A 50079-nucleotide genomic window follows, 5' to 3' on the forward strand; every position below is an offset into this window, starting at 1 on the left:
CTTAACTGATCGGCATTAGGTCTTTCGACCGGCTCTCTTTCCCTCAATATTCTGCGTTGAATTCGCTGTTAAACCAGTTTGGTTTCAACGGCTTCGTTCACTCGGGTAATGCGGCTGACAATATAGTTCAGCAGCACACCGTACATAGGAACGAACAAGCCAAGGCTGATCACCAGTTTGAATGCATAATCGACCAGCGCGATTTCTACCCAGTTCTCCGCCATAAAGGCATCCGGACTGTTATAGAAAGCAATCGCAAAGAACGCCAAGGTATCAATCGCATTACCAAACAGCGTTGAACAGCTTGGTGCCACCCACCATTGCTTGGTTTGGCGCAGACGGTTGAAAACATGGATATCGAGGATTTGTCCCAGCAGGTAAGCCATAAAGCTTGCTGCAGCGATACGCGCAACGAACAGATTAAACTCAGTCAGATGACCCAGTCCCTGATATTCGCCTTGGTAGAAAAGGACCGACAGCACATAGGAGATCAATAACGACGGTACCATGACCGCGAAAATGATCCGGCGCGCAAGGCCCGCACCAAAGATGCGAACGGTTAGATCGGTTGCCAAAAAAATGAACGGGAAAGTAAACGCACCCCAAGTGGTGTGAAACCCGAAAACGGTAAATGGCAGCTGAACCAGATAGTTACTGGATGCAATGATAACCAGGTGGAAAACCACCAGGAAAGAGAGGGCTTTGCGCTGTTGCGCGGGCGTAAAAGTGCTCATTGTGAACCTTTTTGTCATTGGGGGTGAGGGAACCCAAATTACCAACTCACCAGATTCTGTGATCTGGCTCCTAAGAAGGTGGCGAATTATACATCAATTCCGGCGAATGCCAACTGCTGCAAATTAGTCGGTTTCTAATGCAGCTTAGCCAAGCTGTGTCGACAGCCAGCTGTTCAGAAACGCAAGCTCTTCATCACCTTCTGCGCCTAGCCTTTCCAGCCAAACACTGGCGCTGTAATGCTCGGCACGCAGCATAAATGGCACGCCTTCAAAGTCGATAAGCCAGCTTAATAAGTCCGCGTCGGTTTGTTTTTCCGTGACCTTAGCGTCAATCAGTTGGCAAAACGCCATCAAATGTTGCTCGGCGTTATCAAAATCCAGCGCATCTGCAGCCAGCACCAACCGACCTGCTTCGCTGTCATGGTGGGAAAGACGGAAAGTAGGGTTATCCATAACTCGGCTCATCGTCATTAAGGGTGATATGGTCTTCAATCACATCGAGGAATACGTTGCCGTATTTTTCAAGCTTGCGCTGACCGACACCATTCACCGCCAGCAACTCACCTTGTGAAGTCGGGATCATCTCCGCCATCTCAATCAAGGTGGCATCGTTGAAGACCACGTATGGTGGAATGTCTTCTTCATCCGCAATCGCTTTACGGAGCTTGCGAAGTTTGGCGAACAGTTTCTTGTCGTAGTTGCGCTTACCAAGTTTGTCAGCTTTGCTGCGTGGCGACAGTCCCAATCGCGGCACCGCAAGTTCTAGCGCAATTTCCCCGCGAAGCACCGGACGCGCCTCTTCGGTCAATTGCAGCACAGAGCTTCGGGCGATGTTCTGCACCAGATAACCACGGTGGATAAGCTGACGGAAAATGCTGACCCAGTATTCATGGCTGAACGCTTTCCCCAGACCATAGGTGCTGAGCTTTTCGTGTCCGTGTTCCTTAATACGCTGGTTCTGCATCCCACGCAGCACTTCGACTGTGTAGCCCACACCGAAATTCTGGTTCACGCGGTACACGCAGGACAAGGCTTTTTGCGCTTGCTCAGTACCATCAAACAGCGTTGGTGGGTCAAGGCAGATATCGCAGTTGCCGCAAGGCTTCTCGCGATACTCTCCAAAGTAATTCAGCAATACGAGACGGCGGCATGTCAGCGCTTCGGCAAACGCGCCCATGGCATTGAGCTTGTGGCTTTCCACCAGCTTTTGCGGACCATCCGGTTTTTCTTCCAAGCAGCGGTGCAGCCAGCCAATGTCTGAGGGGTCATAAAACATCACTGCTTCTGCTGGCAGACCATCGCGCCCGGCGCGGCCGGTTTCCTGATAGTAGGATTCGATATTGCGCGGGATGTCGTAGTGCACCACAAAACGCACATTGGGTTTGTTGATGCCCATGCCAAAAGCCACTGTCGCGACGACTATCTGCACATCATCTCGCTGAAACGCTTCCTGAACCCAGGCCCGCTGTTCGTTCGTCATGCCTGCATGATAAGCCGCAGCGCGGATATTACTGCCAATCAGCTTTTCCGCCACCTGCTCGACCCGCTTGCGGCTGTTGCAGTAAACGATGCCGCTCTGGCCGGACTGGGTTGCCAGAAACTGGGTCAATTGCGCCAGAGGCTTGTGCTTTTCCACCAAGGTGTAGCGGATATTCGGACGGTCAAAACTGCCAAGATAAATATGCGGATCATTGAGGGCCAGACGCTGGCAGATATCCTGACGCGTAGTGTCATCAGCCGTTGCAGTCAGCGCCATCACAGGCACATCAAGAAAATGCTGCTTCAGGCTGCCAAGCTGGGCGTACTCAGGGCGAAAGTCATGTCCCCACTGACTAATACAGTGCGCTTCATCGACCGCAATCAGGCCAAGGTTGACCGACTGTAGGCGCTCGATGAAATCACGCATCAGAATACGCTCTGGCGATACATACAACAGCTTGAGCGAGCCATTGCGCAGCGATTGCCACGTGGCCGATTGCTCATCTGGATTCATCGAAGAGTTAAGACATGCTGCCTGCACACCATTCGCCAGCAATTGGTCGACCTGATCTTTCATCAAGGAGATCAGCGGCGAGATCACTATGGTGAGGCCATCGCGCACCAAGGCAGGAATTTGATAACAGAGGCTCTTGCCACCGCCTGTTGGCATGATCACCAATGAATCACGCCCGCCAACTGCGGCATCGATGATTTCTTTCTGACCGTCGCGGTAACTGTGATAGCCGAACACTTCCTGCAGAACAGTTTCGTCGTGCGCCAGTGGCGGTGTCATTTCGGCCGAATCGGTAACGGTCATAGAGCCTCTCATCATTGAATAGCCGCTCATTCTAAACGCAGCGGAGCATGGATAAAAGGTCAACGACGACGAACTGTCAGTTCAATTTTTCTCAACAGAAAAGGTGTGCTTCAAAAAGGGAAGTCCATATACTGGCCAAAGCAGCAAAAACTTTTATATATAATGTGGATGCTGGGCACTCTCCAGAAAAATCCGCATCAAACCTTTATTTTTCGCTGCATGCACCGCCATCAGGCGGTTTTTGCTCTTTAGCGTTTTTAGATGTAGAGATTTCGCAGTGAATGATGCGCAACAAACCCGCCGCGGCGTGATGCTGGCGCTGGGCGCTTACACCATGTGGGGCGTTGCTCCGCTTTACTTTAAGGCTCTAACCGATGTACCACCGATGGAAGTGTTGGTGCACCGCGTGATTTGGTCTTTCTTCTTCCTTGCCCTCATTCTTCATACGAGCGGTGGTCTTGCGCGCGTCAAATTGTTACTGAAAGACAAAAAACGTCTTGGCCTTCTGACCATCACTGCCGTGGTGATTGCGGCTAACTGGCTGATTTTTATTTGGGCGGTGAAAAATGACCTGATGCTCGATGCCAGTCTCGGCTATTACATCAACCCACTGATCAATGTGGTTCTTGGTATGGTCTTCCTTGGTGAGCGCTTCAGAAAGCTACAATGGGTTGCCGTAACCTTGGCATTTCTCGGTGTGGCCATTCAGGTCATCACCTTTGGGTCACTGCCTTGGGTCGCACTGGTACTGGCATGTAGTTTCGGCTGCTACGGCCTGCTGCGTAAGAAGATAAACGTCGATGCCGCAACCGGGCTTTTCATCGAAACTCTGGTGCTGATGCCTGTGTCGCTGATTTACCTTTTGTTTATCGCCAGCAGCACCACCTCTGACATGATGCAAAACAGCTGGGGATTGAACCTCCTTCTGATCGCTGCCGGTGTAGTGACGACACTGCCACTGCTTTGCTTTAACGGCGCGGCGACGAAACTGCGTCTCTCGACGTTGGGTTTTTTCCAGTACATCGGCCCAACCATCATGTTCATGTTGGCCGTTGGCCTCTACAACGAGCCGTTCACGACAGATAAAGCGACCACTTTTGCCTTTATCTGGACGGCGCTGGCGATCTTTACTTTCGATGCAGTGAGGCAGCGAAATAAACAGCGAGCGAATCGCTAAGCATTTAAAACGGCGCCTCTAGGTGCCGTTTTTATTTCCTCTTTCCTTTCCCGCTATCTCTCTGCCGTAACGGGAAAAATTCATCTTCATGCCTCGATAATCCGACACTCTTCTCTTCCTTTTGCGGACTATACTCAAAGTCCAACTCTTGGGCGTTAAAAGGAATTACAATGAAAAAACACCCTACCCCTTTTCTTTCCGCACTGGCACTCAGCCTTGCACTTGCTTTTCCTGCTGCCGCCACCACCCAGGGTGAAGCTGCTGACGCCGTTGCGCCGGAGCTCGCGACCGGTAGCGTGATGCGAAAAGCAGTGAAAGGTAAAGAGTGGATGGTGGCCTCTGCCAACCCCCATGCCACCCGAGCAGGTGAAGCCATGCTGCGTGCTGGCGGGAATGCGATTGATGCCATGGTGGCGGTACAAACTGTCCTCGGCTTGGTTGAACCACAAAGCTCAGGTATCGGTGGCGGTGCATTGCTGGTGTATTGGGACAGTGATGCGCAGGCTCTCACCACGTTTGACGGACGCGAAACCGCGCCCAAAGATGCCACGCCTACACTATTCCAGAACGAAAATGGCGAACCGCTGAAATTCTACGATGCCGTGGTCGGTGGACGCTCTGTCGGCACACCTGGCACATTACGCCTGATGCACGATACCCACGCCAAATTCGGAAACCTTTCATGGCGCGCAGTGCTGACGCCGGCCATTGAACTGGCAGAGAACGGCTTTGAAGTCTCACCCCGTCTGGCAGGCCTGATTGAAGGGGATGCCGACAGACTGCGCCGCTACCCGTCAACCTATCAGTATTTTTTTGACGACAATGGTAATCCGCTCACTGTCGGTCACCGTCTGGTGAATCAGGAGTATGCAGATACCTTAAAGCTGGTCGCTCAGGACATTGATAACTTCTACGAAGGCGAGATTGCCGCCGACATCGTGGCGACAGTGCAACACGCCGCGGGCAACCCGGGCATTCTGAGCAAAGAAGATCTGGCTGATTACCGCATTGTGGAGCGCCAGCCTGTTTGTGCGCCTTACCACCAGTACCGTATTTGTGGCATGGGACCACCAACATCCGGCGGTATTACAGTGGGGCAAATTCTGGGGGTACTCAGTCACTTCCCGATGAAGTCACTGGGTAAAGACAACCCTGAAAGCTGGCGCTTGATTGGGGATGCCTCACGGATGGCGTTTGCAGATCGCGGCCGCTACATCGCCGACAGCGATTTTGTGCCAGTGCCAACAGAAGGCCTGCTGGCTCCGGAATACCTCAAAGCCCGTGCCGAGCTGATCCCAGCCGAAGGTGCCATGAAAGAGGTTAGCCCGGGTGAGCCCAAGTTCAGTCACGCTAGCGTTGCGCCAAAACTTGCCGATGACGAGTCTATTGAATTGCCTTCCACCAGCCATTTCTCGATTGTGGATAAAGACGGCAACATCGTTTCTATCACCACTACCATCGAGAACGGCTTTGGCTCACGCCTGATGACACGAGGTTTCTTGCTCAACAACGAGCTCACAGACTTCTCGTTCAAAACCCACGCTAACGGGTATCCGATTGCCAACCACGTTGAGCCGGGCAAACGCCCCCGCTCATCCATGTCGCCAACCATCGTGATGCGTGATGGCAAGCCATACATGGCCGTTGGCTCACCGGGCGGCAGCCGCATCATCGGCTACGTGGCGAAAACCTTGGTCGCGCACCTTGATTGGGGACTCGACATCCAATCTGCTATCGACCTGCCTCACCTTGTAAACCGTTTTGGCACCTACGATCTTGAAGCCGGGACGGATGCAGAAAGTTTCAAGCCAGCGCTTGAAGCAATGGGATATGAAGTCAATATTCGTGACTTAACCTCGGGTATCCACGGTATTGTTATCGATAGCGGCACCTTGGTAGGCGGAGCTGACCCAAGGCGCGAAGGTTTAGTTGTGGCGGATTAACGCCAGGAGCAAAAGAATGTTGCGTAAAGTGAATATGATTGCGCTGTGTACCCTTCTGGGCGCAGCGAGTATCCCAGCGCAGGCGACCGACTTGGGTAGCCTGCTGGGCAGTGCCGAGAAAGAAGCGTCAAACCTGTTGGAAGGCGTGAGCAGCGAAACAGCCAGCAACCCGCTGACCTCTCTGCTTTCTACCGACCTCGGTGTTGACGACAAGCAAGCGGCAGGCGGTGCCGGTGCATTGCTGGCAATGGCTTACCAGACATTGGGCGAAGGCCAGAGCAGCGAACTTCTGAAAATGGTACCGGGTATGGATTCACTGACCAGCATGATCCCGGGTGATTTGGGCAGCAACTTGTCGAACATGGAGTCAGTAGACAAAGTGTTTAACATGTTGGGAATGGACTCAGGTATGGTGCAGAAATTCGCACCTGTGATTTTGAAGCACCTGACAGGTGCTGGCGCGAGTGAATCGCTCATCAGCGATCTGGCAAGTGCCTGGGGCACGCCCGCTTAATCCGACATATCGACACGCCAAAAATAAAAGGGTGGCTCAATGCCACCCTTTCTTTTTCTTCCGACCCCGAATCACATCGCCTCAAGCTTGGCGTATTGGGTTACTAGCCACTTGATGCCTTCCCCGTTAAAGGCCACCTGCACGCGACTTTGCTGGCCGCTGCCTTCAAAGTTGATGATGGTGCCTTCACCGAATTTCGGATGCAGCACGCGCTGGCCTAGCGAGAATCCGGTTTGGTTGAAGTTCTCTTGAGTCTGGGTTTGCGAGAAACGCCCGGATGCTGCGGCAGGACGCGACACTTTCGCGCGCATTCGCACTTCTTCGAGGCAATCTTCAGGCAATTCACGGATAAATCGCGACGCTTTGTGGAACATGTCTTTGCCATAAACTCGGCGCATTTCCGCGTGAGTGATGTAGAGCTTTTTCATCGCACGGGTCATGCCGACATAGCAGAGGCGACGCTCTTCTTCCAAACGTCCGGCTTCTTCCGCCGACATCTGGCTTGGGAACATGCCTTCTTCCACACCCACCATGAACACCATGGGGAACTCAAGGCCTTTGGCACTGTGCAGTGTCATTAGCTGCGCCGCATCGTCAAACTCATCCGCCTGACCTTCACCGGCTTCAAGCGCGGCATGAGAGAGGAACGCCGACAGTGGTGACATTTCTTCCTGCACCTCTTCCGGCACTTCAAACTGACGGGTTGCGGTGACCAGTTCTTCAAGGTTATCAATGCGCGCCTGCGCTTTTTCACCTTTCTCCGCTTCGTACATAGCGCGAAGGCCGGAGTGCTGAATCACGTAGTCCGTTTGCTGGAATAGCGCCATTTCACGGGTGTCGTCTTCCAGTGCATTCACCAGCTCGACAAAACGGCGCAGTGAGTTTGCAGCGCGGCCTGCCAGCACCTGTTCTTCAAGCAGCTGATTACTCGCTTCCCACATGGTTGCACCGCGGTCGCGCGCAGCAAGACGGATGGTTTCGAGGGTGCGATCACCAAGGCCACGCGCTGGCGTATTCACTACGCGCTCAAAAGCGGCATCATCAAAACGGTTACCAATCATGCGAAGGTACGCCAGCGCATCTTTGATTTCCTGACGTTCGAAGAATCGCATGCCACCGTAAATGCGGTACGGCAGACCCGCCTGGATCAGGGCCTCTTCAAGCACGCGGGATTGGGCGTTGTTTCGGTATAAAATCGCGGTGTCATTCAGCGCGCCGCCTTCGTCCTGCCAGGCTTTGATTTTACCCACCACGAAACGGGCTTCATCCAACTCGTTAAACGCACTGTATACAGAAATTAATTCACCTTCCTGACCTTCCGTCCACAGGCTCTTGCCCATGCGCTCGGCGTTGTTTTCAATCAGGTGGTTAGACGCCTTCAGGATGTTGCCGGTCGAGCGGTAATTCTGCTCAAGACGGATGGTTTCAGCGCCAGGGAAGTCCTGCAGGAAGCGGGAGATGTTCTCGATTTTCGCGCCGCGCCAGCCGTAGATGGACTGATCATCATCACCCACGATCATCACTTTGGCACTGTTGCCCGCCATCATACGAAGCCAGGCATATTGGATGTTGTTGGTGTCCTGGAACTCGTCCACCAGAATGTGCTGGAAACGCGCTTGATAGTGCTCACGGATATGCTCTTTATCACGCAGCAGCTCGTGGCAACGCAGCAGCAATTCGGCAAAATCCACCAGACCTGCACGGTCACACGCTTCCTGATAGGCAGCGTAAACACGCAGCCAGGTTTTCTCTACCGGATCAAACTGGGCATCGATGTGATGCGGACGCAGGCCTTCGTCTTTCTTGGCGTTGATATACCAAGACGCCTGACGCGCAGGCCAATGTTTTTCATCAAGATTCTGCGCTTTGATCAGGCGGCGAAGCAAACGCTGTTGATCGTCTGAGTCAAGGATCTGAAAGTCCTGCGGCAGGTTGGCATCCAGATGGTGGGCGCGGAGAATACGGTGACACAAACCGTGGAAAGTGCCACACCAAAGACCGGAGGCCGTCCCCTGCATTAACTGCTCAATACGCCCACGCATTTCTGCGGCGGCTTTATTGGTAAAGGTTACCGCCATCACCGAAAACGGCGAGGCATATTCAACCTGCATTAACCAGGCAATACGATGAACCAGCACACGTGTTTTACCACTGCCTGCGCCCGCCAGAACCAGATAGTTGCCAAGCTGAGCAGCCACTGCCTCGCGTTGTTTGTCATTCAGACCGTCAATCAGGTGGGATACGTCCATCGTTCATTCACTGGTTATTTATACACTGGTTGAGGATTATACCCATAAACCGTCGTGAGTTGCAGGTCTCCTTATCGCACTGCGCTTGTTTTTGAATCTGTAACGGCTTCTGCCTCTTTCTGACTTCATGAATCGCTTTAACGTCTACCGTTTCAAGACAAAAAAACACCTGAAAATTAAAAATAATAAAATCATATATATAGCGGTAATTTTGTTTATTTAAAGAAAAATAAGCTTAAAAAATAACCGTAATGACGAAAGTTTTTATGCTAGAGACCTATCCTTTTGGAAGAGCACTGAATAACCAACAGTGCCATCAGGGACTCCCTGAATAACCTATTGATTATCTTGATGACAAAAGTCTGTAAAGAGAGGAACCATCATGAAAAAGACCAATTTTGCTGTCGCTGCTGCTGTTACCAGTCTTCTTGCTGTAGGTGCTACTACCCTGACAGCTGCTCCCGCTCAAGCAGCAGAGAAAGAAAAATGCTACGGCGTGGTTAAAGCCGGTAAAAACGACTGTGCAACGAACAACAGCTCTTGTGCCGGCACCTCAACCAAAGATGCACAAACCGACGCATTCGTCGTTGTACCAAAAGGTCTGTGTGAGCGTCTGGTTGGCGGTTCAACCACTTCGTCTTAATTGGCATTAAGGGTCCCGGTATGGAAAAGGTATCTCCTTGGGTGGGTGTTGGACTGAGACAACCACACCACGATCACTTTCTTAATCATTCCCCGGATATCGGATGGTTAGAAGTACACAGTGAGAACTTTTTCCTGCCGCACTCAAAAGCCTTTGAGGCGCTGCACACGCTGCGGCGCCACTATGACATCAGTTGCCACGGTGTGGGTTTGTCACTGGGGTCTGTCGATCCGGTGAATAAACACCACCTTGGCAAACTGAAACATCTGGTCGACACCATCGACCCCCTCTTTGTTTCCGACCATTTAAGCTGGAGCTCAGTCGACGGTGAATACTTCAATGACCTGCTGCCTCTGCCTTATACAGAAGAAGCGCTGGAGGTGTTTTGCCGCAATGTCGACGCGACGCAAGATTACCTGAGCCGCCAGATGCTGGTCGAAAACCCTTCGAGCTATTTGAGCTTCAGCCACTCCACCATTCCTGAATGGGAGTTTCTTGCCGAAGTGGCGAGGCGCACTGGCTGTGGTTTATTGCTCGATCTGAATAACATTCATGTCAGCGCCTTCAATCATGGCTTTGATACTGACACTTACCTCGCGGCAATTAATCCAGAGTGGGTGCAGGAAATTCATCTGGCCGGCTTTACCGTGAAGCAGTTGGACGAAGGGGAAATCTGGATTGATACCCACAGCCAACCCGTGTCTGAGCCTGTGTGGTCGCTTTATGAAAAGTGGATTGCCGAGCATGGCGCGCGCCATACCCTGATTGAATGGGATCGCGATATCCCCACGCCGGACGTTTTACTCGGTGAAGCGACAAAAGCCGATCGTATCGTCAAAGCCCTCACGCCATCCGTGAAGGAGGCATCATGAGCGCCCCCAGCCTTGCCTCGCTGCAGCATCAATTTCGCGATGCCCTGCATTATGAGTCACACGATTTACCTGTTGCGAAAGGCGTGACGGAGCCTGAGGCGCTGATACAGGTTTACCGCAACAACTTTGTGATGACCCTGACTGAATGCCTCGAGAACATTTACCCCGTAGCTAACGCTCTAGTGGGTGAAGAGTGCTTTCAGGCCATTGCCCGCCACCATGTACTCGGCACCACCATGGATAACGCCTGCGCCGATCGCTATGGCGCCGGGTTTGCTGACACTATTCGCGCGTTGCCCAACATCATCGAGGCTGTGCCGTATCTGGCAGATATCGCTGAGATTGAATGGCATATCCAATGCGTAAACAGAGCGCCATTGCCTGAGGCATTTCCGGTCGAGGCCTTGTCAGAAGTAACACCGGAAGACTTTCCGCGTATTCAGCTGACGGTTTCTCCCGCATCCGCCGTGATGAAAAGTGACTTTGCTGTCGCCACACTCTGGCAAGCGGTCAGCAATCAGGATGAGGAAGCATTGAACCAGCTGGATTTGATGAGTCCTGAAGCCCTGCTGGTGCAGAAAGATGACGAAGGGATCAGTGTCACCACTATGAGCGATGAAGAAGCCTCGCTGATCCTCGCTTGTAAAGATTTCGCGTTTGGGGAGATTGACCCCGAGCTTTTGCCACACATTTCCGGCGCCATGCTACGCGGTGTTTTCAGCAGCTTTGCACTGGCCAGTGATTAACAAGAAAAAGGAAATCGCACATGTTCGCTGTGATCAATAAAATCGACGACTTGATGGAATCTGCGCTGAAGCCTTTGGTTCCGGTTCTTCTGCTGGTTAGCCGCCTCTGGGTAGCCTGGGTGTTTTTCAAATCCGGCCAGACTAAAATCGCCAGCTGGGACAGCACTCTGTTCCTGTTCGAATACGAATATCAGGTACCGTTTCTTCCTTGGGAAATGGCGGCCTACCTCGGCACAGCGGCGGAGCTCATTTTGCCCGTGTTCCTGGCACTCGGCTTTTTAACACGCCCAGCCGCTTTTGCCCTGTTTGCCTTTAACATTGTTGCCGTGGTCTCTTATCCGGCGCTATGGCCAAAAGGCTTTTTCGACCACCAAATGTGGGGCGTGATGCTGCTCGTCACCATGATTTGGGGACCTGGTATGGCAGCAGTCGATAACTGGTTGAAGAACCGTAACTAGCCCAGCAAGAGCAACTCGGAGAGGTTGGAAACTTCCACGTCCGGCAGTAACGAAGCGCGCCGCTGCAATGTCAGCGGCGTTTTTGTGTCGTTAAACCAACACGCTTTGAAGCCCGACAGTTTCGCCCCTCGCACATCGGCTTTGAGGTGATCGCCAACATGGAGAATGGTGTCTACGGGAATATTCAGGATGGATTGCGCCTTGGTAAACAGTGCGCCGTCAGGTTTCGCGGCACCGTCCGGCCCTGCCTGAAGCACCTGCTTGAATAGCGGCGTCAGGCCCAGCTTGTCGCAGTCAACATTCCCGTTGGTGATCGCCACCAGCGGATAGCGGGCAGCCAATTCACCCATGATCTGCATCGCGTCTTCCGGCACGGTAAAATTACTGCGCTCATGAAGGAAAAATGCCACGCCATCATCGGCGAGAGATTTGGCATCAGCTTCACTCAGGCCGCAACGTAAAGCTGCCAAGGTGAGTTGGGCTCGACGGATTTCGGTGACAAAACCCACCAGCGAGGCATCCGCTGCAATCACTTCTGCGCGCATCACCTGCCACTGCGGCCAGTCAAAATTAGTCATCACCGGACAGCGCGCCTCCAGCCAGTCCAGCAACATTTGCTCTGCACGGATAATCACCACCCGGTTGTCATACAGGGTGTCATCCAAATCAAAGGTCATGGCAGAGATAGGTTGCCAGCGGCGATAGAACTTCATGCGCGCTCCTTGCAGTGAGTAGTGCGGTTAGTCGTCGTTTTTACGCTTACGCGCCCTGGGGTGCGCAGCGTCGTACACTTTAGCCAGGTGCTGGAAATCGAGGTGGGTATAAACCTGAGTGGTGGAGAGATCTGCATGACCCAGAAGCTCCTGCACCGCCCTCAAGTCACCGGAAGATTCCAGCATGTGGGTAGCAAAACTATGACGCAATTTGTGGGGGTTGATATGGCTGCTAACCGCCTGTTTCTGTCCCCATTCCGCCATACGTTTTTGTACGCTGCGCGGAGAGATACGGTTTCCCAGCTTCGACAGGAAAAGAGCATCTTCCGGCCCTTTGAGCAGTTGGTTACGTACTTTCAGCCAGTTGAATAGCCACTCTTTCGCCATACCGGTAAAAGGCACTACACGCTCTTTGTCGCCTTTGCCGATCACACGTAAGTCGCCCTTTCGCATCGCCACATCACGAACGTTAAGGCCAATAAGCTCAGACAGACGAAGTCCTGCGCCGTACATCAGCTCCATCATGGCGCGATCGCGCACAGCCAAAGGATCGTCTGCATCCACCGACAGCAACTGATTCACTTCATCGACATCAAGGTTCTTTGGCAGCGTGCGACCCTGTTTGGGCGCTGCGACACCTTTCGCAGGATTCGCCGCCAGTGCGCCGTCTGACACCATAAAATCAAAGAAGCTTCGAAGGGCTGACAGGCGAAGCGCAATGCTGCCCGCTTTCAGACGTTCGCGCTTAGCTTGGGCGGCAATTTGACGTACCCATGCGGCATCGACATCCTGCCATTTGGTCACGCCTGCCCCCACCAGAAACTCAGCACTGGCGGTCAGTTGTTGGCGGTAATTGTTTTCAGTGTGGCGGCTTAAGCCCCGCTCGCGGATCATGTAATCAAAGAATCGCGCCAGCGGTTTTTCGATGCTGGCAGGCAAACTCATTCGTTCGCCTGCCACTTGGTGAGGAGGATGGCGATGTGCTCGGCAATCTGCTCGACAAACAGGGTATCCATGCTTGGCTGGAAGTGACCGCCATCTTGGCTGGCAAAAGTCAGAAAGCCCAGTTCTTTGCCTTTAAACACAGGAACCAGCGCATAAGAGCCAAGCTCAGGTGCTTGAGTGACAAACTGGTCGCCATCCACTTTGCGCAATCTGCCCAGATAGATTCGCTGGCCGCAGAAATGCGCCGCTTTCACCGCATCCACACTCTTGCGGTTTAACTGGTGGTGTCCACCGTCATAGAGACGAAGGCTCACAACCAGATGCAGTGAGTTGGCAAGTTCCAGCAAGGCTTTATGAATATCATCTTCACTTTCTGCCGCAAACAACGCCTTATGCGCGTGGGAGAAAGCACGAAACAGGTTTTCATTGCCTGCCGCGATACTCATCAGTTGGGTAATATCTTCTTCAAGCTCGGCCACACGCTCACGCAAGCGACCAAGTTGGATTTCGACCAGAGATACCGCACCACGCTCAGCATGAGGCACTCTCAATTGCGCCGCCAGTTGAGGTTGGCGGTGGAAGAAGTCTGGATTGTCTTTCAGAAAAGCGGCCACGGCTTCTTCGGTCAATGCCTCAGCCAGTGGCCCTTCGAGCTTGGAAAGCTCCGTCATACTGTTATCTGTCCATCGTATACGTGTGAAGCCGGACCCGTCATGTAAAGCGGATGCCCTACGCCTTTCCAGCGGATTTTCAGATCGCCGCCCGGCAAGTGCACTTTCACCGACTCATCAAGCAAACCCTGCAAAATGCCTACAGCCACAGCCGCACAAGCACCGCTGCCACACGCCTGGGTTTCTCCCGCGCCGCGCTCGTAAACGCGAAGACGGATTTCATTACGCGACACCACCTGCATAAAGCCAGCGTTAACACGCTCAGGGAAACGCTCGTGGGATTCCACCAGCGGACCCAAGCCTTCCACGTCAAAGGTATCGACGTCATCGACCACAGTGACGCAATGCGGGTTGCCCATACTGACTGCGCCCACAAACAGGGTTTTATCTTCTACACGTAAAATATAGGTTTTTTCTTCAGCATTTGCGCGGAACGGAATTTTAGACGGCGCCCAGATAGGCTCACCCATGTTGGCAGTGACCAGTTCGTCACTGTCCATCTTGAGTATCATCTTGCCGCCTTTAGTGCTGACCTGAATTTGGTTTTTGTTGGTCAGTCCTTTCATCCGCACAAAACGGGCAAAGCAGCGCGCACCATTGCCGCACTGCTCCACTTCGCTGCTGTCAGCATTAAATATCCGGTAATGGAAATCACTTTCCGGATCATACGGTGGCTCAACCACCAACAGCTGATCAAACCCCACGCCGGTATTTCTGTCCGCCAGACGGCGGATCATATCCGGAGAGAAGTATGCATTTTGCGTCACGCAATCAACGACCATAAAGTCGTTGCCGAGACCATGCATTTTGGAAAATTGTATCTGCATCCGGATCCTTTTACTCAGGCAGTACCTGTTCTAACTCCCACAGTGATGCCAGTGGCTCACGCTGACGCACCAGGTGGGATTGGCCGCCATCTACCATCACTTCTGCTGCACGGCAGCGGGTGTTGTAGTTAGACGACATCACAAAGCCATAAGCACCTGATGAACGCACCGCCAGCAGGTCGCCCGCTTCAAGCACCAGCGCGCGGTCTTTACCAAGGTAATCGCCGGTTTCGCACACAGGCCCAACCAAATCATAAGTTTTGGCTTCACCCTGACGTGGCTGTACAGGAACAATATCCTGCCAAGCTTGGTAAAGCGCTGGACGCAGTAAGTCGTTCATCGCCGCATCAATGATGGCGAAATTCTTTTCTTCGTTGTGCTTGAGGAACTCAACCTTGGTCAGCAAGACACCGGCATTGGCGGCGATAGCACGGCCCGGCTCAAACACCAGCTCGATATCCTGATGATTCGATAAACGGTCAAGCAAGGCTTTCGCATAGTCAGATGGCTCTGGCGGCTTCTCATCGCTGTAAGTCACGCCCAAACCACCGCCCACATCAAGGTGGTCGATAGAAATGCCATCCTGACCCAGCGCATCAATCAGCGCCAGCAGGCGATCGGTCGACTCGATAAACGGAGCCAGCTCTGTCAGCTGTGAACCAATGTGACAGTCAATACCATGCACAGAAAGGTGTGACAGGCTGTTCGCGTATTGGTAAACCTCACGGGCTCTATCAAACGCGATGCCGAATTTGTTTTCTTTCAGACCGGTAGAAATATACGGGTGGGTTTTGGCATCCACGTCCGGGTTGATACGCAGGCTGATTGGCGCCACTTTACCCAGCTCGCCCGCCACTTTGTTCAGGCGATCCAGCTCGGCTTCTGATTCGACGTTGAAGCATTTAATACCGAGCTCCAGCGCACGCGCCATTTCCGGTTCGGTTTTACCTACGCCAGAGAACACCACTTTTTTCGGATCGCCGCCAGCCGCTAATACGCGCTCCAGCTCACCCTGTGAAACGATGTCAAAACCTGAGCCCAGACGCGCCAATACATTCAGTACGCCAAGGTTGCTGTTTGCCTTCACGGCATAACAAATCAGGTGCGGATGGTCACCCACGGCTTTATCAAACGCATGCCAGTGACGCTCCAGCGTCGCACGCGAGTAAACGTAAAGCGGTGTGCCGTATTGCTCTGCAAGCTGTGCCAGTGGCAGATCTTCTGCCCACAGTTGCCCGTCATCCTGATAATTGAAGTAGTCCAACGTTGTCCTTCCCTGTCCAAAGTTTTATGGCTGAGTGGATTCCTGAGTATCCTGCGGCGTTTCCGGATTTACCTGCTCATTTTGCGCCGGTGCATCTTCTGGAAAGTAGAGAGGTCCTTGCTGACCGCATGCCGAAATCAGGGCTACTGTTGCCAGTGCGGCAAGTTTCAGGGTTAATCGCATCATTTCTGCCAGTGATCTAAAAGTTAATGCCCTCTATAATCGCATCAACGCACTGAAAAGCAATAGGACGACTGAGAATGAACACAAGCCAATACCATGAACTGGTTGACGAGCAATGGATGGCGATTGAAGACGGCATCGACGAGAGTGGCGCGGATATCGATTACGAAACGAATGGTAATGTTCTGACACTGGATTTTGAAGACCGCAGCCAGATCATCATCAACCGTCAGGAACCGATGAAAGAGATCTGGTTGGCATCGCGCTCAGGCGGTTTCCATTTCAGCTACCAGGACGGCCAATGGCTGTGCAGCAAGAGTGGCATGGAATTTATGGATATGGTGAAGCAAGAATGCGCCAAACACGCTGGCGAGAGTGTGGACTGGTAACAAGCTGCTTGATTTAAAGTGTATTAATAAAGGCTGACAGCATGTGTTGTCAGCCTTTTTTCTGAAATCGGGATTGATCAGCGGGACGCGTATTGGGCGGCGTCAGTATTCGCATCAGCACGTTGCCACTGACGCTCACTCTTGTAGGGGATGACCTGTGCACGACCATCGGCTTGATGGATGATGTCGTAGAACTGTGGCAGGTTGAAATTCACACCTTTACCGGCAAAGTTGGCGGTTTCCTGTGAGGAGGTATAAAAGCGGTTTACGCCCTGTACCATCTCTTCTTTGTCACCGCTGCACTGGCGGTAAACTTCCACGCGATTGTTTTCATCCAGTACATAGATGTGGAACCCATCATCGCAGTCTTCAAAGAAAAACTGGATAAGGCCTTCACTGGCGTAAGCATCGACTACTTCAGGCGGATGGATATCAGCGTCTTTGTCCAATACCACAACTGGTGAGCCGTGAACCTTATTGGTCGAAATCGAACGGTAGAACTCGACGGAGTTTTCCAGCTTCTGCACTGACACACCGCGTCGCTCGAAGAACAAACCAAAGGTTTGATCAGCCACACGAATCGCTTTAAAGCGGCGGCGTTTTTCCTGATCGACCGGCTTCAGGCGCATGTCGATGCACTCTGCCACCAGTTGATAAACCAGGTTACGAATCAAACCACGCATCTTGCCTGCATAACAGAAAACATCCACCGACTCTGGCGGAATGGCATCCTGATGCATTTTACCCAGCAAAGTTTTCAACACGTCGAGAATGGCGTTTTCACCCTTGAAGTTCAGGGTACGCACTTCGTTCCAGCTGTTGCGGTAAACCAAATCGACACTGCCAACCAAACACTGCTGGTCAGCACCATAGCTGAAAATATCCGTGTTTTTGAAATCGAAACGTACCGCAGGCTGTTTAAGCTCTGTAGTCGGGTCGTTTTCAAGGTTGATAAACAACGCCAGCTTACGCACTTCACAAGGACTCGACAGCGCCTGCAGAGAAGGCTGCGGACGACGCACCGAGAAGGTGTTACGAAGGTCACTGACCAATTGGTAAAGCTTGTCGATGTCGACATTGCTGTTACGTGCCACGGAATGCAGGCGGCTGGATTCGGTCAACAGACCATTGAAATACGCCCACGCCACCAGCTTTGACAGGTAACGGTTATGTTCGAGCGGCGAGCGGCCGATGATTTCGACAGGCTTCAATGATTGCTTGTACAGATACCAACCCGGCGGGTTACTGCGCCCTTCCGGCACCTGAATAAAGCTCAGGTCCGCTTCGTGCAAATCCGGAGACAGTTGCGGGTTAAGCAGGGTCACTTTGCCCGGCAATACCTCAAACGCAGCATAAAGCTTACGTGCCAGAATACTGATGTCTTCAGGGCTAATTGCAGAAGTGATGTCATTGCGGCGCGCGAAACGGATAAGGTTTCGGTAGCTCAACATCAAAGCTTCAAGCAGCTCGTTGTGCGCTTCTTTAACCTCTTCCACTTTCCAGTTACGGCGATTGTCCAGACGCGCGATGTCTTCCTGCGTCCAGCCCCATTCACGGGTCAGGATACACAGCACTTCACGGCGCCATGGCACAGAACCAGGACCTGGCTCGCGGGTCAGTTTCTCGTGGGTTTTGAGGTAGAAACAACGGCGCACAAGATCAAGACGACGGTGGTCATCGATGCGCTCTAGATAGCGGGTGACTTTCTCCAGCATTAGGTAATAAGCGTCAGACTGGTAAACGTCCAACATGCCAGAGAAGAAACGGCGTTTGCCGTCAACGCTCAAAAGCTGGGTACCTGGGTATTCCCAAGAGTACGCCTCAAGCAAAATCGCTTTCAGTACCGACTTATAAGGTGAATCGATACTTTTATACAGTTGCCAGAGACTGGAGCCGAAGTACTCTTCCGCCGGGATCGATGGCAAACCGCCAAAGTCCACCCAGTCTTCGCGTTTTATCGCGCCACTGGCAATCATCTCTCCGACGTAATCTTCGTAGCAACCTTCCATCTCCGGTGGCACCAAATACCAAAGCAGATGTTGGCCGGCGAGATGCACGGCGGAGCGGTAGAATTCATCGAGCAGCAGGTAGTGCTGGGTAGAGCCACAGTTTTCCGTGGTCATCGCCTGCGCCATGTTCTGGCGGAAGCGCTGCTCGCAAATCACAAAGAAGTTCACTTCCACACCCTGAGACATTGCCCAGTCGGAAATAAGTGAACATTTGGCGTCCAACATGTCACGTTCGTCGTGCGCCACCCAATCCTGCACACACACCCAAATATCCAGGTCACTGGTGAGGCTTTGACCCATTGATGCAGTACTGCCCATCGAGAACAAACCTTTAATAGGGTGCTCTTGGGAAAATGGCTTAACTGGTGATGGGGTATTCAGTGCGAGGGCGCAATCGTTGACGAAGTCTTGCTGAACGTCTGAAAGGGAGAAATTGCAGATACCATGGACGACGCTACGTTCTAAGTAACCAGGGACAGCAGGATGATTAAAGTGCAGCAAGGCAGGCAATACGTTAAAGACATTAACGGCCTGAGAGTGCATAGCGCTTCGTGCGCGCTCCAACCTAACGTGGTTGAAGGCATTAAGACGCTCTAATTGCTGATCAACATAGTTTTGCAAGATAAACATCCAAAGTTGCCGACATCCTAGTCAACGTAACGGGAGCTGAATCTAAAAGACTTCGGCGCCCATGGATAAAAACGTGATCAATCTAACAGTTTTTCTTTGGAGCGTAAAGCGAGCAATGACTCATCATTTCTGCTTCACTTTGCTCACTATATGACCAAAACTGTGAGAGAGACAACGCTTTATCTCAAATTTGATTCGAAATAAGGTGAACCACGTTGGGTTTTACCCCTGTGAATCGCCCCAAAAACATGATCCATATCACATCATCATAGCCGAAGCCGCGTGGATTCGCACCTTTTTATCGCCACTATCACCTTAAGTTCTCAAGGAATAACAAGGGGTGGTACGATTAGCGTAAGCAAATCAAATGGACGCAACTATGACTTCAACACCCATCCGCATCGCCACCCGCCAGAGCCCACTTGCCCTATGGCAGGCTGAATTTGTTAAAGCCGCTCTGGAAGAAACCCATCCGGGTTTGGTTGTGGAGCTGGTTCCTATGGTGACCAAAGGCGACATCATTCTCGACACTCCACTGGCCAAAGTTGGCGGTAAAGGACTGTTCGTGAAAGAGCTGGAGCAGGCAATGCTGGATGGTCGTGCAGATATCGCAGTCCATTCCATGAAAGACGTGCCGGTAGAGTTCCCTGAAGGGCTGGGGCTGGTGACAATCTGTGAGCGTGAAGATCCACGTGACGCCTTTGTTTCCAACAATTATGTAAGTATCGATTCACTGCCAGAAGGTGCAGTTGTCGGTACATCAAGCCTTCGCCGCCAGTGTCAGGTTCGTGCCATGCGCCCTGATTTGGTGGTGAAAGATCTGCGCGGCAACGTCGGCACCCGCTTGGGCAAACTGGATAATGGTGAATACGACGCCATCATTCTTGCATCGGCAGGTCTGAAACGTCTGAATCTTCATGACCGTATCCGCAATGAAATCGAACCGGAAGAAATTCTGCCAGCGGTTGGCCAAGGCGCTGTCGGCATTGAGTGCCGTCTGGATGATGAACGCGTCCGTGCGCTGCTGGAACCATTGGCCGATGCCAACACCACTTACCGCGTACTGTGTGAGCGTGCGATGAACAACCGTCTGATGGGCGGGTGTCAGGTGCCGATTGGCAGCTACGCAGAAATCCACGGCGACCAAATTCACCTGCGCGCATTGGTAGGCGAGCCAGACGGCAGCAAGATCGTCAGCGGTGAAGTGACGGGCCCGCTTGAAAAAGCGCAAGAGCTGGGTACTGGCCTCGCTGAACAGCTGCTTGAAGATGGTGCGCGCGTAATTCTGGAAAAACTGTATCAGGACGAAGTATGACAGTACTGGTGGTGCGCCCCGCACCTGCCTGCTATGAACTTGCCGAAACCCTGAATCAATCAGGAATAAAGGCGCTTCCCGCGCCTTTATTGTCTTTTTCCGCCGGAAACGATCTTCCCTCTCTGACTCACTCCCTTAATACACTCCCCCCGCACAGCGTTGTCGTGGCGGTGAGTCCCCGTGCAATTGAATACGCCCATCAACAACTTCAGGACGAAAACGCCAGCTGGCGTGACGATCTGCATTATGTCGCAGTCGGAGAAAAAACAGCGCAAGTCTGGAAAGCCAAAAGCGGTGTAGATGCGATTCAGCCGCCGACAGAAGACAGCGAAGGCATGGTGTCCTTATCAGTTTTCGAGAAGCCGGAAAGTCTTCAGGTCGTGATCTTGCGTGGCAACGGCGGACGGGCACTTTTGGGCGATACCCTGACAAATCACGGCGCCAAGGTTCGCTATTTTGAAGCCTATCAACGACATTGGACCAGTGAATCCTTATCATCACTGGCTATGCAATGGCGGGCGGAAAATGTCGACACCTTGGTCATCACCAGTGGCGAACAACTTTCGCTTTTGTGTCAGACAATCTCAGAGTGTGACCAGCAATGGTTACGAGAATGCCATATACTGGTGCCTAGCAAACGGATTTACAATCAAGCAATTGGCCTTGGTTTTAATGCAATCAGCTGCGTAAACAGCGCCTCCAATCACGCCCTGTTTCACGCGTTAAACGAGATGATTAACTCGGGACATTCGGATGACAGACAACAATAAGACTTCAGGCACGGATAAAGACACGTCGGCGCCAGCATCCCCTACCGGCAAGGAAACGCCATCGTCTTCCAAGCAAAGCGGTAAGCCTTCTGCGACCGACAAATCCGCTGCCAAGTCTACGCCTGCTGATACGCCGGCCAGTGACAAAAACGCTGCAACGCCGCCCCCAGCCAACCAAGAGAAAAAAGGGGGTAACAAACTTTCTGTGGTTGCCATTGTGTTGGTGATTGCCCTCGGCGGTGGCCTTTACTACCACGGCCACCAGCAAAGCCAACAGCTCACAGCCAACATCTCTGCATTAACGGATGAAATTAGCTCACTGAAATCGGCGCTGGCTGACAGCGAAAAGCAAAGCCAGGAAGCGGTGAAAAAAGCCGTGCAGGATACTCAAGTGCTGATTGAACAGCAGGACACCACCATTCAGAGCCTACAATCAGCGCTGGCTGATGTGAAAGGCCGTCGTCCCAATGACTGGCTGTTAGCGGAAGCGGATTACCTAGTGAATCAGGCCGCACGTAAGCTTTGGCTGGAACACGATGTACTGACAGCCACCACACTGATGCAAAATGCCGATCAACGCATTGCTGAGCTTAATGACCCGTCGCTGACTCCAATCCGTCAGGCAATGGCAAAAGACATCCAGCAATTGAAAGCAGTGAAGCGCATAGACCGCGACGGTATCGTGCTTCGCCTGAACTCGCTTCAACAGGAAGTCGACAAACTGCCGCTGGCCAATGCCATCATGCCAGAAGCGGAAGAAGTCGCACCGCAGCAGGTCTCTGGCAATGTCGACGACTGGCAGCAAAACCTGAAAGCCTCTTTAAGTGATTTCGTCGGTCAGTTCATCACCTACCGCAAACGTGAAGGCGACGTGGTACCGCTGCTCACCCCGGCGCAAACTTTCTATCTGCAGGAAAACCTCAAGGCGAAGCTGGATCAGGCCGTGACCTCGGTATACCGCGAGAATGGCCGCTTGTATGCCGAGTCACTGAAAACCGCGAAAGACTGGGCAGAGCGTTTCTACAATCAGGATGCTGATATCACCAAGAGCTTCATTGCGACCCTGACCAACCTCAGCCAGCAGACTATTGAAGTCAGCTACCCTGAGGCACTGGAGAGCCAAGCGCTGATTAGTGACATGCTGGCTGACCGTCTTCGCCGCGATTTAGCGCCGCTGCAAACCGGGGAGAATAACCAATGATTAAAATTCTCCTGCTGGTTATCGCGCTGATTGCAGGCCTGATTGTCGGGCCGGATTTGGCGGGTAATCAAGGTTACGTGCTGATTTCCGCAGCTAACCAAACCATCGAGATGAGTGTATCCACGCTCATCATTCTGGTGGTATTCGCTTTTGCTGCACTGTTCATCCTTGAATGGCTCATTCGCAAAATCTTCTCGCTTTCAAGTTCAACCCGCGGCTGGTTTTCCGGCCGTAAGAGTAAGAAAGCACGCGCGCTGACCAACGATGGCTTGCTGAAACTGCTGGAAGGTGACTGGAAACAGTCCGAGAAACTGGTGATGAAAGGGGCTGCCCACAGCGATGCCCCTTTATTGAACTACCTGGCAGCAGCAGAAGCAGCGCAAGGCCGTGGCGACGTGGACAGCCGTGACCGTTACCTGCAGCAGGCGGCGGATTTTGGGACTGATCGTCTGGCAACCTCACTGACCCGCGCCAAGCTGCAGTTCCGTCAAGGCCAATATGAAGAAGCGCTCGCGAGCCTTCAAGGGCTGGTCGATGCCAATCCGCGTAACCCGATTCTGCTGAACTTACTGAAAGACACCTACCTGCAGCTTCAGGACTGGCAGGCGCTGCTGCGTTTGATGCCATCGCTGAAACGTGTGAAAGCCGTGACAGACAGCGAAGCTGAAAAGCTGGAGCTGAAAGCTGAGTGTGGCCTGATGGCGCATATCGCAACCCAGAAAGGCAGCGACGGCCTTCTGGCGCACTGGAACAGCCTAAGCCGCGCAGCACGCCAACAACCTAAGCTTATCGCTTGCTTGGTCAAACAACTGATTTCACGTCATGCCGATTCAGAGGCTTACATCATTCTGCGTGAAAACCTGAAAAAGCATCCGGATGAAAACCTGATCTCTCTGGTGCCTGAACTGAAACTGCCTGATTACCATCCGGCTATTCTCAAACTTCAGGATCTGCTGCGCTACAACGAGAATAACCCGGTGACACACAGCGCATTGGGTCAGCTCTACTTCCGTGAAGGGAAATGGACAGAGGCTCGCACGCACTTTGAAAAAGCGTTAGAAATTCGCCCTGATGTGACCGATTATGCTTGGCTGGTGGATACGTTAGAGAAACTTAACGAATCCGGCGCCGCCAACAGCCTTTCCCGCGAAGCCCTCAAGCTTGCGCTACCTCACAAAGAGTGAAACATTTCGCGCACAAAAAACGCCCAAAAGGGCGTTTTTTTATTCACGATTTTCGTACTCAGACTCAAAAACAACCCAAGTTGTTTCAAGCTGTTAATAATGATTAACTGCTATTTACCAGCCATTGTTAAGACAAAGTAGCTGTTATCAAATAGGGGCGTAACAAATTATATTTTGCCGGTTTCAGTTGTTAATCAATTCGTAGGCTTTCATCAGCCAGAGTGATCAACAAATGGCATCGGCTTTGCCAATCCCTTTTGAAAGTGAGCCCGCCCATCATGGATATGTTACCTTGGATCCTGGTGTCAGGCCTGTTGGTTTCAGTTGTTACTGGTCTGCTGACAGTTCTGCTTGTTAAAGGTATGGAGTAATCCGACCCTTTGCACCCCACGCCTCCGCTTCGGAGGCGTTTTGGTTTCTGGCGGAGAGGAATCTGGGCCTGTTGACCTTTGGTGATAGGGACTATCGCATCGCTGCTTTCACATAGACGTCAAATCGGTTCTTCTTGGTTTCAATTTGAGTAGACGGCGTTTTGCCAGCCAGAAACTCGGCATAATCCGGACGCTTAACCACCACACGCTTGGTCGCCAGTGTATAAGCCGGCTCATACAGACCATCTGCGTCGTCATCTGCGCCTACCAGCGACTGGAAAACACGCATCTCTTTTTTCACCAATGCTGACTTTTTCTTATGCGGGTACATAGGATCGAGATACACCACATCCGGGCGTTCCAGATGTTCGTCATCAACAAGCTTCACCAGCGCATCATGACTTGATGCATGCAGAAGCGACATGCGTTCACTCACCCAACCGCCGATTTCCGGATCCACTTTGGCACGGGCAAGGCCATCATCCAGCAATGCCGCAACCACAGGATGACGTTCAACCATCTGTACCTTACAACCAAGAGAAGCCAGCACAAAAGCATCGCGCCCTAATCCTGCAGTCGCATCCAACACCGTTGGCGTCGCGCCTTTGTTGAGTCCGACTGCTTTGGCAATCGACTGCCCTTTACCGCCCCCGAATTTACGGCGATGACCAACAGCACCGCCGACCAAATCGACGAAAACCGCACCGAGCTTTGGCTCGTCCAGCTTTCTAAGCTCCAATTGATTTTCGGTCAGTACCAACGCAAACAGGGCGTTCTCATCGTGGGTCAGTCCCCAACGGTTGGCAATCTCATTAAGGATGTCAGCGCGTTCTGGCGCTTCACAGGTTAAAGCTATCTGCACCTGGGTTCTCCGGCGTAATATTCGCCGTGAGTATATAACGAAAGGATGAGGTTTGAGGAGAAATAGAAGGCTGGGCGCGGCACCTTGCTAGAGCGCCGCTTCTTTTTCATCGGCCGCTGCTTCGAGGATAAGCTGCTCCATCGGCTTCGGCACACTGAAATAATAACCTTGGGCATAATCCACACCGAGGGAACGTAGACGCATCAGAATGGCGTCGTTTTCCACAAACTCTGCCACGGTTTTCTTGCCCATCTGGGTCGCCAATTGGTGAATCGCCCGCACCATCACATAGTCAGTTTCATCCTCGGCGATATCCCGCACGAACTGGCCATCAATCTTGATGATATCGACAGGTAGGCGCTTGAGATAACCAAATGATGAAAGCCCAGAGCCAAAATCATCCAATGCAATGGTGCAGCCCAGCTGTTTAAGCTTTTTGAACAACTCAATCGCATCACTGAGGTTACCGATAGCCGCCGTTTCGGTGATTTCCAGACTGATTGATGTACTTGGAATGGTGCTGGTTTTGAGCGCTTCAATCAGGAACTGGATAAAACCTTCATCACTCATGGAGCGGCCGGAAAGGTTAATCGATACCATACCCACAGAATCGACATATTCAGGGTAACGCTCAAACCACCCCAAGGTTTTCTCAATCACCCGCTTATCAATCAAATGCGCCATGTTGTAGCGCTCAGCAGCAGGAATGAATTGCCCCGGCGCCACGTTCTCCCCTTTGGTGTCGCGCATCCGCACCAAGACTTCGAAATAGAGTTTTTCTTTCAGGCGGGACGTCACGCTGACAATCGGCTGGGCGTAAACTTCAAATCGGTCTTCCGCCAGTGCCGCATGAATTTTGCTGACAAAGGACATTTCCCGCTCATGACGGCGCAGCTCCTGATCATCTGGACGGTAGAGGTGAACCCGGCTGCGGCCATCATGCTTGGCGGCATAACAGGCTGTATCAGCCTGAGCATGCACCTGCTGAGGTGTGCCAGCGGTTTTATCCAGCATACGGATGCCAACAGAACATCCCAGCGCAAGACGAGTATTCTTCCAATAGAAATCAAGCTCACTCAGCGTATCGAGAATTTTCCTGCCCTGATCCAAAGCATCCTGCTCATTGCAGTCATAACAAATCACCGCAAACTCATCACCACCAAGACGTGCCAACGTCGCACCAATAGGCAGCAACTCACGCAGAACCTGCGCCGTTTGTTTGAGCGCTTCATCACCCGCTTCATGACCCACGGTGTCGTTAATCACGCGGAACTGGTCCAGGTCAATGTAGAACATGGCGTGCGTGGCACCGTTTTCAGTCAAAGTGCCCAGTACATCAACCAATCTGGCTTCAAAATAGTTACGGTTCAGCAAACCGGTCAGGAAATCATGTTGCGCCTGATAACGAAGCTGTTGCTCCATTCGGCGGTTTTCCGTGATGTCCTCTCCTACTAATAAAAGTTGGGATTGCACCTGAGTCGAGCGGATGCTTTCACGAATCCAACGCTCTTTGCCATCACTGGTGCGGTAGCGGATCTCACGGCGACGGATCCCGAACCGCTCCCGATCTTTCCCGTTTAAAAGGCTTCTCGGCGGTAGGCTGCCGTCGGCATAAAAGTCTGTCACTTTATGTCCGAGCATATGGCGTTTAGAAAAGCCCAGCCACTCAGTGGTGCACTGGTTCACGGATTGAATACGCGATTGCTGATCAATGGTCAGCAGCATTACAGGCTGCTGTTCATAGAGCATGCGGTATTCCACCTCACTGCGCTGAAGCTTTTGCTCTGCCAGTTTTCGCTGGCTGATATCACGGGCTTCAAACAGAATTTGTGCGTCTGCATGGCTGTGATCCGGCAAGGCTTTGAGCGCCACGTCCAGAATCACTTCGTTTTGCTGCTCGGACAAAAGACAAACTTCAAAACGGCTCGCCTGTCCTTCAATCAAGGATTCAAGGTGAAGTTTTAGCCTGTCAGCGCTGAGCCATTCTGACCAGCGCCACAGTGGCAAAAAGCCTCGGTTGCCAAACTCGGGAAACAAACGCTGGAATGCGCCGTTGGCGGAAATAACACGTCCCTGATAATCCAACAACGCAATGTATTGGTGACTTTGATCAAACACACCTTTGAACAGTGCCCGGCTTTGCGCCAGCGCCCGCTCACCCTGTTTCTGACGGTTCATATGCTTGGTGAGAATGCCAATGATCACCATGGCAATAAACATGATGGCGAGGCTACTTAGCACTGCATCTCGGTTGGCTTGCCAGAAAGATGGAGGCTGGTTGTTGATGGTGGCTTGAGGAAACTGTCTTATGTCGATATGACGCTTTTTGGCGACATCGTATTCAAAGATAAGCTGATTGGCGTCAGAAATAATCTTTGGCATTTCACCACTGTTTAGCGCTTCAATCAGCAAGCCTGCCTGTACCTTTCCATGGTGTTCGCCATCAACCATGATGCCGCCGACAATGCCGTAAGGCAGCATAAAACTGTTCGCGCCGTAAACCGGCACCGTGGTCGCTTGCGTGACCTTAGTGAGCAAATCGCCATGCTCCATAAAGTCGCCATTGGCATCTTTGAAGAAGGAGACAAACAGAATCACATCGCCCTCTTCCAGCGTGGCGCTCTGCTCAACCAGCTGCTCAAAGCTCACTTTGTGCATGCGGCGAATCTCCACTCCCATATCCTGAGCGCCATCCAACTGACGTGAGATAGCCTGCCAGTACTGGCGGCTGGAATAAGCATCATCCAGTGCGAGCCAAACACGTTCAGTGTCAGGGTGAAGGTTTTTGATCAACGAAACGTTGGCCGGCACGTTAATCAATTCTTCAACCCCACCGAGCATATTAATGTTCTGATACGGCTCGAGACTGGCACTGTTCAAACCGGAAAACACCACAGGCACATTGCCAATTTCTTCAGCAAGTTCGTTGACTAGCCAGAGCGCGGCATTGTCTGTGGTCAGCACTGCATCGTATTGATGCTCTTCAAGGCGAGTCAGATAGAGACGTTTCAGCTCTTCATGATAATCAGGGGATTGGATTCTCTTGGTATCAAGATAGGTATGCTCAACAACAATGTCCTGCCCTTCAACACCCTTCTCGATTCCACGTACAATGGATTCCGTCCAGAAAAAGTCCGGATGGTAGGAATGAATGGCGAGAACCTGATAGGCTGCTAGTGCTGCGCCGCTTTGAAGAAAGAGAACAGTAACAAAAAGCCACTTAAATATTTGGCGCATAGAATGAAGTTGAGCTGTCTTAATTCTGTATCAGTTGTACCACACGGTATTGGGAAGGCTATCAATTGGTCAAGTTTCATGCACGGAAACTGCGGGTAACATGGAGTTTAGTGAATCGCTATGAATGAAATTGCAAAATTAGATGATTTAGATCGCCAAATTCTGCGAACCCTGATGGCGGATGCCAAAGTGCCCTATGCGGAGATGGGGAAACGTTTTTCTGTCAGCCCGGCCACAGTGCACGTGCGGGTTGAAAAAATGAAATCGGCAGGCATCATCACCGGCACCGAAGTTTTGGTGAACACCAAAGCGCTCGGCTACGATGTGTGCTGTTTTATCGGCATCAACCTCTATGCTGCACGGGACTACCACTCGGCGCTGGAAAAGCTTCAACAACTTGATGAAGTGGTAGAAGCCTATTACACCACGGGCGCCTATAACATCTTCGTCAAACTGATGTGCCGCTCGATTGAAGAGCTACAATACGTGCTGATTGATAAGCTTCAGGCGATTGATGAGGTGCAATCAACAGAAACCCTGATTTCCCTGCAAAACCCCATTAAGCGAAATGTCGCGCCTTAATGAAAAACTCCATCGTCCAGAGACAAAAATGCCAGCAAGTCGCTGGCATTTTTTCATTGGAGGCAGGCTTATTCAGCCTCTTCCTGATTAGGCAGATCAGGAATTTCCATCTGCTGCTCTTCGGCCAGCCAACGTGCTACGTCTTTGGCAAAGTACGTCAGGATGCCGTCTGCGCCAGCACGCTTAAAACACATCAGCGATTCCATCACGGTTTTACGCTCGTCGAGCCAACCATTCATCGAAGCCGCTTTGTGCATCGCGTACTCACCGGAAACCTGGTACGCAAACGTCGGTACCTTAAGCTCCGTCTTCACGCGGCGAACCACGTCAAGGTAAGGCATACCTGGCTTGACCATCACCATGTCCGCACCTTCATTCACGTCCATAGCTACTTCATGGATGGCTTCATCGCTGTTAGCCGGATCCATCTGATAGGTTTTCTTGTCGCCACCTTTGAGGTTAGCAGCTGAGCCGACCGCATCACGGAACGGGCCATAGTATGCCGACGCATACTTCGCCGAGTACGCCATGATTTGGGTGTGAATGTAACCCGCCTCTTCCAGCGCTTCACGGATAGCACCGATTCGGCCGTCCATCATATCTGACGGTGCCACGATATCTGCGCCAGCTTCCGCATGGGACAAGGCCTGCTGGATAAGCACCTGAGTAGTTTCGTCATTCAACACGTAACCGTCTTCGTCGGTCAGACCGTCCTGGCCCGACAAAGTGTATGGGTCGAGTGCGACATCAGTGATCACGCCCATTTGTGGTACGTGCTCTTTCAGCAAACGCACGGCGCGCTGCACCAGACCTTCCGGGTTATGTGCCTCGTCAGCAGTGGCTGATTTAAATTCTTTCGGTACAACAGGGAACAAGGCAATCGCAGGTACGCCCAGCTTCGCCAGATATTCTGCTTCGTACAGCATGAGATCGATGGACAAACGCTCAATGCCCGGCATTGACTCTATCGCTTCACGACGGTTTTTCCCCATCAGAATGAACATCGGGTAAATCAGATCGCTGGCGGAAAGCTGGTTTTCCGCCATCAGGCGGCGGCTGAAATCATGTTTGCGCAGACGGCGCATACGACGGGCCGGAAACGCGCCCTGAATGGATACGGTCACGGTATCCTCCTTAATCCAAGTGCTTGAGCTTTGACAGCATCATAGCGGTTACAGTCCAAAGAATCGACGGGTGTTGAGGGTGGTTTGTGTGATCAACTGCTCAGTGTCCTGCTGACGTAATGCAGCAATTTCTGATGCAATATGAGGCAAATAGCAGGGTTCATTGCGACGGGATTTGGGTTTTGGCTTGAGATCCCGTGGCAAAAGATACGGAGCATCGGTTTCAATCATCAGCTTGTCATCAGGGATAAGTGGCACAATAGCACGCAAGGCTTCACCGCGCCTTTCATCACACACCCAGCCGGTAATGCCGATATAAAGCCCAGCCTCCAAGCACGCTTTCAGCTCCTCCTCAGAGCCCGTAAAGCAGTGCAACACGGCGCCCGGCAATTTATCGAGGTAAGGCGTCAGAATGGCCATAAAGCGCTCATGGGCGTCACGGCAATGAAGAAACACAGGCAAGTTGAGTTCAACGGCGAGTTTAAGATGCGCTTCAAACACCGCTTCTTGCTGCGGCCTTGGTGAAAAGTCGCGGTTAAAGTCGAGCCCACATTCACCAATGGCAACAACCTGAGGCTGATTGGCTAAAGCGCGGATAGACGGCAGCGTCAAATCGTCCACAGTTTTGGCATCATGGGGATGAACGCCGGCGGTGGAAAACGCAAAACCCGGCAGAGATGCGGCCATAGCGGCAGCCTCTGGACTGGATTCCAGATCCGTCCCTGTCAGCACCATGGCACTGATACCGGCTTCTTTAGCGCGCGACACGACGTCTTCTCTGTCTTTGTCGAACTGGCTGCTGGTGAGATTCACCCCAATATCAATCACGCTCAATCCTTTTCATTTGATCTGAATAAGAAAAAAGCCAGTGTATCACTGGCTTTCTGGTTCAGCACACGCTCAGGATTAACCCTGGCTTTGCTCTTCATTCTCTTCGTTTTCTTCGCCGCGCGGTTTGTAGAAGCGGGAGAAGAACAGGCCGACTTCAAACAGCAGACACATAGGGATAGCCAGAAGCGTCTGTGAAATGATGTCTGGTGGTGTCAGCAGCATACCGACCACAAACGCCGCGACGACTATGTATGGGCGCTTCTTGCGCAGATCATCAGGCTCTACCGCACCCGTCCAGGTCAGCAGCAAAATCGCTACCGGGATCTCAAACGCCAAGCCGAAGGCCATAAACAGCGCCAGAATGAAATCCAGATAGCTGGCAATGTCTGTGGCTATCTGAACATCTACCGGGGCAATCGAGGTAAAAAAGCCAAACACCAGCGGGAAAACCACAAAGTAAGCAAATGCCACACCGCAGTAAAACAGCAGTGAACTGGAGGCTAACAGTGGGAATATCAGGCGCTTTTCATGTTTGTACAGACCCGGGGCAATAAATGCCCAAACCTGATAGAGGATCATCGGCACTGCAACAAACACCGACACCACTAAGGTCAACTTGATAGGCGTGAAGAAGGGCGAGGCCACATCCGTCGCAATCATGCTGGTACCTTCCGGCAACTGGGAAACCAGTGGCTCGGAAATGAAGGTGTAAATGTCGTTGGCAAAGTAAACCAGCGCCAAGAACACCACCAGCACAGCCAGCAATGCACGCAGCAGACGATCTCTCAGCTCGGTAAGATGGCTGATGAGCGGTTGGGTATCTTCAACAGATGACATAGTTTCTCGACAAAAACTGAAGCCCGGATAAAACCTTACTCGGTTTTATCCTTGGTTGGGCTGGAAGCATTGGCAGCGTCTGCAGCAGGCTCACTTTCGCTTTTCGGGGCGTAAGGGCGCTGAACATCTTCCGCTGCTTTTTTTAGCTCATCTACAGACTGTTGCAGATCTGGTGACAGGTTTTGCATACCCATCTGCTCGGCTTTTTTCAGGTTCTCCTGAAGCTCCTGGATTTTCAGCTCTTGTTCGAGCTCATCTCTCACGGAGCCTGCCATTCTACGCGCCGCACCCACCCATCGGGACACATTGCGGATGGCCACAGGTAAACGTTCGGGGCCGAGCACCACCAGACCGACAACGGCGATCAGGATCAGCTCCCAAAAACCGATATCAAACACGGATTATGCCTGCTCTTTGTCTTTCGCTTCGCTTTTTTGAGCTGTGTTGCTGCCTTTCTCTTCCAGTTTTTCCTGGCCGAAATCAGCATCTTTTTTGTCTTCATCAGACATGGCTTTCTTGAAGCCTTTTACCGCCGAACCCAAGTCGCCACCGATGTTACGCAGCTTTTTGGTTCCGAACAGAAGAATAACGATGACTGCTACGATCAGCAGTTGCCAAATACTAATACCACCCATGCTAGTGTTACCTCTGCGTTATGTGGTGAATAAAAAAGTAACCGGAGTTTATCCCCTCAATGTTACAACTTATTTCTTTAATTTCACTTATTAAATGCGCGCCATGCAAATAACCAGCTAAACAGCGCTGTGCCGCCGGTCAACTGAGGTAAAAGTTCTACCTGATTGCTATACAGTATGGCAGAAGTCACCAGCAGCGTAGCGCCAACGCCCATCAGGAAACGGGCTCGGTTTTGCTGCTTACGCGCCACCATAAAGTCGCGGTACATGGCATCCATTCGTTGGTTAACCTGACGGCCTTGCTTGAGGCTGTCGTAAACCAGCTCTGGCAGCTCGGGCAGTTTCTCCGCCCAGAACGGCGCTCTTTCTTTGATGGCGTTGATCACAGCCTGAGGGCCGACCTGACGTGACATCCAATCCTCAAGGAACGGCTTGGCGGTATCCCACAAATCCAGCTGCGGATAAAGCTGGCGACCCAACCCTTCCACATAAAGCAGTGTTTTTTGCAGTAAAACCAACTGAGGTTGCACTTCCATGTTGAAGCGGCGCGCAGTGTTAAACAGGTTCAGCAGCACATGCCCAAATGAAATATCGCACAATGGCTTTTCGAAAATTGGCTCACACACGGTACGGATAGCAAATTCGAACTCATCGACATTGGTATCATGCGGCACCCAGCCTGAATCGACGTGCAGTTCGGCCACTTTGCGATAGTCACGGTTGAAGAAAGCCAGAAAGTTTTCTGCTAGATAACGCTTATCTTCACGGTTCAGCGTGCCAACAATGCCGCAATCCAGCCCAATCCACTGCGGGTCTTCCGGGTGCTCATAGGAAACGAACACATTGCCCGGGTGCATGTCTGCGTGGAAGAAACTGTCGCGGAATACCTGGGTGAAAAAGACCTGTACGCCGCGCTCAGCCAGGAGCTTGAGATCAGTGCCGTTGGCTTTCAGCCCTTCGATATCAGACACCTGAATGCCATAGATGCGCTCAGACACCATCAGGCTCGAGCGGCAGTAATCGCTGAACACTTCCGGCACATAGAGAATATGGTCGTTTTCAAAGTTGCGGCGAAGCTGAATCGCATTGGCCGCTTCACGCATCAAGTCCAGCTCGTCGAGCAAGGTCTTTTCATACTCACGGACCACTTCCACCGGCTTTAAGCGTCTAGCTTCCGGGAGGAAACGCGCGACCATCCGCGCCATGCGGTACATGAGTTTGATGTCAGCCTGAATGACAGGAAGGATGTCAGGGCGGATCACCTTGAGCACGACTTCGCGGCCGTTTTCTTTCAAGGTCGCGGTATGAACCTGTGCAATCGAGGCGGACGCCAGCGGGGTTTCACTGAAATCATCAAACCAGTTTTCCAGCGGCCCCCCAAGGGCTTTTTCCATTTGCGCTTTGGCAAGCTTGCCGTCAAATGGTTCAACCTGGTCTTGCAGCAAAGCAAGCTGGTCAGCAATCGCAGGAGGAAAAAGGTCTCGGCGGGTCGACATCATCTGGCCGAACTTGATCCACACAGGGCCCAACTCTTGAAGCGCCAAACGCAAGCGCTCACCGAGTTGCTTGTCAGGATGTTGATTCTTCATCCAGAACAGCATTTTTCGCATCAATTGCGGGCCACGGGTTATCGGCTGGTCCGGTAACAGCTCATCCAGCCCGTAACTGAGCTGGACTTGGGTAATTTTGTAGAGGCGGCGGATTTCGCTGGGTGTCATGCGCTCTCCACCTCAGCCAATTGCTTTTCGAACGCTTCAAGTCGGGCTGACAGACGGGAAGCCTGACTCTGAACATCATCGACTTGATCGGCAAAGTAGGCCACTTCCAGCGCACCCGGCGCCAGTCGCCATTCTTCGACCACCAGTTCACCGACATAACGTTGGTTACGCTCGGTCATCTGCTTGAGAAATGCCAGCCCTTGCTGGGCACCACGAACCAGGGTGTGTGCGACCACATCTCCTGTGTAATGTGAGAGCCACTCTGCGATATCCGGGTTAAGGCCATTCAGAAGATTGGAAAACTGCTGGGCGACATCAATATCACCGTCCAGATGCAATTTGTCTTCTTTGATGAGTTTGGTCAGGTTGGCTTTGTCTTTCAGCTGCGGGGCAACGGAAATGGCCAACGCCAAGTCGCAATCTGCGTCACCTTCAAAATCCGCCAGTACATCGATTTGCTGACTGAACACAAACACCAACTGCTTGTTGATATCTGTCAGGCGCACACGCAAGACTTTGCCTTTGAGCCTCGCCAGCCGGCGTTGGCTCTCTACATCCTGCTTGAGCAGGGTGTTTAAGCTGGTCTCAACAACGGCGGTGACTAATGGGTCTAATGGCATTCCCGACCCCTTAGAATTTGTAGCCGCGGTGCAGGGCAACAATACCACCGGTCAGGTTGAAGTATTTGGTTTGCTCGAAACCTGCTTCTTCCATCATGCCTTTCAGGGTGTCCTGATCGGGGTGCATGCGGATAGATTCCGCCAAATAACGGTAGCTTTCGCCGTCATTCGCGATAATTTCGCCCATTTTCGGCAGTAGGTGGAAAGAGTAGGCATCATAGACTTTTGACAGCGGCTCAACGATTGGCTTGGAGAATTCAAGCACCAGCAGACGGCCACCCGGCTTCAGTACGCGGTACATTGAGCGCAGTGCTTTGTCTTTATCAGTGACGTTACGAAGACCAAAGCCAATGGTGATGCAATCAAAGTAGTTATCAGGGAATGGCAGCTCTTCCGCGTTCGCCTGCACGTAATTCACGTTGCCGACGATACCCAGATCGCGCAGTTTGTCGCGACCGACATTCAACATGGAGTTGTTGATGTCTGCCAACACCACCTGACCTTTCTCACCCACGATGCGGGAGAATTTAGCCGTCAGATCGCCAGTACCGCCAGCCAGGTCGAGGACACGATGGCCCGGACGCACACCACTGCAATCAATGGTAAAGCGTTTCCAGATACGGTGAATACCCATGGACATCACATCGTTCATGATGTCGTACTTTGCCGCCACATTGTGGAAGACGTTGGCAACCATACCGGCTTTCTCATCTTTAGCGACGGTCTTGAAGCCAAAGTGGGTGGTATTCTGTTCCGCGTCTTGCGTCACGCCCTGTGTCATATCTGTCATTATTAACCCCTGAGTAACACCGGGCCGGAAAAGAAGAAAACGCCCGATATTTTTGCGCTTAGTGTACTTTACATGCTCAAACAACCACAAGAAGCGCTGTTCAGAGTGATAACAGCACGCCCACTTCAAGGAAAACGCCTGCGGAAATGGTGAGCCACTTCAAAGGCGTTTGACACCGAAGAGGGCGTGCTGAATCACTCCCGAAGGGCGAGTTTAATTGGCTTCCACACTTCGTTGTGGCTTTTCGGTGTAGCCCACTACGCCTTCAAATCCACTCCTTGTTTGAAAGCCAATTACTACTCGCTGAACTCGCCTTCATGCGGTTATTTGAGCATGATGCAGAGCATGCTCAAAGCGCTTAGTGCGCCAAGTGACTGTCCGTTTAATCCTTTGAGACGGGTAAGGTCACAACATCATCATTCTCTTCTGTCGTATCTCTTTTCAGCATAGCTGGGCTGATATCGCGCTTCACTTCCACACCCAGCGTTTTAAAGCTCTCGGCCTGACGCAAAATATTGCCTCGTCCGCTGGAAAGCTTGTTCACGGCGTTTTGATAGCTGTCTGACGCTTTATCGAGCGCCGACCCCATGGCTTCCATGTCAGACACAAACAGACGAATTTTGTCGTAAAGCTTGCCAGCTTTTTCTGCAATAACACGGGCATTCTGGTTCTGATGCTCAAAGCGCCACAGATTATTGATGGTGCGGAGCGCCACAAGCAAAGTGGTTGGGCTCACCAACATGATGTTGTGGTCCAGCGCTTCTCGGATAAGGGAAGGCTCAGCTTCGATGGCAATCTGGAACGCGGGCTCGACAGGAATAAACATCAGTACATAATCGAGGCTTTGAATGCCATGAAGCTGATGATAGTCCTTGCGGCCAAGGCCTCGGATATGACCGCGAATGGCGGCAATGTGCTCGCGCAGTGCATTGTCTTTATCCACCAGCGATTCGGCGTGGTAATAACGTTCATACGCCACCAGTGCCATCTTGGCATCAATCACCACATCCTTCCCTTGCGGCAGGCGTACGATGACATCCGGCTGGTAGCGTTTACCCTGCTCGTTTTCAAGGCTGACCTGAGTCTCGTATTCATACCCTTCACGAAGGCCGGATTCTTCCAGCACACGGGCAAGAACCACTTCCCCCCAGTTGCCTTGCTGCTTGTTGTCGCCTTTGAGCGCCTGAGTCAGGTTAACCGCTTCACGAGTCATGGCCTCATTAAGCTGTTGGAGGTTTTTAATTTCATGCACCAGAGTGTGGCGCTCTTTGGCCTGTTCGCCAAAGCTGTCACTGACTTGCTTACGGAAACCTTCCAGCTCGTTTTTCAAAGGACTCAAGAGAGATTCAAGACTCTGGCGATTTTGTTCATCCACAGTGCGGGTTTTGTGGTCAAAGACTTTGTTGGCGAGCGCTTCGAACTGAATACGAAGACGCTCCTCCGCGCCTTCCAGCAGTTTGATTTTCTCTTCTGCAGCTTCAAGCTGCTCTTCGGTACGGGTTTGCTGCTCGCGAAGGGTCAGCTCCAGTGCCGCTTTGGTATCACGAAGGTTCTCAACGGTATCGGCCAATTGGGCTTTTTCAGCGCGCAGGGTTTCCATCTGGCGCAGCTTTTCTGCCGCTGCAGCGAGCTTGCCATATTGAGTGCGAAGCTCAGAGCTTAAGCGATCACGTTCCAGATCCATGCCATCAAGCTCATCCTGCAAGGTCTGGTTTTCGCTCTTCAGCCGACCAATCTCAGACTGGCTGTGTTTTTCATCAGCTTCCCGCAATTGCTCATGCAAGTCCTGCAGATTTTGTTTTGCCATACGATGGTAAAGCGCCGCCAATAAAGCTGTGAGACCTGCGCCAGCCCCTGCTGCCATCCATACCAGACTGTCTGAAAACAGCGCTTCAAGCTGCATGCCGATACCCTTTTATTTCCAATACGCTAACTGTATTGAAGGCTAATCAGACACTGGATAAATGTCCAGCTTTTCTATTGAGCAGATCTTGCTCTAGACTGCCGCATTCTCTCCCTCATTTTTTATAAGTGATTCTCCTATGAACGACCGCCTTGCGATTAGCTACGGATTGGCTGCGGTGCTCCTTTGGTCGACCGTCGCGACGGCTTTTAAAATTACCCTGAGCTATATGACTCCGATTCAGATGCTGGCTGCCGCCAGTGTGGTTTCGGCAATTTCTCTGGCTGCGGTGGCAGGCTTTCAGGGCAAATTGCACCTGTTGACGTCTACCTTTGCCAAACGACCGCTGTATTACCTGCTGCTCGGGCTTATCAACCCGCTCATTTATTATCTGGTGCTGTTCAAAGCTTATGATTTGTTGCCCGCTTCCCTCGCGCAGCCATTGAACTACAGCTGGGCGATCACCCTGACGCTGATGGCAGCGGTATTCCTAGGCCAGAAAATTCGTAAACAGGATTGGGTTGCGGCGGCGCTGGGTTATGCCGGTGTGGTGGTCATTGCCACCAAAGGAGATATCTTCGGCCTGCAATTCGACAGCCCATTAGGTGTCGGATTAGCGCTGCTTTCCACGGTTTTGTGGGCGGGTTACTGGATTTTGAACGCAAAAAACCAAGCCGACCCAGTAATTGGGCTGCTGCTTGGTTTCTTACTTTCTTTGCCGTTTTCGATTGGACTTAGCCTGTACTCCAGCGACTGGAGTGGCATTCCATGGCAAGGCTGGGCGGCGGTGACCTATGTCGGTCTGTTCGAGATGGGCATTACTTTTGTGCTTTGGCTTAATGCCATGAAGCTTGCCACTAATACCGCCAAGATCAGTAACCTGATCTTTATTTCACCTTTTATTTCGCTGATCTTGCTGTCGCAAATTATTGGAGAACAAATTCATCCTACGACCTTAATCGGTCTGGTAATGATTGTTGTCGGTTTGCTGATTCAGCAGCGAAAAGGGAAAGCGAAATAATCAGGCGCTGCGCTGCGCGAGATAGTCGCGCAGCTCATCGACAGAAATACCGTCGTTTGCCAGCTCTTGCGCCAATTCCAGCACACGCTCACCTTTGCGCTCATCAATCACTTTATTGAACTGGTGTACCAGCTCGCGAAGACCACTGATTGGCACCTGACGCGCAGCGCTTTTTACGCGCTCTTCACTCATGCCGCTCAATTCAGTGAGCAATTTACCGAACATCATTTTTTCCGGAGATTCTTCTAGCATCTCCAGATGACGAGCTAATTCAATTGTCGACATCGACATAATATTTAACTGCCTGTGTATGTATTTACGAAGGAGTGTGCGAACAGCCTTTGATTTGGCTGGCACCCCGAAATCGGGAAGATCTGAGAAATTCGCACACTAAATATACTTCCCAAGCCAAATAAGCAACAAAAAAATACCCGCTAATGAGCAATTAACGGGTAAATGGTGGAATAACGGTTGTCGAGACCGTCGCGCTTTTCGCGTCTTATTAGTGAATTCGCTAAGTTTTACGCTTCTGCGGTATGCCAGCGTTTACCTTTCGACGACCACAACAGCAAAAGGCCTGGTGCCAGCAGCAACATGTGAAAGACCAGAAGGTGTGGCTCAGAAAGACCTGCGCGTTGTGTCAGGCTGACCAACACACCTGCACCACTCATCTGGAAAAGACCCAGCAAAGCGGCTGCCGTTCCTGCACGTTGACCAAACGGCTCCAGCGCTTTACCCGCCGCTGAGCCCAGAATCCAGGCGAAACCAAATGATGACAGGAAGACAGGCACCATAAATGCCCAGGCAGCTTGTGTGGTGCTAAGTGCAGCCATCAGGCCACCTGCAAACACCAGCAGTAGCATGCCGGCATTCAGGGTTTTGCGACTACCAAATTTATCCATGACTTTTGGCGCCGTCATGGATGCTGTGATGTTCAGCACCGCATTGACACCAAACCACAGGGTGAATTGCTCCATGGTAAGGCCAAGGCCATTAATCAGGCGAACCGGTGCTGAGGTGACGTAAGCCAAAATAACCGACATCGCCAGCATACAAAGCACAGCGTGATACACAAACACTGGCTCTTTCAAAACCTGCCAGTAACGCGAAGGGCTCAGCAGTTTACCACTGCTGTCCGTGTCTGTCGGACGGGTTTCACGGAACAGGGTCAATACCAGTACTAAGGCCACCAGCGCATACGCCATCATAAAGCTGAAGTTTGAACGCCAGCCAAACTGAGCAGTTAGCCATGCCCCCAAAAGCGGTGCCAGCGCAGGAATGAAACAGATAGCGCCGTTAAGGTAGCTGATCATCTGCCCGCTTCGTTTACCGCCAAAACTGTCACGCACGGCAGCGAATGCACACACAGAAGTTGCACAAGCGCCTGCACCTTGCATCAGACGGGCAAAAAGCAGCGCATCCAGCGAGCTTGCAACCCAGGCAAAGCCCGAGCTCAAGCTGTAAATCACGATACCAGCTATCGCGACTGGCCGGCGACCATAGCGGTCTGCCAAAGGTCCTGCCAGAAGCTGGCCAAGACCCAGACTTACCATAAACCAGGAAATAGTGTCCTGAATTCGGGTAGAGGCCACATCAAACTCTGCCGCCATCAGTGGCATCGCAGGCAAGTAAATATCGATTGCCAGTGGGCTGAACAGCACCAGCAGGACCATGAGGGCCACAAGTCGGCTATCAGGCTTGGAAGAAGGGGTAGACATAAAGAACTCCTGATGATTTGAGGCGGAGTGTAGTGGGATTTTGATATGAACAAAAATGGTTTATATTCAGGTCAGACATTCCCATCAGGAATAATACTGAATGAACCTCAACCAACTGCTTCGTTTCGATCTAAGCCTGCTGATCTGTCTTCATGTATTACTGGAAGAAAGCAACGTCACCCGGGCTGCGCAGCGTCTTCATCTCAGTCAATCCGCGGTCAGTAAGAACCTCGCCAAGCTTCGAGAGCAGTTTGATGACCCCTTGTTCAACCGCACTTCCCGTGGCCTTTACCCAACGCCGAAAGCCTTGTCCTTAAAACCGGGACTGAAAAGCCTGCTAGGGCACATTGAAGGGCTGACAGTCTCGGATGAATTCAACCCGGCAACCAGCGATCGCCGTTTTCACTTCTCACTGGTCGAAAGTGCCTATCCTCTGCTGCTTCCCCGATTTTTAGGTGAAATCCTCGACGCAGCTCCCTCAATCACGCTGGATACCCAAGCTTGGAGCGGGCAAACTTTCGACGCCATGGCACGTGGTGAGGTAGATTTTGGCATTACGGGAAAAGACCTTAACCCTGCTGACGCCATGCTGACGATGATGCCGCCGAAAGGCATCATCTATGAGGAGCTTTATCAGGATGAGCAACGGGTGATAGTGAGAAAAGATCACCCCGTGCTAAATGAAGCAAAATGGGATTTGGATACCTACCTGAAACAGCGACACGTTCAGGTCAGGTGTGATGGTAGCGATCGCTGGCTGCTTGACTATAAACTTGCAGAGCGGGGCATTGAGCGCGACATCGCAATGTATGTACCGGATTTCAACAGCGCGGCGAGCCTTTGCACCCATACCGACCTGGTGTTTACCGCGCCGGCGCATTTTGCAGCAGCCGTCGCTAAGCAACTCAATTTACACGTGTTGTCATTGCCAACACCTTTACCGCCCATGGCATATACCCTGTTCTGGCATCAAAGTCAGCAATCCGATCCTGGTCATAGCTGGTTACGGCAGCTGATTATTTCACGTTGTCGACATATGACAGAAATTGCAGCGGCAGATGAAAACAGATAGCTTAGACAACCAAAGACCCCTATACGATCACCCAAATAAGGACGAAGAATGCACGCCATTATTGCGCAGCGCGTCGATGCATTGAGACGCTGGCTGGAAGAACAGGCACTGGACGCTCTGATCATTCCTCATGAAGACGAATTTCTCGGCGAATACATCCCCGAGCACAATGAACGCCTCCACTGGGCGACAGGTTTTACTGGCTCAGCGGGCGCGGCGGTTATCGCGCGAGACAAAGCCGCGATGTTTGTTGATGGCCGCTACACGGTACAGGTACGCAAGCAAGTGCCCGGTGACATTTTCGAATACCGTCATCTGATTGAAGAGCCTGCCCTGCAATGGCTGCAAGACAACCTACCTCAAGGCAGCAAAGTTGCCGTTGACCCACGCCTTCACAGCGCCAACTGGCTGGCATCTGCCGAGAAACTGGTCGAGGGTAAACTGGATTTGGTGTGTGTAGATACTAACCCGGTCGATACTGCATGGCATGATCGTCCTGCTCCCCTGCTAACCAATGCAAGGCTGATGGGCACCAACATTGTGGGTCAAAACAGCGAAGATAAACGCCGTGAAATCGGTACTGCGATTGCTAAATCCGGCGCTGATGCAGCGCTTTTAAGTCAGCTCGACAGCATCTGTTGGCTTCTGAATATCCGTGGTGGCGATGTATCACGTCTGCCCGTGGTGCTGGCCAGCGCTATCGTCAATGCCAAAGGCGAAGTCACTCTGTTTATCGACCCTGCGCGCCTGCCTGAAGGTTTCTCAGCGCATGTGGGCGAAGGCGTATCGGTTCAAGCTCCAGAAGCACTGGAATCGGCTCTGGCTGCACTATCCGGCCAATCTGTGTTGGTCGACCCGCAAACCAGCAATGCCTGGGCAAGTCAGGTACTGAATCAAAACGGTGCCATTATCGTTCACGCTGCCGACCCATGCATGCTGCCAAAAGCGGCCAAAAACGCAGTAGAAGTCGCAGGTATGAAAGCAAGCCATGTCCGCGATGGCGTGGCAGTCAGCCGTTTCCTTGCCTGGCTGGATAAAGAAGTCGCGGCGGGCAACCTGCCAAACGAAGCCGAGCTTTCAAACAAGCTCTACAGCTTCCGCGAACTGGATAAAACACTGGCAGATTTGAGCTTCGATACTATCTCAGCAGCAGGTGGCAATGCAGCTATGTGCCATTACAACCACCTGAATCAGGCTGACCCGGGCGAGCTTGAGCTCAACAATGTCTATCTGGTGGACTCAGGCGGTCAATATCCGGATGGTACGACCGATATCACCCGCACTGTTGCGATTGGTGAATGTTCCGACGAAGTGAAGCAAGCTTTCACTCTGGTACTGAAAGGCCATATCTCTCTGGCAACTGCACGTTTTCCGAAGGGTACCGCTGGTAGCCAACTGGATGCGCTGGCGCGTCAGCACCTGTGGGCTAACGGCTTCGACTACGACCATGGCACAGGCCACGGCGTAGGTCACTTCTTAAGCGTCCATGAAGGTCCTCAGCGTATTGCCAAAGCGCCGAGTACCGTTGCACTGCTGCCAGGCATGGTGCTGTCAAATGAGCCAGGCTATTACCGCGCTGATGCCTTTGGTATCCGCATCGAAAACCTGGAGTTGGTGGTAGAAGTACCAACCCAGGGCGACATGACTGTGCTTGGTTTTGAGTCATTAACCCGCGCTCCAATCGATCGCCGCTTGGTGGACGTATCACTGCTGACTGACAACGAGATTGCCTGGTGGAACGATTACCACCAGAAAGTGTGGCAGGACGTTAGCCCGGCGCTGGGAGGGGAAGACTTGGCGTGGCTTGAACAGGCAACTGCCGCCCTTTCACGCTAGATGTTAACACCAAGGAGAAGAGCGCCGATTGGCGCTCTTTGTTTACACAATAACTCTGTTTATTATCCAGAATATCCCTGCTCCCAGTCCTTCCAAACCACCTCAAAACCTGCCGCTTTCACCGCAGTAGCCACCGCACTGGCACTGCGCTCGTCAGAGACCGAAAACTGCTCAAGCTCAGGTTCATCATCAGCGTAACCACCAGGCTGGGTTTTCGAAGCTGCTGACATCGAAGTGATCCCAAGCGGCAATACTTTATCCCGAAATTCAGGCGACTCTCGGGTCGATAAAGAAAGCTCCACTTCTGAATTGAGCAACCTGTAGGCACAGATAAGCTGAACCAGTTGCCTATCCGTCATCACCGACTTTGGCTGTACCGCCCCCTCACAAGGACGGAGCCTTGGGAAGGAAATCGAGTAACGGCTTCGCCAGTAGGTTCGCTCCATGTACTCAAGGTGACTGGCGACAAAGAAGCAATCCGTTCGCCACTCATCCAGTCCAATCAGAGCACCAATGCCAATCTTGTCGATCCCTGCCTGGGCAAGCCTGTCAGGGGTATCAAGACGGAAAGCAAAATCCGTCTTGTTACCACGCAGATGATGTTCGGCATAGGTCGAGCGATTATAGGTTTCCTGATAGACCATCACTGCATCCAAACCTAATGCTTTCAATTCAGCATAATCCGCAGTTTCCATCGGCTGGACTTCCATAGCGAGGTAGCTGAAATGCTGCTTAATGGCAGGCACTGAGGTTCTAAAGTAGTCCATCCCCACTTTGGTTTGATGCTCACCCGTTACCAAAAGAATGCTATCGAAGTTCATTGCTTTAATCGCTTCGCACTCACGCTCAATGTCATCCAATGACAGGGTACGTCGCTTGATACGGTTTTCCATTGAAAAGCCGCAATAGGTACAAGCGTTGGCGCAAAGGTTCGACAGATAAAGCGGCAAGTAGAAATTGACCGTATAGCCGAATCGACGCCGGGTCAGCGCTGCAGATTGCTGCGCCATCGCTTCAAGGAAGGGCTCCGCGGCGGGCGAGATCAGCGCCTTGAAGTCTTCCAAGTTCCGCTTTGGCTTAGCCAGTGCCCGCTGAACATCCGCTTCCGTTTTACTGTAAATCGAGAGACGGATATCATCCCAATTAAGCGTCTGCCAATGATCAGAAAAAGCCATATCTCCTCCCGTCACGCCAGCTCATCAAGAAAAGCAGTGAGTGGGCTGGAGGCAACAGCTTGTTTTACCTGACCTGCTAAGCCTGACTCATACGCCATGCGTCCTGCTTCTACGGCTAACTTGAAGGCCTTAGCCATCGCGACAGGGTCGGCTGCCGCAGCAATGGCCGTGTTAACCAGCACCGCATCTGCACCTTTTTCCATCGCCTCAGCAGCATGGGAGGGTGCGCCAATACCCGCATCAACCACCACTGGCACTTTGGCCTGATCGATGATGATGTCGAGAAAGTCTCGCGACGCAAGGCCTTTGTTGCTGCCAATGGGCGCACCAAGGGGCATGACAGCCGCACAACCAGCTTCTTCCAGATGCTTACAAAGCACAGGATCGGCATGGCAATATGGCAGCACCACAAACCCCTCTTTGACCAGTGCTTCAGCCGCTTTCAAGGTTTCAATCGGGTCAGGCATCAGGTATTTGGGATCAGGATGAATTTCGAGCTTCAGCCAGTTCGTTCCCAGCGCCTCACGGGCAAGTCTTGCGGCAAAAATAGCTTCTTTCGCCGTCTTTGCCCCCGACGTGTTAGGTAACAGATTCACGCCCGACGCAATCAGTGGCGCCAGAATGTCATCATCACGCTTTTGGATATCGACACGTTTTAGCGCCATGGTAACCAACTCGGAGCCACTTTCGGCGATACTTTCTGCCATCACCTGGATGCTTGAGAACTTTCCTGTTCCGGTAAACAGGCGAGAGGAAAATGTTTTATCTGCAATTTTCAACATGGTTAACCTCCGGCAATGGCCTGAAACATGGCGACCTGAACCCCCTCAGTCAGTGGTGTAGATTGCCACTGGCTCCGAGGGATAATTTCACCGTTCAGAGCTATCGCCACCGACTGTTCAGGCAGAGATAATTCGTTCACCAATGCCAGCAAATCGCTGGCAGTTTTTGGCGAGTAGGCTTCATCATTAAGCCAGATCTGCATGTGAGATCTCCTTATTTAGAAGTGCGCGAGGCTGACAAATGGCACACTCAGGATCGCGAGCAACCAGCATCTTTTTGAGCGAAAATGACAGACCATCAAACTGAAAGAAGTTAGGTGACAGCCTTTCTCCAATCAGTAGCTTAAGTGCTTCTAAAGCCTGAAAATTTCCGATAATACCCACTACTGGCCCCACGACACCTGCACTCTGGCAACTCCTCGATTGAGGGTTCTGATGGGAGGGGAATAGGCAGTGATAACAAGGCGAGGAAGAGGTTCTGAAATCGAAAGTCATCAGTTGACCTTGCCAACCAATACCTGCACCAGAAATCAATGGCTTGCCCAATTTCACGCAGGCGGCATTCACCGCCTGCCTGGTTGCCATGTTGTCGCTGCAATCCAGCACGATATCGGCTAGGGAAGCTTCGAGCTCCAACGCCATTCCATCAAGCTGACGAGTGACGGGGCGACATTGGATGAGGCTATTTAACCCGTTAAGTTGTTCGCTCAGCGCTTTCGCCTTACCTTTACCCAAGTCCTTTTCACGATAAGCAATTTGCCTCGGCAAGTTTGAACGCTCCAGCATATCGCCATCAGCCAGCACTAACTGTCCGACTCCTGCCCCGGCCAAATACTGCGATGCCGCAGTTCCAAGACCACCACATCCCACTATCAGTACTTTGGCTTGGGAAAGTTTCAGTTGCGCCTCTTCGCCCCAGTTATCCAACATGATTTGGCGACTGTAACGGTCAAACTCACAGTCTGACAGACTAGCTTTGTTCGACGACGATACGCTCATTTCTCGCCTCCTCTGTCAGCACCTCAGAGAATGATTGAAGCGTTGCCGCCAAGTCACAGGACTGGGTGACCGCCCGCACAACGGCGATCGCATCCACACCGCTTTGCCAAACTTCTAGGGTTTTAGCGAGATCAATGCCACCAATAGCCACTGTCGGTACTTTCCCTGCTACTGTCGCTAAATGCTTCGACAACTGCGCTACACCCTGGGGAGGCGTCGGCATCTGTTTGGTTGGGGTTGGGAAAATATGGCCGATGGCTAAATAGCTAGGCTTTAATGACAATGCTAAATCCAGTTCATCGGAAGTCCGGGTGGACACTCCAAGGCGAATGCCAGCAGTGGCTATTGCATCCAGATCCGCCGATTTCAAATCGTCCTGACCCAGATGGATCCCATATGCACCGGCATCGAGAGCCTTTTCCCAGTGATCGTTGATAAATACCTGAGCCTGACAGAGGCGGCCGCAAGCGACAGCCTCTTTGATCATGGCATCAAGATTAGGATGGTTAGCGTCTTTAACCCTAAGCTGAACCGTACGCACACCAAACGCCAGCAAACGCTTCAACAGGGCAATATCATCAACCACCGGATAAAGAGGGCCAATGCCCCCGTCCATCCTTGGAAACACGGGAGAGGTGTTCATAGCACCTCCTACGCTTTCTGGTGGTATAGTTCGCTGCCTTTGGCGAGAAATTCCGCCGATTTTTGTTTCATGCCTTCAAGCGGATCTTCCAGCATTTTCACTTCAATGCCTTCGCCTAGCTCAAGGCCTTTAGCATAATCACGAACTTCATGACTGATTTTCATTGAGCAGAATTTAGGACCGCACATTGAGCAGAAGTGTGCCACTTTGCCCGATTCCTGAGGGAGAGTTTCATCGTGATAAGCGCGCGCAGTATCTGGGTCGAGCGCCAGATTGAACTGATCTTCCCAACGGAATTCGAAGCGCGCTTTAGACAGGGCATTGTCACGTACCTGAGCACCAGGGTGTCCTTTTGCCAAATCAGCCGCATGAGCACAGAGCTTGTAGGTAATCAGGCCGACTTTCACGTCATCTTTATTCGGAAGACCTAAATGTTCTTTCGGTGTCACATAGCAAAGCATGGCGCAGCCAAACCAGCCGATCATCGCCGCACCAATACCTGAAGTGATGTGGTCATAGCCCGGAGCAACGTCTGTCGTCAAAGGTCCAAGCGTGTAGAAAGGTGCTTCGTGGCAATGCTCTAACTGCTCTTCCATGTTTTCTTTGATCATGTGCATTGGCACATGGCCTGGGCCTTCAATCATCACCTGAACGTCGTACTCCCAAGCAACCTTAGTCAACTCACCAAGAGTACGGAGCTCTGAGAATTGAGCTTCGTCGTTAGCATCGGCAATAGATCCCGGACGCAGACCATCGCCCAGCGACAATGCCACGTCATACTTCGCACAGATTTCACAAATCTCGCGGAAGTGAGTGTAGAGAAAACTTTCCTGATGGTGCGCCAGACACCACTTGGCGATGATAGAGCCACCTCGGGAGACAATGCCAGTGACACGTTTAGCTGTCATTGGTACATAACGAAGCAGTACGCCAGCGTGGATAGTGAAGTAATCAACACCCTGCTCTGCCTGCTCAATAAGAGTGTCGCGCATCACTTCCCACGTCAGGTTTTCAGCGATACCGTTTACCTTCTCAAGTGCCTGATACATAGGAACAGTACCGATTGGCACAGGGCTGTTTCTAAGGATCCACTCGCGAGTTTCATGGATGTTCCGACCAGTCGACAAATCCATGACCGTATCTGCACCCCAGCGGGTCGACCACACCAACTTCTCGGTTTCCTCTTCAATCGATGAGGTGACTGATGAGTTACCGATATTTGCGTTCACCTTCACCAGAAAATTGCGGCCAATGATCATTGGCTCAGATTCAGGGTGGTTAATATTGGAAGGAATGATCGCGCGGCCTTCCGCAACTTCTTTACGAACAAATTCCGGCGTAATTTCTTTTGGAAGGTTAGCACCAAAGTTCTGACCTGGATGCTGACGGTTCAGTTGCTCATCTGCATATTGCTGGCGACCCATGTTTTCACGAATCGCGATGTATTCCATTTCAGGCGTGATGATACCCTGACGTGCATAGTGTAGCTGGGTAACACACTGCCCATTTTTGGCTCGACGCACGGACGGTAGATTACCAAAACGAAGCTCATCCAGTGTGTCATCATCCAAACGTGTCTTGGCAAAATCTGACGTCACACCATCAAGAAGTTCAGTATCACTCCGCTCTTCTATCCAGCGCTCACGCAGCTTTGGCAGACCCGCATAAATGTCAATTTCGTAGTCAGGATCGGTATACACACCAGAGGTGTCGTAAACACGAACTGGCTCATTTTCTTCAAACTGGGGGTTATCTTTAGTGCCACCAATGAGGCTTGGTGCTAGGGATATTTCACGCATGCCCACCCGGATATCTGGACGTGAGCCTTCTACATGAACTTTAAGAGAGTTAGGAAAGGGTTGTACCGACAGGTTGTCGATAAAGGCTTTTGCTTCGTTTCTGGCTTGTTTACGGTTCGACATAGCATTACTCCAATATATTTTGGGGAATAAATGCTTGCCGGATTTGCTGAGCAAGAGGTGTGGCGAAACTTATGGATATGGCTATCCCTGAACACCACTATTGTTGTTCTCTTGTTCCCTTCGCAGGTATTAGCCTGATCAGGTTCAACGGATCCTGCTTTCGCAGTCTCAGCCAAATGGCACTCCGACAAGTATCAGCGAACGAGTATAGGGAATGCTTTCCGTTATCTCAACCACTCAAAGTGATTAACCGCGCATTAACAACTGAAAGCCTGCCCAAGCAGCAAAGATACAGATAACAACATTAAGCACAACATTCAGGCCCATTTTGAACCACTCACCCTGTTGAAGCAGCAAAACGTTATCCATAGAAAACGTGGAAAAGGTAGTGAGCGCCCCAAGAAAACCTAGTCCAATAAGATGGCGCCAAGGACCTGGAGAAAAGACTTCTTGCTCCAAGGCGGCAACGAGTAGCCCCATGATAAATGAGCCCACGACATTAACCGTCAAAGTGCCATAAGGGAACCCGCGCCCTAGCATCACAGCGCATAGCTCGGAGATGAGGTAGCGAGAACAGGCACCAAATGCACCTCCAATCGCAATATAGAAGAGTAAAGCCGCTTGATTCATGGCGTTCAAACCCATGCTATCGAAAAAACCAAGCTGACATGATACGCCTTAAAGAACCTATTCGCTAAGGCGATCTTTTAGCCAATTCAAATGCTGAACTGAATGGGGGAACAGTAGATACGAAAAAGCCCCAGCATTTCTGCTGAAGCTTCGATTTTGGCAAGGGTGGTGGGATTCGATCGGACTGGCGCCCCAGCCCCCAACAATTAGCTCGCAGAGCCAAATGCCATATATGAAAAAGCCCCAGCATCTCTGCTGAGGCTTCGAATTTGGCAGGGGTGGAGGGATTCGAACCCCCAACACGCGGATTTGGAATCCGCTGCTCTGCCAATTGGAGCTACACCCCTATACGCAAGCTATTTTAATGGTTATCAGTTAAATAGCCAGTGTTGATTGGGGAAAGCCAAACCAAGTGGACAGAATTCATACAAGATTATGATTCTTCGGCAAGATTCTTTTGCTTGTACTTGTTAAATACCAACAAGGCAATCACCGCTGGCCCTGCAACCAAAGCTGCAATAGCACTACATAGCAATGTCATTTGAAGTAAAGCTGACAAATCATTCATCTGGTGATCCCTTTATCCCTGTTAGATAAGCTGATAATACCGCGATGGTATATAAAAAAAGTCTCAGTGATAAGAACCGCTGGCAAGTATTCCATTCATTGCATAAATAAAAGTGAGAGAAGTTAACAATGATCACTCTTTGTATGCTTTTTAATACATTAGATCTAGGCGTTATATCCCTATAAATCAAATTATTAGCATTTAACCACTCATTAATTGTGGACAGGCTTGTGTTTTGAGTTCCAGACAGGGAGTATGAAAAGCTCAAGGAAGATAAGCACCGAAAAAAGGCTCTTAGTGACTAGGTGCAAAAAGAAAACAAACACGCCGCTTAGATAATTCTACGCTTAAAAGCTTAATTATCATGTTTATTTTGGATTAATTTCAGTTAGTTAGCGCGACGCTTTCAGAAATTGAAGAAGGCTAGTATCTGGCCCTAAAGTGCGAAGTACTTTTCCGGGTCGCACATA

General features: G+C 51.7%; 48 protein-coding genes, 1 tRNA gene and 1 riboswitch. Of the genes, 16 read left to right on the top strand and 33 right to left on the bottom strand.

Annotated elements, in window-relative coordinates; translation table 11 throughout:
- Positions 1–68: 68 nt before the first annotated feature.
- The 3 genes from RN22_RS14965 to recQ all read right to left on the bottom strand — a co-directional run bounded on the left by RN22_RS14965 (position 69) and on the right by recQ (position 3030).
- Entirely contained in the window at positions 69–734 is a 666-nt protein-coding gene (locus RN22_RS14965) for a 7-cyano-7-deazaguanine/7-aminomethyl-7-deazaguanine transporter (RefSeq protein ID WP_002539687.1), read from the bottom strand.
- Between the two features lie 144 nt (positions 735–878).
- Positions 879–1187 carry a DUF3630 family protein gene (locus RN22_RS14970; RefSeq protein ID WP_046305537.1) on the bottom strand — a complete coding sequence of 103 codons (309 nt, stop codon included), beginning with the start codon at positions 1185–1187 and terminating at the stop codon, positions 879–881.
- Positions 1180–3030 (bottom strand): ATP-dependent DNA helicase RecQ, encoded by a 1851-nt coding sequence (gene recQ, locus RN22_RS14975; protein ID WP_046305572.1) that lies wholly within the window; start codon positions 3028–3030, stop codon positions 1180–1182. Before recQ ends, RN22_RS14970 begins: the two co-directional genes overlap by 8 nt.
- A gap of 277 nt (positions 3031–3307) precedes the next feature.
- Here recQ and rarD point away from each other — a divergent pair, with 277 nt between their 5' ends.
- The 3 genes from rarD (at position 3308) to RN22_RS14990 (ending at position 6664) form a co-directional block, all read left to right on the top strand.
- A complete protein-coding gene (rarD, locus tag RN22_RS14980; protein ID WP_046305538.1) occupies positions 3308–4207 on the top strand; it encodes an EamA family transporter RarD in 900 nt (299 codons plus the stop codon).
- Positions 4208–4377: 170 nt separating this feature from the next.
- Positions 4378–6150 carry a gamma-glutamyltransferase gene (gene ggt, locus RN22_RS14985; RefSeq protein WP_046305539.1) on the top strand — a complete coding sequence of 591 codons (1773 nt, stop codon included), beginning with the start codon at positions 4378–4380 and terminating at the stop codon, positions 6148–6150.
- 16 nt (positions 6151–6166) lie between these two features.
- A complete protein-coding gene (locus RN22_RS14990; protein WP_046305540.1) occupies positions 6167–6664 on the top strand; it encodes a DUF2780 domain-containing protein in 498 nt (165 codons plus the stop codon).
- Between the two features lie 71 nt (positions 6665–6735).
- Here RN22_RS14990 and uvrD read toward each other — a convergent pair whose 3' ends face one another.
- A complete protein-coding gene (gene uvrD / locus RN22_RS14995; protein WP_046305541.1) occupies positions 6736–8913 on the bottom strand; it encodes a DNA helicase II in 2178 nt (725 codons plus the stop codon).
- Positions 8914–9295: 382 nt separating this feature from the next.
- On the opposite strand from uvrD, the gene RN22_RS15000 reads away from it, so the two are divergent.
- Genes RN22_RS15000 through RN22_RS15015 form a run of 4 tightly spaced genes read left to right on the top strand, consistent with a single transcriptional unit; the run spans position 9296 to position 11632 of the window.
- Positions 9296–9556 (top strand): DUF2282 domain-containing protein, encoded by a 261-nt coding sequence (locus RN22_RS15000; protein WP_002539675.1) that lies wholly within the window; start codon positions 9296–9298, stop codon positions 9554–9556.
- A 20-nt stretch (positions 9557–9576) separates the two neighbouring features.
- A complete protein-coding gene (locus RN22_RS15005; RefSeq protein ID WP_046305542.1) occupies positions 9577–10428 on the top strand; it encodes a DUF692 domain-containing protein in 852 nt (283 codons plus the stop codon).
- On the top strand, positions 10425–11174 hold the full coding sequence (locus RN22_RS15010; RefSeq protein ID WP_046305543.1) for a DNA-binding domain-containing protein: 750 nt from the start codon (positions 10425–10427) through the stop codon (positions 11172–11174). Before RN22_RS15005 ends, RN22_RS15010 begins: the two co-directional genes overlap by 4 nt.
- Before the next feature lie 20 nt (positions 11175–11194).
- A complete protein-coding gene (locus tag RN22_RS15015) occupies positions 11195–11632 on the top strand; it encodes a DoxX family protein (protein WP_046305544.1) in 438 nt (145 codons plus the stop codon).
- Here the strand turns inward: RN22_RS15015 and RN22_RS15020 are convergent.
- The 6 genes from RN22_RS15020 to RN22_RS24720 are packed head-to-tail and all read right to left on the bottom strand — an operon-like array spanning position 11629 to position 16238.
- Positions 11629–12345 carry an HAD-IA family hydrolase gene (locus tag RN22_RS15020; protein ID WP_046305545.1) on the bottom strand — a complete coding sequence of 239 codons (717 nt, stop codon included), beginning with the start codon at positions 12343–12345 and terminating at the stop codon, positions 11629–11631. The genes RN22_RS15015 and RN22_RS15020 overlap by 4 nt on opposite strands.
- A gap of 27 nt (positions 12346–12372) precedes the next feature.
- The gene (xerC, locus tag RN22_RS15025; protein ID WP_046305546.1) at positions 12373–13290 is read right to left on the bottom strand and encodes a tyrosine recombinase XerC; all 918 of its coding nucleotides are present in this window, start codon (positions 13288–13290) and stop codon (positions 12373–12375) included.
- Positions 13287–13961 (bottom strand): DUF484 family protein, encoded by a 675-nt coding sequence (locus RN22_RS15030; protein ID WP_002539666.1) that lies wholly within the window; start codon positions 13959–13961, stop codon positions 13287–13289. The genes xerC and RN22_RS15030 overlap by 4 nt, the downstream gene beginning before the upstream one ends.
- Positions 13958–14788 (bottom strand): diaminopimelate epimerase, encoded by an 831-nt coding sequence (gene dapF, locus RN22_RS15035; protein WP_046305547.1) that lies wholly within the window; start codon positions 14786–14788, stop codon positions 13958–13960. Before dapF ends, RN22_RS15030 begins: the two co-directional genes overlap by 4 nt.
- Positions 14789–14798: 10 nt before the next feature.
- Positions 14799–16052 (bottom strand): diaminopimelate decarboxylase, encoded by a 1254-nt coding sequence (gene lysA, locus RN22_RS15040; RefSeq protein WP_046305548.1) that lies wholly within the window; start codon positions 16050–16052, stop codon positions 14799–14801.
- A gap of 24 nt (positions 16053–16076) precedes the next feature.
- Complete coding sequence (locus RN22_RS24720; protein ID WP_082111419.1) at positions 16077–16238, bottom strand: lipoprotein; 162 nt, start codon at positions 16236–16238, stop codon at positions 16077–16079.
- Between the two features lie 74 nt (positions 16239–16312).
- Between RN22_RS24720 and cyaY the strand changes: the two genes are divergently transcribed.
- Positions 16313–16624: an iron donor protein CyaY gene (gene cyaY, locus RN22_RS15045; RefSeq protein ID WP_046305549.1), complete on the top strand. Its 312-nt coding sequence runs from the start codon at positions 16313–16315 to the stop codon at positions 16622–16624.
- Positions 16625–16701: 77 nt separating this feature from the next.
- Here cyaY and RN22_RS15050 read toward each other — a convergent pair whose 3' ends face one another.
- Positions 16702–19263 carry a class I adenylate cyclase gene (locus RN22_RS15050; protein WP_046305550.1) on the bottom strand — a complete coding sequence of 854 codons (2562 nt, stop codon included), beginning with the start codon at positions 19261–19263 and terminating at the stop codon, positions 16702–16704.
- Positions 19264–19642: 379 nt separating this feature from the next.
- Here RN22_RS15050 and hemC point away from each other — a divergent pair, with 379 nt between their 5' ends.
- From hemC to RN22_RS15070, 4 genes are read left to right on the top strand one after another with little or no spacing between them, the layout of a single operon-like run.
- Positions 19643–20578, top strand: coding sequence for a hydroxymethylbilane synthase (gene hemC, locus RN22_RS15055; protein WP_046305551.1), 936 nt, complete (start codon positions 19643–19645; stop codon positions 20576–20578).
- On the top strand, positions 20575–21348 hold the full coding sequence (locus RN22_RS15060; RefSeq protein ID WP_046305552.1) for a uroporphyrinogen-III synthase: 774 nt from the start codon (positions 20575–20577) through the stop codon (positions 21346–21348). Before hemC ends, RN22_RS15060 begins: the two co-directional genes overlap by 4 nt.
- A complete protein-coding gene (locus tag RN22_RS15065) occupies positions 21332–22549 on the top strand; it encodes a uroporphyrinogen-III C-methyltransferase (RefSeq protein WP_046305553.1) in 1218 nt (405 codons plus the stop codon). The genes RN22_RS15060 and RN22_RS15065 overlap by 17 nt, the downstream gene beginning before the upstream one ends.
- Entirely contained in the window at positions 22546–23733 is a 1188-nt protein-coding gene (locus RN22_RS15070; RefSeq protein WP_046305554.1) for a heme biosynthesis HemY N-terminal domain-containing protein, read from the top strand. Before RN22_RS15065 ends, RN22_RS15070 begins: the two co-directional genes overlap by 4 nt.
- Positions 23734–24195: 462 nt before the next feature.
- Here the strand turns inward: RN22_RS15070 and RN22_RS15075 are convergent, their stop codons facing one another.
- Both RN22_RS15075 and RN22_RS15080 read right to left on the bottom strand, forming a co-directional pair.
- The gene (locus RN22_RS15075) at positions 24196–24966 is read right to left on the bottom strand and encodes a class I SAM-dependent methyltransferase (RefSeq protein WP_046305555.1); all 771 of its coding nucleotides are present in this window, start codon (positions 24964–24966) and stop codon (positions 24196–24198) included.
- Between the two features lie 87 nt (positions 24967–25053).
- Positions 25054–28203, bottom strand: a complete 3150-nt coding sequence (locus tag RN22_RS15080; RefSeq protein WP_046305556.1) for an EAL domain-containing protein — start codon at positions 28201–28203, stop codon at positions 25054–25056.
- 120 nt (positions 28204–28323) lie between these two features.
- Between RN22_RS15080 and asnC the strand changes: the two genes are divergently transcribed.
- A complete protein-coding gene (gene asnC / locus RN22_RS15085) occupies positions 28324–28785 on the top strand; it encodes a transcriptional regulator AsnC (protein ID WP_002541578.1) in 462 nt (153 codons plus the stop codon).
- Between the two features lie 68 nt (positions 28786–28853).
- Here asnC and hemB read toward each other — a convergent pair whose 3' ends face one another.
- The 9 genes from hemB to rmuC form a co-directional block, all read right to left on the bottom strand.
- Positions 28854–29909: a porphobilinogen synthase gene (gene hemB, locus RN22_RS15090; protein ID WP_002541579.1), complete on the bottom strand. Its 1056-nt coding sequence runs from the start codon at positions 29907–29909 to the stop codon at positions 28854–28856.
- A gap of 48 nt (positions 29910–29957) precedes the next feature.
- Complete coding sequence (gene tatD, locus RN22_RS15095; RefSeq protein ID WP_046305557.1) at positions 29958–30737, bottom strand: 3'-5' ssDNA/RNA exonuclease TatD; 780 nt, start codon at positions 30735–30737, stop codon at positions 29958–29960.
- A 78-nt stretch (positions 30738–30815) separates the two neighbouring features.
- Complete coding sequence (gene tatC, locus RN22_RS15100) at positions 30816–31577, bottom strand: Sec-independent protein translocase subunit TatC (protein ID WP_002541581.1); 762 nt, start codon at positions 31575–31577, stop codon at positions 30816–30818.
- Between the two features lie 35 nt (positions 31578–31612).
- Positions 31613–31975 (bottom strand): Sec-independent protein translocase protein TatB, encoded by a 363-nt coding sequence (gene tatB, locus RN22_RS15105; RefSeq protein WP_002541582.1) that lies wholly within the window; start codon positions 31973–31975, stop codon positions 31613–31615.
- A gap of 3 nt (positions 31976–31978) precedes the next feature.
- Positions 31979–32212, bottom strand: coding sequence for a Sec-independent protein translocase subunit TatA (gene tatA, locus RN22_RS15110; protein ID WP_002541584.1), 234 nt, complete (start codon positions 32210–32212; stop codon positions 31979–31981).
- 83 nt (positions 32213–32295) lie between these two features.
- Positions 32296–33930 (bottom strand): ubiquinone biosynthesis regulatory protein kinase UbiB, encoded by a 1635-nt coding sequence (ubiB, locus tag RN22_RS15115; protein WP_046305558.1) that lies wholly within the window; start codon positions 33928–33930, stop codon positions 32296–32298.
- Positions 33927–34550: an SCP2 domain-containing protein gene (locus RN22_RS15120; RefSeq protein ID WP_046305559.1), complete on the bottom strand. Its 624-nt coding sequence runs from the start codon at positions 34548–34550 to the stop codon at positions 33927–33929. The genes ubiB and RN22_RS15120 overlap by 4 nt, the downstream gene beginning before the upstream one ends.
- Positions 34551–34560: 10 nt before the next feature.
- Positions 34561–35340: a bifunctional demethylmenaquinone methyltransferase/2-methoxy-6-polyprenyl-1,4-benzoquinol methylase UbiE gene (gene ubiE / locus RN22_RS15125; protein ID WP_046305560.1), complete on the bottom strand. Its 780-nt coding sequence runs from the start codon at positions 35338–35340 to the stop codon at positions 34561–34563.
- Positions 35341–35722: 382 nt separating this feature from the next.
- Positions 35723–37243: a DNA recombination protein RmuC gene (rmuC, locus tag RN22_RS15130; RefSeq protein ID WP_046305561.1), complete on the bottom strand. Its 1521-nt coding sequence runs from the start codon at positions 37241–37243 to the stop codon at positions 35723–35725.
- 139 nt (positions 37244–37382) lie between these two features.
- Here rmuC and RN22_RS15135 point away from each other — a divergent pair, with 139 nt between their 5' ends.
- On the top strand, positions 37383–38264 hold the full coding sequence (locus RN22_RS15135) for a DMT family transporter (RefSeq protein ID WP_046305562.1): 882 nt from the start codon (positions 37383–37385) through the stop codon (positions 38262–38264).
- On the opposite strand, the gene RN22_RS15140 is transcribed toward RN22_RS15135, so the two are convergent.
- Together RN22_RS15140 and RN22_RS15145 are read right to left on the bottom strand one after the other, a co-directional pair.
- Positions 38265–38555 carry a hypothetical protein gene (locus RN22_RS15140; RefSeq protein WP_002541590.1) on the bottom strand — a complete coding sequence of 97 codons (291 nt, stop codon included), beginning with the start codon at positions 38553–38555 and terminating at the stop codon, positions 38265–38267.
- Positions 38556–38785: 230 nt separating this feature from the next.
- Positions 38786–39982: a multidrug effflux MFS transporter gene (locus tag RN22_RS15145; protein ID WP_046305563.1), complete on the bottom strand. Its 1197-nt coding sequence runs from the start codon at positions 39980–39982 to the stop codon at positions 38786–38788.
- Between the two features lie 100 nt (positions 39983–40082).
- On the opposite strand from RN22_RS15145, the gene RN22_RS15150 reads away from it, so the two are divergent.
- Together RN22_RS15150 and RN22_RS15155 are read left to right on the top strand one after the other, a co-directional pair.
- Positions 40083–41054 carry a LysR substrate-binding domain-containing protein gene (locus RN22_RS15150; RefSeq protein ID WP_046305564.1) on the top strand — a complete coding sequence of 324 codons (972 nt, stop codon included), beginning with the start codon at positions 40083–40085 and terminating at the stop codon, positions 41052–41054.
- Between the two features lie 48 nt (positions 41055–41102).
- On the top strand, positions 41103–42890 hold the full coding sequence (locus RN22_RS15155; protein WP_046305565.1) for an aminopeptidase P family protein: 1788 nt from the start codon (positions 41103–41105) through the stop codon (positions 42888–42890).
- A gap of 62 nt (positions 42891–42952) precedes the next feature.
- On the opposite strand, the gene thiH is transcribed toward RN22_RS15155, so the two are convergent.
- From thiH to RN22_RS25565, 9 genes are all read right to left on the bottom strand, one after another.
- On the bottom strand, positions 42953–44065 hold the full coding sequence (gene thiH / locus RN22_RS15160) for a 2-iminoacetate synthase ThiH (protein ID WP_046305566.1): 1113 nt from the start codon (positions 44063–44065) through the stop codon (positions 42953–42955).
- An 11-nt stretch (positions 44066–44076) separates the two neighbouring features.
- Positions 44077–44847, bottom strand: a complete 771-nt coding sequence (locus RN22_RS15165; RefSeq protein WP_046305567.1) for a thiazole synthase — start codon at positions 44845–44847, stop codon at positions 44077–44079.
- Positions 44848–44849: 2 nt separating this feature from the next.
- A complete protein-coding gene (gene thiS, locus RN22_RS15170; protein ID WP_046305568.1) occupies positions 44850–45050 on the bottom strand; it encodes a sulfur carrier protein ThiS in 201 nt (66 codons plus the stop codon).
- Positions 45034–45846, bottom strand: coding sequence for a HesA/MoeB/ThiF family protein (locus tag RN22_RS15175; protein ID WP_046305569.1), 813 nt, complete (start codon positions 45844–45846; stop codon positions 45034–45036). Before RN22_RS15175 ends, thiS begins: the two co-directional genes overlap by 17 nt.
- Positions 45818–46489 carry a thiamine phosphate synthase gene (gene thiE, locus RN22_RS15180; RefSeq protein ID WP_046305570.1) on the bottom strand — a complete coding sequence of 224 codons (672 nt, stop codon included), beginning with the start codon at positions 46487–46489 and terminating at the stop codon, positions 45818–45820. The genes RN22_RS15175 and thiE overlap by 29 nt, the downstream gene beginning before the upstream one ends.
- An 8-nt stretch (positions 46490–46497) precedes the next feature.
- Complete coding sequence (gene thiC / locus RN22_RS15185) at positions 46498–48411, bottom strand: phosphomethylpyrimidine synthase ThiC (RefSeq protein ID WP_046305571.1); 1914 nt, start codon at positions 48409–48411, stop codon at positions 46498–46500.
- Between the two features lie 98 nt (positions 48412–48509).
- Positions 48510–48608, bottom strand: a riboswitch (TPP riboswitch).
- A gap of 49 nt (positions 48609–48657) precedes the next feature.
- A complete protein-coding gene (crcB, locus tag RN22_RS15190; protein WP_046305573.1) occupies positions 48658–49041 on the bottom strand; it encodes a fluoride efflux transporter CrcB in 384 nt (127 codons plus the stop codon).
- A gap of 270 nt (positions 49042–49311) precedes the next feature.
- Positions 49312–49388: transfer RNA gene (locus RN22_RS15195), tRNA-Trp, on the bottom strand.
- A gap of 86 nt (positions 49389–49474) precedes the next feature.
- The gene (locus tag RN22_RS25565; RefSeq protein WP_002541604.1) at positions 49475–49609 is read right to left on the bottom strand and encodes a hypothetical protein; all 135 of its coding nucleotides are present in this window, start codon (positions 49607–49609) and stop codon (positions 49475–49477) included.
- Positions 49610–50079: the final 470 nt, after the last annotated feature.

This window comes from Grimontia sp. AD028, from assembly GCF_000973155.1.
Lineage (GTDB): Bacteria > Pseudomonadota > Gammaproteobacteria > Enterobacterales > Vibrionaceae > Enterovibrio > Enterovibrio indicus.

Excerpts from the sequence above, each read along its gene's own strand:
- RN22_RS25565 (WP_002541604.1), bottom strand. The coding sequence starts at position 49,609 with ATGAATGATTTGTCAGCTTTACTTCAAATGACATTGCTATGTAGTGCT.
- RN22_RS15135 (WP_046305562.1), top strand. The coding sequence starts at position 37,383 with ATGAACGACCGCCTTGCGATTAGCTACGGATTGGCTGCGGTGCTCCTT.
- thiE (WP_046305570.1), bottom strand. The coding sequence starts at position 46,489 with ATGAACACCTCTCCCGTGTTTCCAAGGATGGACGGGGGCATTGGCCCT.
- thiH (WP_046305566.1), bottom strand. The coding sequence starts at position 44,065 with ATGGCTTTTTCTGATCATTGGCAGACGCTTAATTGGGATGATATCCGT.
- asnC (WP_002541578.1), top strand. The coding sequence starts at position 28,324 with ATGAATGAAATTGCAAAATTAGATGATTTAGATCGCCAAATTCTGCGA.
- thiS (WP_046305568.1), bottom strand. The coding sequence starts at position 45,050 with ATGCAGATCTGGCTTAATGATGAAGCCTACTCGCCAAAAACTGCCAGC.
- RN22_RS15050 (WP_046305550.1), bottom strand. The coding sequence starts at position 19,263 with ATGTTTATCTTGCAAAACTATGTTGATCAGCAATTAGAGCGTCTTAAT.
- RN22_RS15060 (WP_046305552.1), top strand. The coding sequence starts at position 20,575 with ATGACAGTACTGGTGGTGCGCCCCGCACCTGCCTGCTATGAACTTGCC.
- ggt (WP_046305539.1), top strand. The coding sequence starts at position 4,378 with ATGAAAAAACACCCTACCCCTTTTCTTTCCGCACTGGCACTCAGCCTT.
- RN22_RS15080 (WP_046305556.1), bottom strand. The coding sequence starts at position 28,203 with ATGCGCCAAATATTTAAGTGGCTTTTTGTTACTGTTCTCTTTCTTCAA.
- rmuC (WP_046305561.1), bottom strand. The coding sequence starts at position 37,243 with ATGCAGCTTGAAGCGCTGTTTTCAGACAGTCTGGTATGGATGGCAGCA.
- RN22_RS15070 (WP_046305554.1), top strand. The coding sequence starts at position 22,546 with ATGATTAAAATTCTCCTGCTGGTTATCGCGCTGATTGCAGGCCTGATT.
- recQ (WP_046305572.1), bottom strand. The coding sequence starts at position 3,030 with ATGACCGTTACCGATTCGGCCGAAATGACACCGCCACTGGCGCACGAC.
- hemC (WP_046305551.1), top strand. The coding sequence starts at position 19,643 with ATGACTTCAACACCCATCCGCATCGCCACCCGCCAGAGCCCACTTGCC.
- RN22_RS15145 (WP_046305563.1), bottom strand. The coding sequence starts at position 39,982 with ATGTCTACCCCTTCTTCCAAGCCTGATAGCCGACTTGTGGCCCTCATG.
- RN22_RS15065 (WP_046305553.1), top strand. The coding sequence starts at position 21,332 with ATGACAGACAACAATAAGACTTCAGGCACGGATAAAGACACGTCGGCG.
- RN22_RS15150 (WP_046305564.1), top strand. The coding sequence starts at position 40,083 with ATGAACCTCAACCAACTGCTTCGTTTCGATCTAAGCCTGCTGATCTGT.
- xerC (WP_046305546.1), bottom strand. The coding sequence starts at position 13,290 with ATGAGTTTGCCTGCCAGCATCGAAAAACCGCTGGCGCGATTCTTTGAT.
- ubiB (WP_046305558.1), bottom strand. The coding sequence starts at position 33,930 with ATGACACCCAGCGAAATCCGCCGCCTCTACAAAATTACCCAAGTCCAG.
- RN22_RS15120 (WP_046305559.1), bottom strand. The coding sequence starts at position 34,550 with ATGCCATTAGACCCATTAGTCACCGCCGTTGTTGAGACCAGCTTAAAC.
- uvrD (WP_046305541.1), bottom strand. The coding sequence starts at position 8,913 with ATGGACGTATCCCACCTGATTGACGGTCTGAATGACAAACAACGCGAG.
- RN22_RS15005 (WP_046305542.1), top strand. The coding sequence starts at position 9,577 with ATGGAAAAGGTATCTCCTTGGGTGGGTGTTGGACTGAGACAACCACAC.
- RN22_RS15020 (WP_046305545.1), bottom strand. The coding sequence starts at position 12,345 with ATGAAGTTCTATCGCCGCTGGCAACCTATCTCTGCCATGACCTTTGAT.
- ubiE (WP_046305560.1), bottom strand. The coding sequence starts at position 35,340 with ATGACAGATATGACACAGGGCGTGACGCAAGACGCGGAACAGAATACC.
- tatC (WP_002541581.1), bottom strand. The coding sequence starts at position 31,577 with ATGTCATCTGTTGAAGATACCCAACCGCTCATCAGCCATCTTACCGAG.
- cyaY (WP_046305549.1), top strand. The coding sequence starts at position 16,313 with ATGAACACAAGCCAATACCATGAACTGGTTGACGAGCAATGGATGGCG.
- tatA (WP_002541584.1), bottom strand. The coding sequence starts at position 32,212 with ATGGGTGGTATTAGTATTTGGCAACTGCTGATCGTAGCAGTCATCGTT.
- crcB (WP_046305573.1), bottom strand. The coding sequence starts at position 49,041 with ATGAATCAAGCGGCTTTACTCTTCTATATTGCGATTGGAGGTGCATTT.
- RN22_RS24720 (WP_082111419.1), bottom strand. The coding sequence starts at position 16,238 with ATGATGCGATTAACCCTGAAACTTGCCGCACTGGCAACAGTAGCCCTG.
- RN22_RS15165 (WP_046305567.1), bottom strand. The coding sequence starts at position 44,847 with ATGTTGAAAATTGCAGATAAAACATTTTCCTCTCGCCTGTTTACCGGA.
- RN22_RS15000 (WP_002539675.1), top strand. The coding sequence starts at position 9,296 with ATGAAAAAGACCAATTTTGCTGTCGCTGCTGCTGTTACCAGTCTTCTT.
- RN22_RS15010 (WP_046305543.1), top strand. The coding sequence starts at position 10,425 with ATGAGCGCCCCCAGCCTTGCCTCGCTGCAGCATCAATTTCGCGATGCC.
- dapF (WP_046305547.1), bottom strand. The coding sequence starts at position 14,788 with ATGCAGATACAATTTTCCAAAATGCATGGTCTCGGCAACGACTTTATG.
- RN22_RS14965 (WP_002539687.1), bottom strand. The coding sequence starts at position 734 with ATGAGCACTTTTACGCCCGCGCAACAGCGCAAAGCCCTCTCTTTCCTG.
- thiC (WP_046305571.1), bottom strand. The coding sequence starts at position 48,411 with ATGTCGAACCGTAAACAAGCCAGAAACGAAGCAAAAGCCTTTATCGAC.
- RN22_RS14970 (WP_046305537.1), bottom strand. The coding sequence starts at position 1,187 with ATGGATAACCCTACTTTCCGTCTTTCCCACCATGACAGCGAAGCAGGT.
- RN22_RS15030 (WP_002539666.1), bottom strand. The coding sequence starts at position 13,961 with ATGACGGAGCTTTCCAAGCTCGAAGGGCCACTGGCTGAGGCATTGACC.
- RN22_RS14990 (WP_046305540.1), top strand. The coding sequence starts at position 6,167 with ATGTTGCGTAAAGTGAATATGATTGCGCTGTGTACCCTTCTGGGCGCA.
- RN22_RS15175 (WP_046305569.1), bottom strand. The coding sequence starts at position 45,846 with ATGAGCGTATCGTCGTCGAACAAAGCTAGTCTGTCAGACTGTGAGTTT.
- RN22_RS15155 (WP_046305565.1), top strand. The coding sequence starts at position 41,103 with ATGCACGCCATTATTGCGCAGCGCGTCGATGCATTGAGACGCTGGCTG.
- RN22_RS15140 (WP_002541590.1), bottom strand. The coding sequence starts at position 38,555 with ATGTCGATGTCGACAATTGAATTAGCTCGTCATCTGGAGATGCTAGAA.
- RN22_RS15015 (WP_046305544.1), top strand. The coding sequence starts at position 11,195 with ATGTTCGCTGTGATCAATAAAATCGACGACTTGATGGAATCTGCGCTG.